This window comes from Halocatena halophila (genome assembly GCA_027563145.1).
Classification (GTDB): Archaea; Halobacteriota; Halobacteria; order Halobacteriales; family Haloarculaceae; genus Halocatena; species Halocatena halophila.
On sequence record CP071306.1, the window covers coordinates 112786 to 170456 of the forward strand.

General features: G+C 56.7%; 59 protein-coding genes (2 of these 59 only partly in view). 28 read left to right on the plus strand and 31 right to left on the minus strand.

The features are described 5' to 3' along the window. On the minus strand, positions 1–307 hold the beginning of the coding sequence (gene ligA / locus JXQ78_RS00585) for an NAD-dependent DNA ligase LigA (RefSeq protein ID WP_330631532.1). It extends 1814 nt beyond the left edge of the window; the window shows 307 of its 2121 coding nt (coding positions 1–307); its start codon is at positions 305–307; its stop codon lies beyond the left edge, outside the window. Positions 308–446: 139 nt separating this feature from the next. Here ligA and JXQ78_RS00590 point away from each other — a divergent pair, with 139 nt between their 5' ends. The 3 genes from JXQ78_RS00590 to JXQ78_RS00600 all read left to right on the plus strand — a co-directional run bounded on the left by JXQ78_RS00590 (position 447) and on the right by JXQ78_RS00600 (position 3081). Next, the gene (locus JXQ78_RS00590; protein WP_330631533.1) at positions 447–683 is read left to right on the plus strand and encodes a transcriptional regulator; all 237 of its coding nucleotides are present in this window, start codon (positions 447–449) and stop codon (positions 681–683) included. A 250-nt stretch (positions 684–933) separates the two neighbouring features. Next, complete coding sequence (locus JXQ78_RS00595; RefSeq protein ID WP_330631534.1) at positions 934–1818, plus strand: FlaD/FlaE family flagellar protein; 885 nt, start codon at positions 934–936, stop codon at positions 1816–1818. A gap of 192 nt (positions 1819–2010) precedes the next feature. After that, a complete protein-coding gene (locus tag JXQ78_RS00600) occupies positions 2011–3081 on the plus strand; it encodes a rod shape-determining protein (protein ID WP_330631535.1) in 1071 nt (356 codons plus the stop codon). Between the two features lie 22 nt (positions 3082–3103). Here the strand turns inward: JXQ78_RS00600 and JXQ78_RS00605 are convergent, their stop codons facing one another. From JXQ78_RS00605 to JXQ78_RS00635, 7 genes are all read right to left on the minus strand, one after another. Further along, positions 3104–4096 carry a deoxyhypusine synthase gene (locus JXQ78_RS00605; protein WP_330631536.1) on the minus strand — a complete coding sequence of 331 codons (993 nt, stop codon included), beginning with the start codon at positions 4094–4096 and terminating at the stop codon, positions 3104–3106. Positions 4097–4138: 42 nt separating this feature from the next. Then, the gene (locus tag JXQ78_RS00610) at positions 4139–4897 is read right to left on the minus strand and encodes a Nif3-like dinuclear metal center hexameric protein (RefSeq protein ID WP_330631537.1); all 759 of its coding nucleotides are present in this window, start codon (positions 4895–4897) and stop codon (positions 4139–4141) included. Between the two features lie 38 nt (positions 4898–4935). Beyond that, a complete protein-coding gene (speB, locus tag JXQ78_RS00615; protein WP_330631538.1) occupies positions 4936–5742 on the minus strand; it encodes an agmatinase in 807 nt (268 codons plus the stop codon). A gap of 39 nt (positions 5743–5781) precedes the next feature. Then, positions 5782–6156, minus strand: a complete 375-nt coding sequence (locus tag JXQ78_RS00620) for a translation initiation factor IF-5A (protein WP_330631539.1) — start codon at positions 6154–6156, stop codon at positions 5782–5784. Positions 6157–6207: 51 nt separating this feature from the next. Next, positions 6208–7275 carry an aminotransferase class I/II-fold pyridoxal phosphate-dependent enzyme gene (locus JXQ78_RS00625; protein WP_330631540.1) on the minus strand — a complete coding sequence of 356 codons (1068 nt, stop codon included), beginning with the start codon at positions 7273–7275 and terminating at the stop codon, positions 6208–6210. Between the two features lie 182 nt (positions 7276–7457). Next, positions 7458–9122, minus strand: coding sequence for an ABC1 kinase family protein (locus JXQ78_RS00630; RefSeq protein ID WP_330631541.1), 1665 nt, complete (start codon positions 9120–9122; stop codon positions 7458–7460). Positions 9123–9134: 12 nt separating this feature from the next. Next, the gene (locus JXQ78_RS00635) at positions 9135–9494 is read right to left on the minus strand and encodes an Hsp20/alpha crystallin family protein (protein ID WP_330631542.1); all 360 of its coding nucleotides are present in this window, start codon (positions 9492–9494) and stop codon (positions 9135–9137) included. Between the two features lie 184 nt (positions 9495–9678). Between JXQ78_RS00635 and JXQ78_RS00640 the strand changes: the two genes are divergently transcribed. Next, positions 9679–9816, plus strand: a complete 138-nt coding sequence (locus JXQ78_RS00640; protein ID WP_330631543.1) for a hypothetical protein — start codon at positions 9679–9681, stop codon at positions 9814–9816. A gap of 126 nt (positions 9817–9942) precedes the next feature. On the opposite strand, the gene JXQ78_RS00645 is transcribed toward JXQ78_RS00640, so the two are convergent. After that, positions 9943–10656 (minus strand): hypothetical protein, encoded by a 714-nt coding sequence (locus JXQ78_RS00645; protein ID WP_330631544.1) that lies wholly within the window; start codon positions 10654–10656, stop codon positions 9943–9945. Positions 10657–10938: 282 nt separating this feature from the next. On the opposite strand from JXQ78_RS00645, the gene JXQ78_RS00650 reads away from it, so the two are divergent. From JXQ78_RS00650 to JXQ78_RS00670, 5 genes are all read left to right on the plus strand, one after another. Next, positions 10939–11301, plus strand: a complete 363-nt coding sequence (locus JXQ78_RS00650) for a PadR family transcriptional regulator (protein ID WP_330631545.1) — start codon at positions 10939–10941, stop codon at positions 11299–11301. A gap of 185 nt (positions 11302–11486) precedes the next feature. Further along, positions 11487–13064: an Hsp70 family protein gene (locus JXQ78_RS00655; protein ID WP_330632838.1), complete on the plus strand. Its 1578-nt coding sequence runs from the start codon at positions 11487–11489 to the stop codon at positions 13062–13064. Between the two features lie 11 nt (positions 13065–13075). Next, entirely contained in the window at positions 13076–14422 is a 1347-nt protein-coding gene (locus tag JXQ78_RS00660) for a DnaJ domain-containing protein (protein ID WP_330631546.1), read from the plus strand. Between the two features lie 487 nt (positions 14423–14909). Further along, positions 14910–15185: an AbrB/MazE/SpoVT family DNA-binding domain-containing protein gene (locus JXQ78_RS00665; RefSeq protein ID WP_330631547.1), complete on the plus strand. Its 276-nt coding sequence runs from the start codon at positions 14910–14912 to the stop codon at positions 15183–15185. A 5-nt stretch (positions 15186–15190) separates the two neighbouring features. Then, positions 15191–15670 carry a type II toxin-antitoxin system VapC family toxin gene (locus tag JXQ78_RS00670; RefSeq protein WP_330631548.1) on the plus strand — a complete coding sequence of 160 codons (480 nt, stop codon included), beginning with the start codon at positions 15191–15193 and terminating at the stop codon, positions 15668–15670. Positions 15671–15899: 229 nt separating this feature from the next. On the opposite strand, the gene JXQ78_RS00675 is transcribed toward JXQ78_RS00670, so the two are convergent. After that, entirely contained in the window at positions 15900–16424 is a 525-nt protein-coding gene (locus JXQ78_RS00675) for a hypothetical protein (RefSeq protein WP_330631549.1), read from the minus strand. 583 nt (positions 16425–17007) lie between these two features. After that, positions 17008–17739 (minus strand): hypothetical protein, encoded by a 732-nt coding sequence (locus tag JXQ78_RS00680; RefSeq protein ID WP_330631550.1) that lies wholly within the window; start codon positions 17737–17739, stop codon positions 17008–17010. 310 nt (positions 17740–18049) lie between these two features. Here JXQ78_RS00680 and JXQ78_RS00685 point away from each other — a divergent pair, with 310 nt between their 5' ends. Next, positions 18050–18997 carry a hypothetical protein gene (locus tag JXQ78_RS00685; protein WP_330631551.1) on the plus strand — a complete coding sequence of 316 codons (948 nt, stop codon included), beginning with the start codon at positions 18050–18052 and terminating at the stop codon, positions 18995–18997. A 35-nt stretch (positions 18998–19032) separates the two neighbouring features. On the opposite strand, the gene JXQ78_RS00690 is transcribed toward JXQ78_RS00685, so the two are convergent. Next, complete coding sequence (locus JXQ78_RS00690) at positions 19033–19257, minus strand: hypothetical protein (RefSeq protein WP_330631552.1); 225 nt, start codon at positions 19255–19257, stop codon at positions 19033–19035. A 204-nt stretch (positions 19258–19461) separates the two neighbouring features. Here JXQ78_RS00690 and JXQ78_RS00695 point away from each other — a divergent pair, with 204 nt between their 5' ends. From JXQ78_RS00695 to JXQ78_RS19170, 4 genes are all read left to right on the plus strand, one after another. After that, complete coding sequence (locus JXQ78_RS00695; protein WP_330631553.1) at positions 19462–21270, plus strand: acetyl-CoA carboxylase biotin carboxylase subunit; 1809 nt, start codon at positions 19462–19464, stop codon at positions 21268–21270. An 84-nt stretch (positions 21271–21354) separates the two neighbouring features. After that, positions 21355–22278 (plus strand): hypothetical protein, encoded by a 924-nt coding sequence (locus JXQ78_RS00700; RefSeq protein WP_330631554.1) that lies wholly within the window; start codon positions 21355–21357, stop codon positions 22276–22278. Between the two features lie 66 nt (positions 22279–22344). Further along, positions 22345–25545, plus strand: coding sequence for an isoleucine--tRNA ligase (gene ileS, locus JXQ78_RS00705; protein WP_330631555.1), 3201 nt, complete (start codon positions 22345–22347; stop codon positions 25543–25545). A gap of 156 nt (positions 25546–25701) precedes the next feature. Then, positions 25702–26019 carry a DUF7351 domain-containing protein gene (locus JXQ78_RS19170; protein WP_456237576.1) on the plus strand — a complete coding sequence of 106 codons (318 nt, stop codon included), beginning with the start codon at positions 25702–25704 and terminating at the stop codon, positions 26017–26019. A gap of 37 nt (positions 26020–26056) precedes the next feature. Here the strand turns inward: JXQ78_RS19170 and acs are convergent, their stop codons facing one another. From acs to JXQ78_RS00725, 3 genes are all read right to left on the minus strand, one after another. After that, complete coding sequence (gene acs / locus JXQ78_RS00715; RefSeq protein WP_330631557.1) at positions 26057–28036, minus strand: acetate--CoA ligase; 1980 nt, start codon at positions 28034–28036, stop codon at positions 26057–26059. Positions 28037–28147: 111 nt separating this feature from the next. Next, a complete protein-coding gene (locus tag JXQ78_RS00720; protein ID WP_330631558.1) occupies positions 28148–29119 on the minus strand; it encodes a DMT family transporter in 972 nt (323 codons plus the stop codon). A 151-nt stretch (positions 29120–29270) separates the two neighbouring features. Then, positions 29271–29759 (minus strand): Lrp/AsnC family transcriptional regulator, encoded by a 489-nt coding sequence (locus JXQ78_RS00725; protein WP_330631559.1) that lies wholly within the window; start codon positions 29757–29759, stop codon positions 29271–29273. Between the two features lie 591 nt (positions 29760–30350). Between JXQ78_RS00725 and JXQ78_RS00730 the strand changes: the two genes are divergently transcribed. Continuing rightward, positions 30351–30596: a hypothetical protein gene (locus JXQ78_RS00730; protein WP_330631560.1), complete on the plus strand. Its 246-nt coding sequence runs from the start codon at positions 30351–30353 to the stop codon at positions 30594–30596. An 88-nt stretch (positions 30597–30684) separates the two neighbouring features. Here JXQ78_RS00730 and JXQ78_RS00735 read toward each other — a convergent pair whose 3' ends face one another. After that, the gene (locus tag JXQ78_RS00735) at positions 30685–31641 is read right to left on the minus strand and encodes a hypothetical protein (RefSeq protein WP_330631561.1); all 957 of its coding nucleotides are present in this window, start codon (positions 31639–31641) and stop codon (positions 30685–30687) included. 78 nt (positions 31642–31719) lie between these two features. Next, entirely contained in the window at positions 31720–32151 is a 432-nt protein-coding gene (locus JXQ78_RS00740) for a DoxX family protein (RefSeq protein ID WP_330631562.1), read from the minus strand. Positions 32152–32540: 389 nt separating this feature from the next. Here JXQ78_RS00740 and JXQ78_RS00745 point away from each other — a divergent pair, with 389 nt between their 5' ends. Next, on the plus strand, positions 32541–32924 hold the full coding sequence (locus tag JXQ78_RS00745; RefSeq protein WP_330631563.1) for a hypothetical protein: 384 nt from the start codon (positions 32541–32543) through the stop codon (positions 32922–32924). A 304-nt stretch (positions 32925–33228) separates the two neighbouring features. On the opposite strand, the gene JXQ78_RS00750 is transcribed toward JXQ78_RS00745, so the two are convergent. After that, positions 33229–33513 (minus strand): hypothetical protein, encoded by a 285-nt coding sequence (locus tag JXQ78_RS00750; protein ID WP_330631564.1) that lies wholly within the window; start codon positions 33511–33513, stop codon positions 33229–33231. After that, positions 33503–34549, minus strand: a complete 1047-nt coding sequence (locus JXQ78_RS00755) for a zinc-binding dehydrogenase (protein ID WP_330631565.1) — start codon at positions 34547–34549, stop codon at positions 33503–33505. Before JXQ78_RS00755 ends, JXQ78_RS00750 begins: the two co-directional genes overlap by 11 nt. 94 nt (positions 34550–34643) lie before the next feature. Here JXQ78_RS00755 and JXQ78_RS00760 point away from each other — a divergent pair, with 94 nt between their 5' ends. Then, on the plus strand, positions 34644–35141 hold the full coding sequence (locus JXQ78_RS00760) for a MogA/MoaB family molybdenum cofactor biosynthesis protein (protein ID WP_330631566.1): 498 nt from the start codon (positions 34644–34646) through the stop codon (positions 35139–35141). Between the two features lie 28 nt (positions 35142–35169). Continuing rightward, the gene (locus JXQ78_RS00765; protein WP_330631567.1) at positions 35170–35883 is read left to right on the plus strand and encodes a 5-formyltetrahydrofolate cyclo-ligase; all 714 of its coding nucleotides are present in this window, start codon (positions 35170–35172) and stop codon (positions 35881–35883) included. Here JXQ78_RS00765 and JXQ78_RS00770 read toward each other — a convergent pair. Beyond that, positions 35880–36752, minus strand: a complete 873-nt coding sequence (locus tag JXQ78_RS00770) for a complex I NDUFA9 subunit family protein (RefSeq protein ID WP_330631568.1) — start codon at positions 36750–36752, stop codon at positions 35880–35882. The two genes, JXQ78_RS00765 and JXQ78_RS00770, sit on opposite strands and share 4 nt — an antisense overlap. Positions 36753–36782: 30 nt before the next feature. Beyond that, complete coding sequence (locus JXQ78_RS00775; RefSeq protein ID WP_330631569.1) at positions 36783–37610, minus strand: helix-turn-helix transcriptional regulator; 828 nt, start codon at positions 37608–37610, stop codon at positions 36783–36785. A 313-nt stretch (positions 37611–37923) separates the two neighbouring features. Here JXQ78_RS00775 and JXQ78_RS00780 point away from each other — a divergent pair, with 313 nt between their 5' ends. Together JXQ78_RS00780 and JXQ78_RS00785 are read left to right on the plus strand one after the other, a co-directional pair. Then, positions 37924–39126, plus strand: a complete 1203-nt coding sequence (locus tag JXQ78_RS00780; protein ID WP_330631570.1) for an orc1/cdc6 family replication initiation protein — start codon at positions 37924–37926, stop codon at positions 39124–39126. 335 nt (positions 39127–39461) lie between these two features. After that, positions 39462–39608, plus strand: a complete 147-nt coding sequence (locus tag JXQ78_RS00785) for a DUF7331 family protein (RefSeq protein WP_330631571.1) — start codon at positions 39462–39464, stop codon at positions 39606–39608. A gap of 92 nt (positions 39609–39700) precedes the next feature. Here the strand turns inward: JXQ78_RS00785 and JXQ78_RS00790 are convergent, their stop codons facing one another. Then, a complete protein-coding gene (locus JXQ78_RS00790; RefSeq protein ID WP_330631572.1) occupies positions 39701–40420 on the minus strand; it encodes a fumarylacetoacetate hydrolase family protein in 720 nt (239 codons plus the stop codon). Between the two features lie 204 nt (positions 40421–40624). Here JXQ78_RS00790 and JXQ78_RS00795 point away from each other — a divergent pair, with 204 nt between their 5' ends. Continuing rightward, positions 40625–41305, plus strand: a complete 681-nt coding sequence (locus tag JXQ78_RS00795) for a hypothetical protein (RefSeq protein WP_330631573.1) — start codon at positions 40625–40627, stop codon at positions 41303–41305. A gap of 205 nt (positions 41306–41510) precedes the next feature. On the opposite strand, the gene JXQ78_RS19000 is transcribed toward JXQ78_RS00795, so the two are convergent. The 4 genes from JXQ78_RS19000 to JXQ78_RS00815 all read right to left on the minus strand — a co-directional run bounded on the left by JXQ78_RS19000 (position 41511) and on the right by JXQ78_RS00815 (position 47051). Continuing rightward, the gene (locus tag JXQ78_RS19000) at positions 41511–42935 is read right to left on the minus strand and encodes a J domain-containing protein (RefSeq protein WP_407934027.1); all 1425 of its coding nucleotides are present in this window, start codon (positions 42933–42935) and stop codon (positions 41511–41513) included. Positions 42936–42983: 48 nt separating this feature from the next. Beyond that, complete coding sequence (locus JXQ78_RS00805; RefSeq protein ID WP_330631574.1) at positions 42984–44552, minus strand: Hsp70 family protein; 1569 nt, start codon at positions 44550–44552, stop codon at positions 42984–42986. Positions 44553–44702: 150 nt separating this feature from the next. Then, positions 44703–45587, minus strand: coding sequence for an alpha/beta hydrolase (locus JXQ78_RS00810; protein WP_330631575.1), 885 nt, complete (start codon positions 45585–45587; stop codon positions 44703–44705). 111 nt (positions 45588–45698) lie between these two features. Continuing rightward, positions 45699–47051 (minus strand): NAD(P)/FAD-dependent oxidoreductase, encoded by a 1353-nt coding sequence (locus JXQ78_RS00815; protein WP_330631576.1) that lies wholly within the window; start codon positions 47049–47051, stop codon positions 45699–45701. Between the two features lie 220 nt (positions 47052–47271). On the opposite strand from JXQ78_RS00815, the gene JXQ78_RS00820 reads away from it, so the two are divergent. The 4 genes from JXQ78_RS00820 to pyrI all read left to right on the plus strand — a co-directional run bounded on the left by JXQ78_RS00820 (position 47272) and on the right by pyrI (position 49977). Further along, positions 47272–47802 (plus strand): hypothetical protein, encoded by a 531-nt coding sequence (locus JXQ78_RS00820; protein WP_330631577.1) that lies wholly within the window; start codon positions 47272–47274, stop codon positions 47800–47802. Positions 47803–47812: 10 nt separating this feature from the next. Next, positions 47813–48499, plus strand: coding sequence for an ArsR/SmtB family transcription factor (locus tag JXQ78_RS00825; RefSeq protein ID WP_330631578.1), 687 nt, complete (start codon positions 47813–47815; stop codon positions 48497–48499). 105 nt (positions 48500–48604) lie between these two features. Then, entirely contained in the window at positions 48605–49519 is a 915-nt protein-coding gene (gene pyrB, locus JXQ78_RS00830) for an aspartate carbamoyltransferase (RefSeq protein WP_330631579.1), read from the plus strand. After that, on the plus strand, positions 49516–49977 hold the full coding sequence (pyrI, locus tag JXQ78_RS00835) for an aspartate carbamoyltransferase regulatory subunit (protein ID WP_330631580.1): 462 nt from the start codon (positions 49516–49518) through the stop codon (positions 49975–49977). Before pyrB ends, pyrI begins: the two co-directional genes overlap by 4 nt. Positions 49978–49981: 4 nt before the next feature. Here the strand turns inward: pyrI and JXQ78_RS00840 are convergent, their stop codons facing one another. Next, a complete protein-coding gene (locus JXQ78_RS00840) occupies positions 49982–50236 on the minus strand; it encodes a hypothetical protein (protein WP_330631581.1) in 255 nt (84 codons plus the stop codon). Between the two features lie 390 nt (positions 50237–50626). Here JXQ78_RS00840 and thiC point away from each other — a divergent pair, with 390 nt between their 5' ends. After that, positions 50627–52030, plus strand: coding sequence for a phosphomethylpyrimidine synthase ThiC (thiC, locus tag JXQ78_RS00845; RefSeq protein ID WP_407934028.1), 1404 nt, complete (start codon positions 50627–50629; stop codon positions 52028–52030). Positions 52031–52238: 208 nt separating this feature from the next. Further along, positions 52239–53063: a hypothetical protein gene (locus JXQ78_RS00850; RefSeq protein WP_330631583.1), complete on the plus strand. Its 825-nt coding sequence runs from the start codon at positions 52239–52241 to the stop codon at positions 53061–53063. A 242-nt stretch (positions 53064–53305) separates the two neighbouring features. Here the strand turns inward: JXQ78_RS00850 and JXQ78_RS00855 are convergent, their stop codons facing one another. Next, complete coding sequence (locus JXQ78_RS00855) at positions 53306–53548, minus strand: acc operon protein (RefSeq protein WP_330631584.1); 243 nt, start codon at positions 53546–53548, stop codon at positions 53306–53308. Further along, a complete protein-coding gene (locus JXQ78_RS00860) occupies positions 53545–55095 on the minus strand; it encodes an acyl-CoA carboxylase subunit beta (protein WP_330631585.1) in 1551 nt (516 codons plus the stop codon). The genes JXQ78_RS00855 and JXQ78_RS00860 overlap by 4 nt, the downstream gene beginning before the upstream one ends. Before the next feature lie 112 nt (positions 55096–55207). On the opposite strand from JXQ78_RS00860, the gene JXQ78_RS00865 reads away from it, so the two are divergent. Then, entirely contained in the window at positions 55208–55831 is a 624-nt protein-coding gene (locus tag JXQ78_RS00865) for a uracil-DNA glycosylase family protein (RefSeq protein WP_330631586.1), read from the plus strand. A gap of 10 nt (positions 55832–55841) precedes the next feature. On the opposite strand, the gene JXQ78_RS00870 is transcribed toward JXQ78_RS00865, so the two are convergent. Further along, the gene (locus tag JXQ78_RS00870) at positions 55842–57197 is read right to left on the minus strand and encodes a sodium-dependent transporter (protein ID WP_330631587.1); all 1356 of its coding nucleotides are present in this window, start codon (positions 57195–57197) and stop codon (positions 55842–55844) included. Positions 57198–57470: 273 nt separating this feature from the next. Continuing rightward, positions 57471–57671 carry the 3' portion of an SDR family oxidoreductase gene (locus JXQ78_RS00875; protein WP_330631588.1) on the minus strand. Its footprint extends 507 nt past the window's final position, so only the last 201 of its 708 coding nucleotides appear in the window; its start codon lies off the right edge, out of view; it ends in the stop codon at positions 57471–57473.

Below are 57671 nucleotides of genomic sequence, written 5' to 3' on the forward strand. Positions count from 1 at the left end.
CAACGTGCTCGACCGAATCCAGTTCATCGAGAGGCTCCCCACCAACGCGCTGGGTTGGACTGTTTGCAACCGCAAGATCGAAAGACTCCTCAAGTGTCTTCAGGCGCTCGAACAACGCGTCGTACGTCCGATCGGCGATCTCTGGATCGGCCTCGATATAGTACCGACGGTCGTGGTATCTAATCGCCGCTCGAAGCTGTTGGGCCTGTTCGATCGCCGCCTCGCGAGAAAGCGATTCAATCGGCTCAAATTCAACGTCGGGATCGCCGACAAACGGCGTCTCCCTGGGATCGATCGACCGACTCATTGCTCGCTGTAGCACGACGCCTGGCTTAAAGCCAGGCAAATATTCGAATCAATTGCTGTCTAACTAGCACGAATCTCGTCTCAATCACCTAATGGATCGTGTCGGTAACATTATAGTCGCTGGCAGACGAAACAGAGCCATGGTCCACACCTGCAGAAACTGCAAGCGCACGTTCGCGACGGAACTCGAACTCGAGCTTCACCGAGACACCTGTACCGACGATCAACTGTTCTGTGAACGCTGTGGTGAGCGATTCCCCGAGCGACGGGCCACTCGCGATGGCTGGCACTACGAATGTCCCACCGAAGACTGTCAAGGGACCGGTATCGACGACGAACTTCATCGGGTACGTGATGCGATTTCTGTGACGCAGTAACGACTCGATGCAGTGGTGAATGGGTAGTGACCTCGGTACTCATAGGGCTCGTCAGCACCGGGTGTCGAGGCCGGCTCAGAAAGCCACGTTCGTCATCGGCCACGACTATCATTACGTTCCCGCCACCTTAGGGGTGCCGAGTAGATGAGCACCCTGCCTAATTTGACACTAGTTTGTACTGTTTACAGAGAGAATTCACAGTCAATGAGGAAAGATTGTTGTGCATTTGTAACGCACATATCCAACGGCGATGGTTGTGGATTCGAGCGATCTCGACATGTCAATTCAGTATCAATCTAGCGGCGACACCGTGTCGACCGACGAATCCAGCGACGCCGCGTTTGTTTTTAACAACGCTCAGCAGCCTGATCGAGGACCTCGACGGGGGGATCGCGCTTCCGAACAGTTCAACAGGCCGGAGGTTAACCCTTCAATCAACATGGACAGCGGCGAACAAGATTCGTCGGGGGGGTCGTCCGATGGGGGTGCGCTTGACGGCCGGGGGAAAGAGACGGATTCAGATACGGCGGGTGGCGACGATTCGGACGGTGGAGCGTCGGACCGAGCAACGATCGGACCGGACGTGTTTCAATCATCGATGCAGGACGGGCCGACGGAGCTGGTGGCAATCGATCCGACGGCCTATTCCATCGAGGAGCTTCGAACGGTCGCCGACTGTTCGGATCCGGACGTGGTGACACCGATAACGGAAAACGAAGTCCATGGTTTCGTCTGGTCGGAACCACCGGAGGAACACCGATCGCACGTGGAAGATCCCACACCACAGCAGATCGAACGCCTGTTAACGCTCGCCGGTATCGATCCCGAGCGGGTCGGCGAGAAACCGTATCTCACCCGTGTCGAACAGCAAGAAGCCGGGACGTACATCAACGGATGGATTGACTTTCTTATTTCGGAGGCTGGAACCGACGGCGCTATCAGCGCAATTGATCGCTACCAGGAGATTGGCTGGATCACGCCACATGTCGCCGAACAGCTCCTCGAGCGCGTCGAATGGGCAGACGTCCAACACGGTAAGGGCTATGAGGTGTTCGACCGGGGGGATCACCTCCTTAATTTCTTCTACGTGGCAAAAATTGCCTCCCTCTCCGTCGAAGGAATGATGTTCTACTGAACTCAGTCCAGCGGATACTGTTGCCAGTCCGAGTTCTCCCCCTGCCGCCAGCTCACATCGTGAAGATATTACAGAGTAGCGTAAATATATCTGCTCTATGTTGTGTTACTCTCACCTGTATTTGTATTTTATTGAAAAATTCTGCGCTATACGGATGATGATAAGTACCAGGAGCGAAAATGGGCATCCAACATGCTCGATGAGGAAATGGAGACAGAAGAAGAGCTAGACGAAGAGAATCCGGTCCCTGTCGGTGTTAAGCTGGGAAGCACACGAACGGTCGTTGTCCAGCCAAAAGGCAATGTAGTACGAACGCATGAAGCACTGACATGTCTGGCAACGTATCAGGATGTATTATCTGAAAAGCGCCGCGCGGTGTACGGTGAAGAGGCAGCCAACGAATATCCCGAGCGTGTCCAGTTTATGTTGCGTTCTGGGCTGCCCGAGGACGATAAGCGCGCTGAGACTGCCGCGACGTTCTTCAATAAGTTCACCAGCGCCAACGGTGTGCCCGAAAACAGCGTCGTGGTGTATGCAATCCCAACGATCGACAACGAGGGGGGGCTGACGAATCTCGCAGCGGTGATCGAAGAGAGCGGGATTGGGAGTCAGCTCATTCGGAGCTATCCGGAGTCACTCTGTGGCTCGATTCCGGCGCTCGGCAGTGGCCTTGACGCGATCAATCGGATCTTTATCGCCATCAACATGGGATCGACCAATCTCGAGGCGTGTGCCTATCGGCGTGGCGAACAGCTCTCGCGGTTCTCGACCGGGTCGGTGACCGGCAACGAGGTCGACCGCTGGATCGCCAATAACGTCGAAGAAGAGACCCAGGGTCGGGTGAATATCGATCAGACGACCGCACGGGAGTACAAAGAAGAGCACGGCGATCTCGAGAATTTCAAACCGTTCACTGACATCATCCAGCAACCTGGCGGTGGCACCCACGAGTTTACGATCGAGCGCAGCGTCGTTGACGCGCTGGACCGGTACGTGAACGAAGCAGTCGATGAGATCGCAAACGAGTTCCTCCCGCAACTTGCCAACCGTTACATCAAAATCTACAAGCAGACGCTCGAAGAGCCGATCGTGCTCACTGGCGGAATGGCGTGTATTCCGGGACTTCTTGAGGAGTTCGAAACCCGACTCAGCACCGAGCTGCAACACGAAGTAACAGTGACGGCACCGGAAGAGCCAGTCACGGCGGCCGCTCGTGGTGCACAGCGCATTGCCGAGCAGTTCGTTGAAGAAGAAACCTTCTAGGACGTTCGGTGGTCAGGCGTCGTCACTCGATTCGTTCCCGTGCACCGGCAATGACGAGCGGAAGTGTTATCGTCGCATCAGCATACACAGAAACGTTTCGTGCGTCTTTTTTGAGTTTCCCCCAGGATCTGGCTTCATCTAAGGTTGCTCCTGAGAGCCCGCCGGTCTGTGGCGGATCCATCGTGAGTTGCACACCGTAATCGTATGCGCCGGGCGTGACGAGCATTGTCTGGAGCACGTAGTTTTTGGGGACGCCGCCACCGACGACGAACGCTCCGGTTGAGTCCGCCTCGTAGGCAATATCGTTCAGCTCAGACATGTCGGACAGTGCATCGAGCGAGAATGGATCGACCTGTGAGCGCAGCCAGGCCTGTAGCCCAAGCACCGAGTCCTGAATTGCGGGCACATAGATCGGCACGTCGTGTTCGGCGGCGACGGCCGCGATTCCGGGAGCTTCCTCGATATTTTCCCGCTCGTTGACTGTTGCATTGGCTTTCCCAAGCTTCCTGGTAAACGCACGAATGCTGACGGGCTCATCGAACGCCGGAAACACTTCTTCGCGGAGATGCGTCTCGAACAGCGCGAAATGTTCTTGCGGGAGATAGACGTTGTAGATCCGATCGACACCCTCGTCCCGAAGGGTCTCGTCGTGTTCACGCTCGGTCCCCTCGCCGTGGACGCGTCCGTGGTGGTGTTTTCCCCCGATCGCTTCGATGGCGTCGTGTGTGAGATTCGCACCGGTGGTGACGAGCACGTCGATGTAGCCATCACAGATTAGATCGGCAACGATCTGACGCATGCCGGTTGGCACCATCGCGCCAGCGAGTCCGAAGAACACGGTCGTGTCCTCCTCGAACATCGACGCCGCCACGTCCGTCGCTTCGTGGAGATCTGCCGCGCCGATGCCGGCCTTGCCGAACTGTTCGAGTAACGCCCCAACCGACATCTCGCCGGTCACCCGCGCATGATCGATTGGATCGTGTTGAAACTCCGTTCGATCGACCTCTTCGCTCATAGCACTCCTCGGTCAGCGATCGGTTTGAAGGGCGCGTTTCGCTCACAGACCAGTCGGATGACTGATGTACGACGTTTCGAGCCCCCAACGGTCGAACAGCGACTGGAGCGAGCGCACGCCGAACGTTTCGGTCGCGTAGTGGCCAGCCAGTACCACCGTGAGTCCAGCCTCTCTGGCCTGGTGGTAGGCTTTCTGCTTTCCTTCACCCGTAATGAGCGCATCCACGTCGGCGTCGATCGCCTCGTCGATCCAGTCCGTTCCCGATCCGGTGACGATTGCCACCTGCTCAATCGTTTCGGGGCCAAAATCAAGCGTTTGTATTCGTTCCGAATCGAGAGACTCAAGCACATTACAGAGTTCATCGGGTTCCAGCGGTTCGGGAAGCGTTCCCTGCTGTCCGATCCACTCCGAACCGACGCTACCGAACGGCGACCGGTCGGTGCAGCCAAGCAGATCGGAAATCCCAGCCGCATTGCCGAGCTCCTGGTGCCCATCGAGCGGTTCGTGGGCCGCATAACAGCGGATTTCGTGCTCAATCAGCGGCCGGATACGATCATACGCCCGGCCAGTCAGACGATCCAACCCGCCCCAGAACAGTCCGTGATGGACACAGAGAAGATCTGCATCGAGCGAAATTGCCTCATCGATCGTCGCTACGGCCGCATCGACCGCCACTGCAACGTGCTCGATCGATCCAGATTGGGGCCCTACCTGGAGTCCGTTCGTGCTCGCATCCATCGCAGCGTAGGCGTCCACGTCCAGTCGTTCGTTCAGCCGAGTAACGAGTTCAGCACAGTCCATGGTCCCATCTCGGTGGCCGGCCACAAATCCGATTGGGATCAGCTCGTGGCGTGTGTCGTGACGAACGACCGGAGAAGTTTTGCACCCAGCGTCGCAGCCTGTCCGTCGTCCCGATCGTTGACCTCAACGACATCGAAGCCGACGGCCGCTGGAGCGACGGATCTGACCACGCGTTCTAGCTGTTGGCTCGTGAGGCCAAACGGCTCCATCGTGCCGGTTCCCGGCGCAACTGAGGGATCTGCGGCGTCGATGTCCACGCTCAGATACACGGATTGGTCTTCGAACGAGATCGATTCACAGAACGCTTTGATCGCTTCGGGTTCGATAACCATGATATCGTCTTTTTCGGCACGTTCCCACTCTGGTTTCGAGCCGCTTCGCGCACCGATGACGTACGCTTCGCTGGCGGTGTTCAGTGCGTGATGGGTGACGGTTGCGTGGCTCAGCGGGTTGCCATCGTATGCTTCACGGAGATCGAGATGTGCATCACAGGCGACGAATACGTCTGGTTCGGTCGCTCGGACACCAGCAATCGTCACCGTGTGTTCACCACCGATCGTCACCGGGATGGCCTGACTCGCCCGAATGTCTGTGAGCTCTCCCTCAAGAAACTCGAGATACTCCCCAGCGTCATCCCAGGCGTGGATATCACCGGCGTCGTGGACCGAACAGGCCGTGAATCGAACATCACTGTGGTGGTCGTAATCCTCGAACGACCGTGCGAATTGACGGAGCTGGGCCGGTCCAAATCGGGTCCCCGGTTGAAATGTGGTTGAAACGTCGAGCGGTGCGCCAACGATCACGTACTCTCCGTCCGTCCGGTCAGCTGTTGCGCCGGGAAACATACGTAGAACCGAGTAGACGACGTTGCCTAAACCCTCCGTTCACACGACTTTGGTTTGCTCTTCGTGCTGGAGATACTCGATTTCGTCGTCGGGCGTAGGATCCATCCCGTCTGGAATACGCATCGTAAACGTCTCGTACGTTTCGAGGTCCATTACCTGCATGTCGTTGCCGTCGACCGAGATAACTTGTCCCTGCTTCCGGTCGATAATCGGCACCCACACCTTCGCGTCGACCGGCTGCGTGAAGTTTCGCTTTTGCTCATCGAAAACGCCTTTCCCCTCGACACGAGCTTTTGCGCTGCCGTGTTTGCCGGGTTTTGCCGTACTGTAGGAATTGATGACACATGGGGTGTCTTCGATCATCACGTAGCTGCCTTCCTGAAGGTCACGAACTTCCGTTTGTTGTTTCGCCATATCGCGTATATCAGGTGTGCTGGTATAAACGGTTTGGAACCACTGAGCCCCTCAGGTGTGCCGTTCCAGAAATTGATCCAGTCGTTCGAGACCGCGTTCGAGTTCGGCCGTGGGGAGGCCAAAGCCGATCCGAAATCGGTCGGAAACGCCGAACGCGTCCCCGGGTGCGAGCACGACACTTTCTTCGGTGACCAGTCGTTCACAGAACGATCGTCCGGTTGCAAAGCCGTCTGGAACGGTTACGAAGCCGTTGACGCCAACCGGATCGTGCCATGATAGGCCGTGTGAATCGAGGACGGCCGCCGTTCGCTTCTGATTTGTACGGGCGAGCGATCGATTTTCCGCAAGAATCGATTGCTCTTGTGCGATTGCCTGTTTGGCGACGTGTTGGCTGATCGATGCGGGGGAGATGGTGGTGTAATCCTTCCAGTTCCAGGCCGCCTCGATCACCTCCGGTGGGCCAGCCAGCCAGCCAAATCGAAGCCCACTGAGCCCGTAGGCCTTCGTCAGGCTGGTGGTTGAGATGCCATACTCGCCGAAGCTCGCGACCGGTTCGATCGGTTCCTCGGCGAGCAAGCGATACACCTCATCACAGAGGAGATACGCACCCTGATCGGCTGCGATCTCGTAGATCGCTTCGATCGTCTGTTGGGGATGGTAGCGACCGGTTGGATTGTTGGGGTTGTTGACGACGACCAGTGATGTGTCCGGTTCCATTGCGTCAGCGACGGCGGCCGGATTGAGCGTCCACTCCGGCGGTGACAGCTCGACGGTTGTGACGGTTGCCAGCGATTCTGGAATCGCACGCAGCGATTGGTACGTTGGGGTCACAACCACCACGTGATCGTTGGCGTTCACCAGCGAGAGAAACGCCAACAGATTGGCTTCCTGCGTGCCAGACGTGAACAGCACTTCGTCTGCCGATCGGTCGTATCGCTCGCCGATCGTGGCTCGAAACTCCGGATCGCCGTTGGTGGGGATCACATAGCCAAGCCGGCCGGGATCGAGATCAAAGCGGTCTGCGTGCAGACTCCGGATGCCACTCTCTGCGAGCATGATATCCGCCTCGTGCTCGTGTTGGGCGAACCACCGCTCTAACGAAAACGGGGAAATTTCCATACTCGAACGTTATCTGGGAGCAAAAAAAGCGGTCCGTTTGGGGCGAGTGTCGGTAGAAATCAAACAGTCTCCATCCTATGATGGCAGCAGTGACCGTTGTCGGCGTGTCTCACTGTCGGACAACAGTACGGTAAATCGACGAGGTCGCCGATATGATCGTTATCTGTAAAATGTTGCGCCGCTCACTCCAGCTCATCCTCTCGCTGTCGCATGCTCTGCCGTGTGAACTGTGGCGTGGTGCGAATTCCGCGCTGTTTTCGGAACGATCGGACGAGCAACCCACCAAGACTCAGCGCGCTGACCAGCCCGATCACGGTCGCCCACAACAGCCCCGCCAGATAGAACTGGATTGCTCCGATGATCGCCACTGCAAGCAACAGCCCGACCACCAGCCGCTTTGCGAGCAGATCGAGCAGCCCGTCGGGATCGTCGAGTTGGGCCTGCACAATGAGATGCTCGCGTTCGATTCGATCGAGCGTATCCTCTAGCTTCGGTGGAATCCGAACCGATGCCCGCGTTGCCTGTTCGAACTCTTCTACTCGGTCCTCGACGAACTGTTTGGCAGTTGCCTCTAGATAGCCGTGCTCGCGCAGAAACTCCGTCGCGACGGCGATGAAATCGAAATCTGGATCGAGCGTGACACAGACCCCCTCGACGACGGTGGCAACACGCAACACCAGCGCGAGATTCGAAGGAAGACGCAGCGGAAACTCATAAATCGTGTTTTCGACCTGACTGATGATCTGGTTGACGCGATACTGCTCAATGTCCTCTCCCCGGGCGTCCGCGATCGCGAGCTCCATCACGTTGGCCATCACCGCGCGATCGGCCGTCGGCGAGAGCGTTCCCATGGCGATCAGCGCGTCGAGAATGCCGTCGATGTCCTGATTGGCAATCGCCATGTAGAATTCGACGATTCGATCCTGGGTGAACGAATCCACCCGACCACTCATCCCGAAATCGTAGAGGACGAGTGTCCCGTCGTCTTTGACCGCGAGATTGCCCGGATGTGGATCGGCGTGAAACACGCCGTGCGTGACGATCATCTCGAAATACGCCTTCTGGAGGGTCTTTGCCAGCGCCGTCCGGTCGATCCCGAGCGCATCCACATCGTCGATCTCCGTCACCTTCGTTCCCCCAACGTACTCCATCGTGAGCACACGCTTTCCCGATCGCTCCTCGATCACGCGAGGGATTCGAATCCGATCGAACGAGTCGAGATTCGAACGAATCTCCTGTAGCATGGTTGCCTCGCGCTCGTAATCCATCTCCTGTCGAATCACTGTCGCAAACTCACCAGCTAGCGTCTCGACCGAAAACGCCTGTGCGTCATCGATGAACGGGACCAGCAACGGAACCGAAAACTGAATCACCCGAAGATCCGCTTCGACGAGCGCCTCGATCTCCGGTCGCCGAACTTTCACTGCGACCGTCTCACCCTCGAATTCGGCTGTGTACACCTGTCCGAGACTCGCCCCGCTGATCGAGTCGGTGTCGAACGAATCGAATGCGGACTCGACTGGCCCGAGCTCGGAATTGACAACGGATTGTGCCTCTTCCCACGGAGCAGGTGGCACCCGATCCTGAAGCGCTGAGAGCTCTTCGATGTACTCCGGCGGTAGAATGTCCGGTCTCGTCGAGAGAAGCTGGCCGAGCTTGATGAACGTCGGCCCGAGCGTCAACAGCGACTCCCGAAGCCGCGTTGCGCGCTCACGCCGCACGTTGGACGTCACCGAACGTGAGCGCCCAAACAGCAGAAACCGACGTCTGTCACGGGCAATCGCGAGCAAGAGTGGCAAGAATTGCCAGAGGACGACGACAAACCGTTGATACGCCCGAAACGTCACCACTCGCTCACCTCACGGCTCCGTGACCGGAATCCGAACGCCCGGATCAGCGATCGACAACTCGACGACTAGCACACCGTTCTCGACTGTTGCCGTTGGCTCCTCGGCAAACGTCCAGTCGCCGGGAAGTGGAATTGACAGATCGGTGTACATCGACCGCTCGTCTCGAAGCAGCCGAAATCCATCGGGCGTCGGCTTCTCATGACGCGCCTCAACGTGAAGACGGCCATCATCGATCCACAGATCGGTCGTCTCTGCGGTCGCCCCAGGAAGGTCGAAGACGAACGCGTAGCCTGTCTCGGTTTCAGAAATGTCGATGCATACCGAGTCAGGAAGGGCCGCGTGGTCCAGTAGCTCGTGCAGGGCAGCCATGATCGATTTTACCGGGGCTGGGGCGAAAAAACTCCCGGAACGACCACTCGGTCGGCCCGGAAACCGTCGTCAGCGAAGGACCATCGCTGTTCAGTCAGTCGGGTATGGCTGTGGACTACAGCTATACCGGCAGTATCGTGCCAGAGATGTTTGTCAGTTCCTCGGCCATCGTCGTCGAAACACCGTGGGACTTCCCGACAAGCCCGCTGGCAGCGTCGTTCAGACCGGGAAACACGGAGTCACGACCGCGATACGAGGTGCTGGTCGTCGTGCAACAATTCCGTCTACATCGCCGATCGCGGCTACCGACATACTCGAATAATACTGTGGCAAGCCAATTGATAAGAGTTCCGAAATATAATTAGTTTATCATTTATTTGTGCAATTTGAATGTGTCTATGGATTGTCTCGATCATGTACCGCGGTTCAAACGGGCCGTGGACGGCAGTTATACGATTTCGGTGCCAGTGTAGGCCACTGCACCGAACGTCAGTCCGGCTACGACACTGGAGAGGGTGATGACTGACAGGAACCCACTCGGGGAGACACCAGCACTGGCTCCCTCCGACAGCTGTAATGTGACGAGTGAAAACATTGCCGTCAAGAACAGAAACTGTCCGAGTGCACATGCAACAGCACTGGTCAGGAGCACGTCCTTAACGGCACCTGGTTTGTAGGTCACCACGATAACGAACGCTATCATTCCGGCGATCAGTAACCCGAGCGATGGGAACACGATGCCTCCGATGAGTGAGATCCACGCTCCCAGGAGGTGTTCTCCGACGCTGTTTTCCCCAGAAATTACAGCGCCTGTCACCAGGCCGTTCATTATGCCGGCAACAATTCCAATACAGATATACGTGAGCAAAATCGTCCGCGACGTCGTTCCGTTGAGATTGTCCTGGCGGATCCTGGCTGTGGCCACTATCAGTGGCTCAAGCGCGGCCTTGATCGTCGAAACGATCTTGTCGATGTCGGGTCCATCTGACCTGTCGTCCTGTGATCTGCTGGGTGGTGTTTGGAGGTGATCTCTGCTAGATTGAGAATCAGTCCTCGCGAGGGGCGCTTCATTCTCGCCTTCAAGTGAAGCCTCTGGGGCTGGCTCACTCTCAAACCACGAGTCGTCAGGTTTCGAATCAGTCGATCGTCTATTATCAGGCATGAACACAATTCAATATTCTAATCACATAAGTCACCCAGATTTGTGATTCGTTGTCGTGCATCGACTGACGGTTTCGTTTTCTGGACAGTATTTTCGATTGAGGGTAGTCGTCGGATGGAAATTGGTACTGGGTTTTGTGAATAGGCTGTCACCGATGAAGATTAGTAGGAGCACGGCTGTGACAGCAATTATTGCCATCGTTCCCTGTCATCCGGGGGATGGGTCAAACACTCGTGTGATAGTTGAGTAGTATTACGTGGGATACTATCATCGGTGTATAGTATGTCGGCGATTGCGTCGGATGAGAGCGATTCGGGAATCGCACACGAACTGACCGCCTTCCAGCAGCAGATCCTGGCGATCCTCTCAGAAGAGGCTCGATACGGGCTCGCAATCAAGCGGGAGCTGGAAGAGTACTACGGCTCGGACGTCAATCACGGCCGTCTGTACCCTAATCTGGACGATCTGGTCGAGATGGGACTGGTCGAAAAGAGCGCACTCGATAAACGAACGAACGAGTATGCCCTGACGGAAGCCGGACACGATGCCATCGTCAACCGGCTATCCTGGGTGTTCTCACGGTTCGCCACCACCGAGAGCCGGGCTCAAGAGATCATCGATCTGGTCGATCAAGTGCAGGAATAACCAGCACGCCACCATCGAACTCGTTTTTTCGGAAGATTGGACTGAAGCTCTTCGCCAGTACCGACCGCTCTGATAGCCCGGCCGCTCACCATACAGTATATATCACACCAATCTATATTAGCCTAATAGATGACTTTCGCTAAAGAATTTGGTGACAGCTCCTTCGTGGTGGTTTCGGTGTGACGATGATTGGTATCGACTTTGGGACGACCAACAGTGCGGTCGCAGCGCCAACAGGCACCGACGTAACGATCGTCCCGAACGATCGTGGTGATCGACTGACGCCATCGGTCGTTGCCATCGACCGAAAGCAGGCTGTTGTTGGGTCTAGCGCCCGCAATCAGTCCGTTCAGCATCCGGACCGCACGGTGTTTTCAGTAAAAGATTACATGGGAACTGACGAGGAGATTCTCGTTGGTGATCGACCGAATGCGAGTTCGTTCGTCCCCGAAGAGCTGGCCGGAATGATTCTCAGAAAACTCCGTCAGGACGCTGAATCGGCGCTTGATCGGGCTATCGATCGGGCGGTGGTCACGGTGCCAGCATATTTTAACGACCGGCAACGGCAGGCCACAAAACACGCTGGTGAGATTGCGGGGCTATCGATCGACCGCGTGCTCAACGAACCGACGGCGGCGTGTCTCGCCTATGGACTCCGAACGGGAGCCGATCGATTGATTCTGGTGTACGATCTCGGTGGCGGAACGTTCGATAGCTCCCTGATCGAGATGGGTGATGGAGTGTTCGAGGTGGTCGCAACGAACGGCGATACATCTCTCGGTGGAGACGACTGGGACGCGCGCATCGTCGAGTGGCTAGAGGCGGATCTCCGCGAGGAATATGGTTGTGAGATCACGGATCCGGTATCCATCGAGCGGGCATTCGAGGCCGCGCGCACGGCCAAACACGAGCTAACCTCTCGGAAAAAAACGACGATCAGACTGCCGTTTCTCGAGCTTGAGAGCGAGACGGTCGACATCGAACGAACGTTGACACAGACCACCTTCGAATCGATCACGCGAGATCTCACCGAAGAGACGATCCGACTCTGTGAGCAGTTGCTCGCAGAAAGTCCGTACACGAAGTCATCGATCGATGAGGTGTTGCTCGTTGGGGGATCGACGCGGATGAAGCAGGTACGATCTCAAGTTGCAACGGCGTTCGACATCGAGCCCTCAACGCAGATCAATCCCGACGAAGCGGTTGCCCTTGGTGCTGGCGTACAGGCGGCGATTCTTGATGATACCTTACCAGTTCCGAGCGAGGACACAGATCGACAGTTGGACGCTGTCAGCGCCAGCTCCACGGGTGGTGATCTCAAACTTCGGAATCCGGATGATATCGTCGTACTCACGGTAACACCACAGTCGGTGGGAACGACTGTTATGACCGATCTACAGACGGAGACCACTGAGTACAGCGTCCTCATCCCGCGCAATACGCCTGTGCCAGCACACGAAACCGGACTGTACACCACGGTGGCTGACGATCAGCGCTACGTCCGAATCGAGGTGTTACAGGGTGATGGCCCGCTTGCGGACAATGAGCTTCTTGATGCGTTTGATCTCGGTCCACTGCCACCCCGGCCGGCCGGAGAACCGGATCTCGAGGTACAGTTCACAATCGATCAGGACGGCCTGTTGCAGGTGCGGGCCAAAGACCGGGACAACGAAATCGAGTCTGGGGTCACGATTGAATCGGTGTTTGGCCGCACCGCCGATGAGATACAAGCGATGGCAACAAACCTCCCGGAGGTGCGCTAAGCGCGCGGCGAATGACCAGTTCAGTGGAATCGGCAGCCAGGATTCTCGGCGTTGAAACAGACGCTTCTCAAGAGGAGATTACGGCCGCCTATCGTGAACAGGTCAAAGCTCACCATCCCGATCACAGCGACGATCCCGACGCACAGGAGAAGCTGATGGCGATCAGAGAAGCCAGAGAAACGCTGCTGAATGCCACATCCAGCGATCGGGCGGACGAGGGGAGCAATCAACAGACTACGTCTGATCGGGACCGCAGTGCTGCGGACGACGCTCGGACCAATCGCTCACAGCGAAGGCAGGCAACTACTCGCGGCCGAGCCTCTGCGAATCGGTCACGCACTGACCGTTCCCGATCGGGCAGTCGAGATCGCACCACCACGGAACGCACTCAACACGACCGGCATGCGCGACGAAATCGGCGACCATCAGAGCGGCGCACACGGACCCGCCAACGCAAGCTCTCCGATGTCGGCATTGAGGAGTGGACGCTCCGCTCTGTGATTACGAGTCCGACCGTGGTTCGGCTTGCCGTTGGGATCGTGCTTTATCTGGCCATTATAGCACTCTGGAGTGGCCTGGTCGGCCACCAGCCATCGGCGACACACCAGTATGGTATTTTTATTGTGTCGATTGTAGTGAGCTATCTCGCCTACGAGGGTGTGCTCATTTCGGACGTGGGTCCAGAGCGGGCTCTTCCCCGGTTTCAACCGGCCGGCGTTCCGGAGATCTGGCCGTCACTCGGTGCCCATCTCGGTGGGCTCGTACTGGTGATTCTCATCCACATCCGGGCACCGGCGTGGGGTGCCATGATGATTGGTGCGGTGGGGGCCGGCTGGGCGCTCGTGGGAGTGGTGGTAGTCGGGCTCGTGCTGTTTGGTCGCCTTCGCGGGATGATTATCGGCATTATCGGGGGATTGCTGGCGCTGGGAGTGCTCTTTACGGAGTACGGTGGGTCGAATTCAGTCAGGGCCTGGCAGCTCGAAACGTTTGGTTCGGTCGGGCCGTTGCTCCCACAGCTTTCGCTTGGCCCGATCCATCTTGGTGCGTTGTTCAACGTCGCCCTCGTTTCGATCGCGATCGGTGGCGTACTCTTTGGAACGTATCGGCTGGTGGTGATCCTCACCCTGTTTCCGTGGATCGACCGCTATCAGCATGGCTTTTCGATTCGCCCAGCGGGCTGGAATCTCGCGGTGGTTCTCCCGTTGGTCACTATCGTCTGGCTGTTGCTCACGGGCACGGTCTGGAACGGTGGGATTGGCGTGTCGGTCTGGTCGGTGCTCACCTTTTTGTTTTTGGCACCCACGCCGTTGCTCGGACTTTATATTCTTCGGCGAAAATTTGAGCACAACCTTTTTTAGACTCGGGTTGCCTTCGGCAACCGCTCGTCCGTGGCGAGACGGTCGCTCACTCCGATCGCGCTGCGACTCGCTGGCTCTCACTCGCTGCGCTCGCGAGAACGAAAAAACGTTGATGAAAAAAGGCCGCGAGCTTCGCTCGCGGTGGGTGATTCTAGCCACATGCAGTTTTGAAAAATTCCGTCGTAGAGGTTAGTTTTCGTGCGCTGGAGAGACCAACAATTGGAGGATTACGGGAAGTTCCTTGATTGATCGGGCCTCACAAAACGGAACGACAGCTTCTAGCAAACAGTTCCTGATCACCGCGCACCCAGTCTGTACAGCCATAGCAATTGTCAAATATAATTATTATAGTCCTCATTTGAATGTTCACCGTTGTCCCAATTGAACTGTGACTCACCCATCTCAAGGCAAATTATCGCCATCTTATGATGCGGTCGCCGCAACTGTTTTCTATGTCAACGATGTAGTGGGTATACAGTGGTAAAAAATGGGAAAGCCGTCATTTGGGGCGAATCCTAGAGAGGAGCTTACGCTCACCGTGGACGATAGGGGACGAGTGACTCTTCCAAAATCTGTTCGCGATCAATTGGGAATCGATTCTAACGATGAGATACCTGCAACACTCGTCGGATCCGTCTTGGAAGTTAATCCAAAACCCAGCACAAAACTGAAGACAGCAACAGCAAGTCGCAACGACTGGGAGGACACGACACCGACCGATGCCGGAGAAACGCTCTTTGGTCCGATGGAACGCCAAGAGTGACTCAAATGAACGAATCTCTTCCGACGGAGGTGACTGTTCTCACCGACGTAAACGTTCTCGCGATTGCCCTCACAGATGACCACCCCGCGCACACTGATGTTTATCCGTGGATTCAGGACGCACTTGATGGACCAAATGCGTTGTTGATATTTGATTATTATCCGTTTCGAGTACAATATCTTATGACGAGCAATTTTGATGTGGATGCTGTAGCCGCTCGAAACGCTATCCAGTCGCTCGTTCGCAGCCCTGCACGAATCGTGAGTGCTACCGAATCAGTAATCCTCTCGGCATACGAGATCAGCGCCGAGAAAAACCACGACGTGTACGATTCATTTATCGTTGCACTTGCACGGTCTTATGACGCCGATTATCTTATTACGACTGACTGTGATTTTGCTGACCTCTGTGCCAATGAAGATACTACATACCTCAATCCTATCCCGGATGACAAACGCGAGAAGCTAACGTTCATCGAGGGGTAATCCGATTACTCCACCGGATTCACCCCAACCTTTTTTAGACTCAGGTTGCCTTCGGCAACCGCTCGTCGAAAAAACGTTGATGAAAAAAGGCCGCGTCACCCACCTTTTTTGATTTCGGGTGCACTCCGTGCACCACTCAATCAAAAAATCTGGACCAAAAAAGGCCGCGAGCTTCGCTCGCGGTGGGTAATTCTGACAGCATGTAGTTCGAAAAATTCCGCAGATAGGGTTACTCGTCGTGCGCTGGAGAGACCAACAGCTGGAGGATCACGGGAAGTTCCTCGGTCGACCGAGCCTCACAGAACGGAACAACAGCCTCTAGCAAACAGCTTGCAGCAGACACAGCTTCATCCTGCGTTTGCGCTCGTGCAGGATCCTCCGGACGATCTGGAGAAAACGCCAATAAAGTAACGTCACCGCTCCGTTGCTCATGCGCACGCAGTCTGGCATCGTTTTCGAACCAGGCGGTGTAGATCGTCTCGCCCTGCGATCGAAACCGAGTGATCCGATTCAGTGACGGAAGCTGATCAGGACCGCCAGTTGAGCGCTCGCTCAGATCAGCGATCGCCAGCACCTCCTCAACCTGACGGCTGTGTCTACACTCCGTTGATTGACACGGCCGACACCAACAGTTCTCGGCGATATCCACAACGTGATGCAACTCAGCAGAGGAAAGCTCCGCTCGATCCTCGATCGCTTCGAGCGTGCTGATTTGACCGTCCGCCGTTCGGAAGCTGAACTGTGGAAGGCTCACGAGCTCACCCTCCACGATGGACAGCCAGTCGCGTGTGCGCGCGGACGAGCCACTGGATGGCCACAGCGAGCACACCGTGTGGTAGTCATTGACGATACGACAGGATTACAGTACCGCAGCGTTATTCCCTTCATGGGTTTGCTACCGATAGGGAACCCAGCGTCGGGTGCTCCTACACCCGGCGCGTCTTTCGATAACGCGCACCCCGCAACGGGGACTGGTGCTCCCTACTCTCTGTGCCTTCCGCTTCCGTTATAAACTTTCGTATGTGTTGGAATTCTTCCCTGTTATGTGATGCGTCTGGACCGTCCTATCCAACCAGTACTCGAACAAAGTAGGGGCAACTAATATTGCCAGCCAGTAATTCATTCTATTTTACAAACTAGACAGATTCACTCACACTCGTCGTGAGTGGTTGCGCCGCCAACTGTGACGAACATCCTTCGCGCACCCAAATTTCACAAAACTAAAATTGAAACTATAGGAGATCTCCTCACACCTGCTGCTACACCACCACCAACCATCATTCGTGTTGTCGTCTGTCTCCTGGATAGATCCCTATCGGGGAGCCCATGCTCACACGCTAACCGGCCGTTCTGGTGGTGACACTCACAACGTTCGTGAGCACGCCATCCACCGCCTCCATCGTGAACTGCTCAGCCCTCTGGAGCCGGTTCGCAAGCCAATCGTCGAAGATCACTGCCTTGCCCTTGCCCGTGTGCACCACCTCCGTTCGATTGCCGCCCAGCCGATCGAGAAACGCCATCACCCGCGCCACCGTCTGGTCGTGCGTCGAGCCGTACTCGTGTTGCAACTGTTCTTTGATCGTGGTCGAATCCAGGCGTTTTCCCTTCGGCACTGTCGTTGCCAACCCGCCGAGCTCCATCGCGATTGTCCGCGCTCGTCGTTGATTGGCGGTTAACTGCGCCCTGTGGAGAATCTCATCGGGCAACCGAACGATCTGCTCTAACGGCGTCCGCTCTTCGCTGCCATCACAGCGCTCAAGCTTCCGTGCAACGGCCTCGGTGTGAGCTTTGTTCTGTTCCGTCGCCCGCTTGTTTTCGGTCACGTCCTGTCTGATTTCGGCCTTATCGCGCTCGTTTGTCTCGCGATAGTCCGTGTGTACGTCCTCTAGCGTCGAGATCTGCTCGGACTGGGCCTCAACCGTCTTGACCAGCTTTTCGACCGTTGCTCGCAGGTCGGTGATCTCCCGACGTTGCTGCTGGATTATTTCTATTAGCTGATCATCACGATCGCTGCTTTCAGAAGAACTAACTATGCTCCGTCCGTCGCCCTCGTTGGGTTTGTAATTCATTTGTGTTCACAACCCACCCTCGGGCGTGCTTCTACACGTCCGGGGAACCGGGCAACCGGTTCTGTCCAATCGGATGAGTATACATACCACATCAAAGTACCACTATTAATACCTAACGATATATAGATAACACCTGAGATATGATATAGAATTGTTTTGACTTCGTTCAGATGATATTTCGGCACAGATGACTCACAGTCCGGATATACACCCAATCAAAGATCACCACAACACATAACACCGAAAATCATATCTCTCATATATCATTTTTCCATTGGAATTTTTATTACTGCGGGAATAACTCCACATAATGGCAGCTCCCTCCGTTAGTGCTATCCTGGTAGTGGTGCTGATTGTCCAGCTCATCCTCGCGGTTGGGGTGCTGATGGACGCCAATCGACGCCAGCTCACCCATCCATTGGGTTACGCCTACGGTGTGTCCGTTCCACTCGCTGGCTATCTCGTGTTCGCAGCGTATCTCACACGCAGAACGGAGCTGCCAGCCAACGCTGCGCACTCTCAAACTCATTCCGAACCAAAGTCGGAGTTTGTCTGGACGATCGAAAACCGTGGACTTCGTCGGCTTCCCTGGCGGCTCGCCTACGCCATCCAGGACGGAACCACGCTGTGGCGCGTGGCAAAAACCACTCCACTGCTGCTGTTCATTTGCACCATCCTCGTGGACCCACGGATCGCGAAAGCACTGCTTCTGTTCTGCTTGCTGTTCTGGCTGACGTATCTGACCACCGCTCGGCTGTTCATTGACACGACGGTTCGACTGCAGCCCGCAGACGACACGATCCAGGTGATCGGACGCGGCAGCGACCATCCACTCTCACCGGGCGGATACGATCACGAGATCGATCTATCCGATCTCACCCGCGTGGAGCTTCGCCGCGTGGGAACGCAGCCGCTTGCCATTTTCCGATATACAAAACGGTTTTCTAACAGTCCACGCTCGCTTGTGGTTCCCAACGAACAGCTCGCACAACTCAGGCACCTGCTGGACGCGAACGATGTCCCGATTCATGACCGCATGCGGGATGACTCGAGCCGTGGCGCAGTCCAACGGCGGTGTGCCGAGGGGTTCTTCTCACTGCTCATTCTCCCACTCGCCACAGTTATGCTCTGGCCACAACACATACTCTCTGGACCGGTGGTCGCCTTTTCGCTGTTTTGTCTCCTCTGGCTCGCCGTTAAAAGTGCGAATGATGTGATCGAGTACGCCAGCACCCAACTGCGATCGGTCCAGCGATGAACGGGTACGACGCCCGATCAGCCCGCAAACGGTCGTTACGAGCGCGAGAGTAATGCCGACAGCGCTGAAATGAACTCCCCGACCACCGCGTCGTCCGCACCGAACCGCGCCTGGATGGTGCCACCGTCAGATGGCAGATCGATCTGATAGTCGGTCCACGAGCAACAGTGCGATTCGTTCCAGACGAGTTCTGTGACAACGTCGTACACCGCTACGTCCAAGGTGCCGTCAACTATATGACCAATGGTGCCAATCACCACGACTATGAAGACATCCACTCTGTCCTGAAACTGTTGCTGATAAACTCGAATATTGCCGTCTCGTTGCCTGTCGCAGGCTATTTCGGCTATTGTCGAGTTTTTCTGCATATGATAGCGTTCGACGCATTTGGAGTATCACGGCAGTAGCGGGCTCGACAATCGGATACCTGTAGTTTTTTATCCAGACTCCTGATAGAGACAGCCATGTTCGAGAAGGTGTTGATTGCGAACCGAGGGGAGATTGCCGTCCGAGTCATGCGCGCCTGTGCGGAGCTCGACATCGAGACGGTCGCAATCTACAGCGAGGCAGACAAAGATGCCGGACACGTCCGATACGCAGACGAGGCCTACAACGTTGGGCCGGCCCGCGCGGCCGACTCGTATCTCGACCAGGAGACGATCGTCGATGTTGCAACGCGTGCGGACGCGGACGCGATCCATCCTGGATATGGCTTTCTCGCAGAGAACGCCGAATTCGCGGCGCTCGTCGAAGCGACAGATGGCATCACCTGGATTGGTCCCTCAAGCGAATCGATGGAACAGCTGGGTGAAAAGACCAAAGCCCGGACGGTGATGGACGCCGCTGACGTGCCGATCGTCCCCGGTACCACCGATCCAGTGACCGATCCCGCAGAAATCGAGGCGTTCGGTGAGGAACATGGCTATCCGATCGCGATCAAGGCCGAAGGTGGCGGCGGTGGTCGTGGAATGAAGGTCGTTCGGAGCGCCGACGAAATCGAAGACCAGTTCGAGAGTGCCCAGCGCGAGGGCGAAGCCTACTTCGATAACGATTCGGTGTACATCGAGCGCTATCTCGAACACCCACGCCACATCGAGGTGCAGATCATCGCGGACCAGCAGGGCAACGTTCGGCATCTCGGCGAACGCGACTGCTCGCTCCAGCGTCGCCACCAGAAGATCATTGAGGAAGCTCCATCGCCCGCACTCGACGACCAGCTCCGGGCAGAGATCGGCGAGGCCGCTCGTCGCGGCGTCAAAGAATCCGAGTACACCAACGCTGGCACCGTCGAATTCCTCGTCGAGGACGGCCAGTTCTACTTCCTCGAGGTGAACACCAGAATCCAGGTCGAACACACCGTCACCGAAGAGATTACCGGGATCGATATCGTGAAAACCCAGCTCCGGGTTGCAGCGGGCGAAGAACTCGACTTCGAGCAGAATGAAGTGGAGATCGAAGGCCACGGCATGGAGTTCAGAATCAATGCCGAGAACGCTGCCGAGGAGTTCGCTCCACAGACCGGAACGCTCACGACGTACGATCCACCGGGAGGAATCGGCGTTCGTATGGACGATGCCCTCCGCGAAGGTGATGAGATCAGCGGCGATTACGATTCGATGATCGCCAAACTCATCGTCTACGGGAGCGATCGCGAGGAGTGTCTCGACAGGTCACGCCGCGCACTCGCCGAGTTCGACATCGAAGGGCTCGTCACCGTGATTCCATTCCACCGGCAGATGCTTCGCGACGAGCAGTTCGTTGCGGGTACGCACACGACGAAGTATCTCGACGAAGAGCTCGACCCGGCAGTGATAGAAAACGCTCAGGAACAGTGGGGTCCCGCGTCGGTCGATGCAACCGATGAGGACGAAGAAACCGTCGAGCGCGAGTTCACGGTCGAAGTCAACGGGAAACGCTTTGAGGTGAATCTCGAAGAACGCGGCGCACCACCGCTTCCGTCGAACGGCGGAGCGAGCAGCCCGTCTCGACCAAACGGCGGTGCACCGACTGCGAGCAGCTCCTCCAGCAATGACAGTGGTGGAACTGTCACCACGGCCGAGGGCGAACAGGTCACCGCTGAGATGCAGGGAACCCTCCTCGAAGTCCCGATCGAAGAGGGCGATGAAGTCGCCGCTGGAGATGTTCTCTGTGTCCTCGAAGCGATGAAGATGGAAAACGACATTGTCGCTAGCCACGGCGGAACTGTCGTCGAAATCCCGGTTGCAGAGGGAGAAAGCGTCGATATGGGCGATCCACTCGTCGTCATCGACTGAAATATTCTTTTATATTGTAACGTCGCATCGATAATAACGAATCGACGCGTTTTATCAGTAACAGCTCACATATCTTCCAGACGGATGGGAACTACCAGAGAATCGAACGTAACGGGTGATCGTCGGCGATCGACCACGGGGCTGTGGTCGCAGCTTCTCTCTCAGCCAGGACTGGCGGTGCTCGCTGGGACGGTCGGTCTCGGTGGGAGTGTCGGTCTGCTCGTGGTGGCGTATATCACTGTGCTCCACCAGCTTCGGATTGCCCCACGACAGGATGCAGTGATCGTAGCGGGGGTTCTTTCCGTGCTGGTGGTGGCATCGGGAGTACTGGTCACCCAGCTTCGGATTGGCCGCTCGCTTGCTCGTATCACGGACGTCATCCAGCAATCGAACGAACACGATGAGGCCGAACTATCGGCGTTACAAGCCCAGACCGAGCGCTTAGAGCGAGCGACGGTCGGCCTCCAGAAACAACAACAGACACAACACGGGCTGTTTAAACCAGCCATCGAGATCGATGGGATCTCGACTGACGAGCGCATGACTGAATCGGACACACTCATTCTGAACGTCTCGAATCGGTCGTTCGGTCCGGCACTGGGTCTCTCAGTGACATCTTCCCTTTCGCTTGCGGGCACGCCACGCGACTACGACGTGTATGGAGACACCGCTGACTGCCCGACGAGGAAACGATCCACAACGGGCACGAATACGCGAGTTCCACCGTACGCTGATGGTGTAGAGCTCGCCGTTGGCGTTCGTGTTGGGGTCCAAACGGAAGCCGAGGCGGACGCCACGCCAGTCACCTGCCGATTTAGTGACGCTGCCCGGGTGTGTCACGCAGATGGCGTCGAATCTATGACAGTTGCCTTCGAGATCAACTACGAAGATGTGTTCGGTGCGACCTACACCGAACGGGTCGAACTCCCCGCAATCGAGCTATCTGCGGAGCATACGCTTGCCACGGCAGAATCCGTCCCGGAGGAACTGCCACCAGCAGAGCTGTAACCGATCGTTTGCAGACGCGACTGCAAGACCGATTCTCCTTTAATGATCCGGACGATTACCTCTTTTATGAGTCGGTTCGCCGCGATTGATGACCGCTATGACCCTCACGCCATCGAATCGGAGATGATGGACTATTGGGATGCGGTCGATGCCTACGAGCAGACGAAAGCACACCGGGAGGGCAACGAGCGGTTTTTCTTCGTTGACGGCCCGCCGTACACCTCAGGGTCGGCCCACATGGGAACGACCTGGAACAAGACACTCAAAGACTGCTATCTCCGCTATCTTCGGATGTCGGGCTACGACGTGACTGATCGACCCGGCTATGACATGCATGGCCTCCCGATCGAGACGCGTGTCGAAGAACGCCTTGGCTTTGAGAACAAAAAGGACATCAAGGAGTTCGGTGAAGAGCGGTTCATCGAGGAGTGTAAGGCCTACGCCAACGAGCAACTTGAGGGACTCCAGTCGGACTTTCAGTCGTTTGGCGTCTGGATGGACTGGGAGAACCCGTACAAGTCGGTCGATCCCACGTACATGGAAGCCGCCTGGTGGGCATTCGCACAGGCGTTCGAGCGCGAACTCGTCGATCAGGGCGGGCGCTCGATCAGCCAGTGTCCGCGGTGTGAGACGGCCATCGCGAAAAACGAGGTCGAGTACGAGGTCGTTTCCGATCCCTCGATCTATGTGAAATTCCCGCTCACCGACCGCGAGGGATCAATCGTCATCTGGACGACGACGCCCTGGACGCTCCCGGCCAACACGTTCGTGGCAATCGATGAGTCGGCGACCTATCAGGCTGTCCGCGTTGAATCCCAGTCCACCAGCGAGCTCCTCTACGTCGAAGAACACTGCATCGAGGATGTCGTCGAGAAGGGTGGCTACGACGAGTACACCGTCGAGACGAGTTTCGATGGATCGGAGCTCGTCGGCTGGACCTACGAGCATCCGCTCGCCCAGGCAGTTCCAGACCATCCCTCGGGAGCCGGCACCCAGCAGCTTTACGACGCCGACTACGTCGAGATCGACCGGACTGGACTCGTTCACAGCGCACCCGGACACGGTCCCGAAGACTTCCAGCGCGCACAGGAACTCGATCTCGATATCGTCTGCCCAGTCGGTCCCGATGGCTCCTTTACCGAGCGAGCCGGTCGCTACGAAGGTCAGTTCGTCAAAGACGCAGACGAGGAGATCATCGCCGATCTGGACGAAAAGGGCCTGCTGGTGAATGCGGACACCGTCTCGCACGACTATGGCCACTGCTGGCGCTGTGATACGGGCATCATCCAGATCGTCACTGATCAGTGGTTTATCACCACCTCGGCGATTACTGACGAGATGCTCGAAAACGTTGCCGGGACCGACTGGTATCCCGAGGAAGCCCGTGACAACCGGTTCGCTGACTTCGTCGATGATTCGCCGGACTGGAACGTCTCCCGACAGCGCTACTGGGACATTCCGATCCCGATCTGGACGCCAGCCGACTGGGACGGCGATCTCGACTCGGCGATCGTGATCGGCGATCGCACGGAGCTTGCCCAGCGCGTCGATCAGGCGATTGATCCAGAAACGGTTGATATCCACAAAGACACTGTCGATGAGCTGACGATCACCGAAGACGGCGTGACCCACACCCGCGTGGCGGACGTGTTCGATGTCTGGCTCGACTCATCGGTTGCCTCCTGGGGAACGCTGAACTACCCGAGCGAGGAGGACGAGTTCGACGAGCTCTGGCCGGCCGATCTCATCATCGAGGCGCACGATCAGACGCGTGGCTGGTTCTGGTCACAGCTGGCAATGGGGAGTGCAGCCGTCGGTGAGGCTCCATACGAGCGTGTGTTGATGCACGGCCACGCACTGATGCCCGACGGTCGTGCGATGTCGAAATCGAAGGACATCCTTGTCGACCCCCACGATGTGATCGAAGAGTATGGGACGGACCCGATGCGTGCGTTCTTGCTCTCATACACCGCCCGTGGCGACAACATGAAGTTCTCCTTCGATGGCGTCGCGGAGATGAACAGCCGGCTCAACATCCTCTGGAACGTCTATCGGTTCTCGATGGGCTATATGCGACCGGATGGATTCGATCCATCGGCTGTAACTCTCGACGATGTTGAGCTGGCGATCGAAGACGAGTGGATTCTCTCGCGCTTACAGAGCACCAAGCGTGCAATAGACGACCATTTCGAGGCGTTCGAACAGGACAAAGCCCTGAACACGCTCCTTGCGTTTTTCGTCGAGGACGTGTCGCGATACTACGTGCAGTTGATCCGCGATCGCGTCTGGCCGGTTGAGCAGACCGACTCGAAACAGGCGGCCTACGCCACGCTCTATACCGTGCTCGAAGAGACGGTCGCGTTGTTCGCGCCGTTCACGCCGTTCGTGGCCGAGACGCTCTATCAGCATCTCACGGGCGACACTGGCTACGACACCGTCCACATGTGTGACTACCCAGAGCCTGATGAGCGCTGGCTCGACACCGAACTCGAAGGGGACATTGCGATCTGTCGGTCGATCGAAGAGGCAGGGGCAAACGCCCGCGAACAGGCCGGACGCAGTCTTCGCTGGCCGGTCGATCGCGTCGTCGTCGATGCCGAGTCCGACCGAGCAGTCAGGGCGGTCGAGCGCCGTCGTGATCTGTTGGCCGAGCGGCTCAACGCCTACGAAATCGAGCTCCTGGATCCTGATCGATCGTTCGAGGAGCTCACCTTCGCGGCGACGGCCGATATGAGCATTCTCGGCCCAACGTTTGGCGAGGATGCGGGTCGGATCATGAACGCCCTCAATAACGCGAACGTGGCCGAGCCAACGGTCGAGGCGCTCGAAGCCGCCGTTGAGGATGAGATCGGCACTCCTGTCGAACTCACCGAGGAGATGATCGAGATCGAAACCCGCACCGAAACGACGATCGGGAGCGCGGATTTCGATGCAGGCATCGTCTATGTCGATTCGACGCTCACGGACGAGATTCGTGCGGAGGGATACGCCAAGGAAGTCGTTCGCCGGGCGAACAACATGCGTGGCGACTTAGAGCTCCAGAACACCCAGGAGGTCAGACTGGACATACAGCTTGAGGACGAAACGATCGCCGAGTACGTTTCCGAACGCGAGGATATCGTCCGCGAGCAGGTCCGGGTCACAGCCATCGAACCGGTCAGCGACGGTCACACCGACAGCTGGGAGCTGACAAACGTCGATACGGGCGAGCCAGTTGAACTCGAACTCACGATCGATCCGCTCGTGGCACAGAAAGCGACGGAGTGAGGCTCTCACCGGTGGGGTTGTTGCGTTCAGTAATGACCGAGCACCCCACGCTCGCGCGCAGTCCGATCTGCACGTCGGAATCCATAGTATCCAATCAGAAGATAACCGAACGCAGTCCCCACGAGAATCAACAAATCGCCCGTAGGGAGCTCCCAGATTCGAAGGTCGCTCCGATCGCTTGACAATTGCTCGCTTGACCCACAGTTCGAAGTCACGTGCAACCGCTGTGGTCTCCACATTGACACGGCAATAGGACCCTGTATCCTCCGACATCCGGCGGTAGTGTCGTTCTATCACGATCATGGAATCGACGTGCGGACACAGCCATTTTGGTCTCTGGCTCGCAACATCGAACAGTCATCAGTCGAATCCGAAGATCCGGTAACGGTTCGTGTCGACATTCGGATCGAAACGGAGATCCTTCGACTCACGGTAGACGAGAGTCCATCCGTCATTAACACGGAGTATGTGTGACGAAACGCCAGTCTCTCGTTGCGTTCCGGTGGGCAACTCAGTCCGCGTTCACTTTCTGGTCGATCGCTTCGACGACCTCTGGGTTGCGCAGCGTGGAGGTGTTTCCGAGCTCGTCATCGTTGGCGATGTCCTCAAGCAGCCGTCGCATGATCTTCCCTGAGCGGGTTTTTGGCAGCTCTGGGGTGAAGACGACCGCTTCGGGCCGGGCAATCGGACCGATCGCGTCTTCGACGCCCGAAATGATCGCTGACTCGAGCTCCTTGCCTTCTTCGGCACCTTCCTCCGTGATGGCGTAGGCGTAGACGGCCTGTCCTTTGACATCGTGATTGCCACCGACAACGGCGGCTTCGGCAACGCCTTCGACGCCAACGATCGCGCTTTCGATCTCCATCGTCCCGAGTCGGTGACCTGATACGTTGATCACGTCGTCGACGCGCCCAAGCACAGTGATGTAGCCGTCCTCGTCGAGCTTTGCACCGTCTTCGGGGAAGTATACCCAGTCGTCGGGATCATCGGAGTCAACATCTGAGTACTCCGCCCAGTACTCCTCGATGAATCGCTCGTCGTTTTGATACAGCGTCCGCAACATTCCTGGCCACGGCTTCTGGACGGTGAGATAGCCGGCCTGACCCGCCTCGACCGGCTCGCCGGACACGTCGACGATCTCAACGTCAACGCCCGGCAGCGGTGGTCCCGCAGAACCAGGCTTCATCGTGCCAACCCCCGGTAGCGTCGTCACCATCATGCCACCGGTTTCTGTCTGCCACCAGGTGTCGATGATCGGACACGCTTCGTTGCCAATGTGGGTGTAATACCACTTCCATGCACGCGGATTGATCGGCTCGCCAACGGTACCGAGCAGCCGCAAGCTCGAGAGATCGTGACCCGCTGGGTACTCCTCGCCCCATTTCATGAACGCACGAATCGCTGTGGGAGCTGTATACAGTTGCGTGACCGAATACTCCTCGACGATTTCCCAGAGACGGTCTTTCTCCGGATAATCTGGCGTCCCCTCATACATCACCGAAGTGGTTCCAAGCGCCAGGGGTCCGTACACGATGTAGGAGTGACCAGTGATCCAGCCAATATCTGCCGAACACCAGTAGGTGTCCTCCGGAGTGATATCAAGCACGTTCTGGCTCGTCCAGCTCGTCCAGGCGAGATAGCCCCCAGTAGTGTGCTTGACGCCCTTGGGCTGGCCGGTCGTTCCGGACGTGTACATCAAAAACAGCATGTCTTCGGCGTCGCGAGAGACGGGCGCAACGGTCTCTCCTGCGTGATCCGCTACGAGCTCGTCGTAGTCGTGCTCATCGTCAGCCATCGGGTGGTCGTAGGCGTCCTCAAGGCGATCAACGACGACGCTCGTCACATCGTGGTCTACGCCCGCAACCCCGTCATCGGATTTTCCTTTGTGTTCGAGCGGATCGCCACGACGATAGTAGCCATCACACGTGATGAGATACTCGGAGCCGGCACTCTCCATTCGCGTGGTGAGTGCCTCAGCAGAAAAGCCCGCAAAGACGACCGAATGGGGTGCACCAATGCGCGCACACGCCAGCATCGCGATCGGTAGCTCCGGAACCATCGGCATATACATTGTGACGACGTCGTCTTCTTCGACGCCGAGCGATCGCAGTCCGGCCGCAAACTCGTTTACCTCGCGGTGGAGCGCTTCGTACGTGTACGTTCGCGTCTCACCGAGTTCACCAATCCACTCGATCGCGACCGAGGAGCCACGCTCATCGAGATGGCGATCGAGGCAGTTCGCAGACGCGTTCAGCGATCCACCGGTGAACCACTCGTAAAACGGTGGATTCGAATCGTCGAGGACGGTGTCATACGGCGATTCCCAGTCGAGTAGATCGGCAGCTGCCCGCCAGCACTCGGGCCACTCGGCCTCGAATTCGTCGTAGATAGCGGGGTCGCTAGCGTTCGCCTGCTCGACGAACGACGACGGCGGCTCAAACGAATCCTGGGCGGCCAATCGTGCTTCCAGTTCTGCGGTATCATCCGACATGGATAGCTGCACCTCACAATCGATCGACCATAAACGTGCCGGACGTTTATCAAGAAGGACCAGGTTGCTGTCAGTTGTGCTTCGGTGGTGTAGCTGTTGCAGTAACCTGACTCACGAAGAGCGCGTCGTCGTTCTGTGCTCAAAGACAAGCGCAGACACGGATGCGCGCTGGAGCCACACAAAGCCTGCCAGGACGAGCACAAATCCCACGCCTGTGAGCGGGTCGATCAGTTCACCCAGAATGAACCAGGAAAGAACGGTCGCCATGATTGGTTCGAGATAGCTAATCAGATTGATCTGAGCAGATCCGAGCTCACCCAACAGCGTGAAATACAATAGAAACGCCACTGCGCCGGGAATGAGTCCGAGATACACGAGTGCTCCGAGTCCTGTCTGTGACCACTGTATTGCCGCGATCGATTCACCGGACAGAATCCCTGCAAGCAACAGTTCGGTTGCGCCGATGAGCATCGCCCACGCCTGTATCGTCCGTGCAGGCAACCCGGTTTCGAACGGCTCGGTGAGTACAGCACCAATCGCGAAACTGGCTGCTGCAACAAACACCGTGAGAACGCCCAGCCCGTCACCGGCCAACAGTGCCAGTGGGTCGAGTGCACTGGCTCTCGCGAGAATATCCGTCCCTGCGCTGTCGGACACGCCGGGTTGTGCGACGAGAAAGACACCCAAAAATCCCAGCGCAAAGCCCACGGCGTCGCCGGCCTGCATCTGCTTTCCGAGCAAACTGACGCCGAACAGCGCAGTCAGTACTGGAATCAAACTCACGATCACCGCCGCAACCGCAGGGCGGACCGAAAGCTGACCGATGTACAACAGTGCGTGGTGGCCGCCGATGAGAAAGGTCCCGGCAATACCCACCACGAGCCAGCCCCGCTGGCTCGTTGGACGCCAGTTGGCGGTCGTGAACAGCGCATATCCCAGCACCACGACGCCCGCCAACAGATACCGAAGACCAGCATAGGTCAACGGAGGAAACCATTCCAGTCCGACATCGATGGCAACAAACGAACTCCCCCACAGCGTCCCAAGCAGCAAGAACGCCCCTGCGAGCAATGTCCGATTCATTGATCACGCTCTCTGAATTGCAACACAGAACGGCAACGCTCTGAACGACTGGTTGTTCGGTACATGGAGAAATTAGAGAACTGTTCATTATATATCCATTGGTTGAACTAGAATAGGCCTCAACGTAGAATTTTGAAATTGTAGTTCAAGATTACTCCAACAACTGGTTGTATAACGTCTCCCTGGATATCTGCTGGAGTGGTTCGTGTCCGTCATAGAGCGTACTGATCGTATACGTCGATATCGTCCGACCGACGCCATCGATGCGTTCGAGGGTATTGATGAGATCTTCTACCATCTCCGGACCAGTGAGTTGTGCGATGACGAGATAATCGGTTTCGCCGGCGGTGAAATACACCTGGGTGATGCCATCGATCTCGGCCAGCCGTTGTCCGAGATCGGAGTGATCTTCGTCGTAGTCGGCGAAAATCTGGATAACGAACGTGATTTCGAAGCCGAGTGCCGCGAGATCGATGTCATAGTGGTCGTTTCTGATGACACCGGCCTCGCGAAGCTGTTTCACCCGGTAGTTGACAGTCGAGAGCGGAATGTCCGTCGTTTCTGAGATGTGATCCGGACTTCGGGTCTCCTCGTCCGCGATCGTTTTGAGGATGTCAATATCTTTCTCGTCGATCTCCATGGATGGATCTGCGGGCGCATTCGTTCAAAGCTTTCGTCACCACCAGCTATCCACGCTGCGCTCAGTGATTGATGCTTTCACAAATGAAATGGGTGAGTGATGGAGGGGGGAGAGCCACGTTGGTCGTGATCTACCGGAACGGTACGACGGAGATCAGTTCCGTCGGGACGGGGACCGTCGGGCTAGTATGCCATGGTCCGGCATATGGTCCTAAGAGCCAGCCCTATAAACACCCTTCCGAGGATATAATGGCTATTTGACCGTATTTCGCAATTGTTAAAATAGTTACTAGTGATGTAGGGGTTGAAAATGATGTTAGATAGCTATGACTTTATCGGGTGGATCCTAGATGAGACAGCTACTCTGCTTAATTCGGCGCTATGCAAAGATTCGCTCCTCAAAACATTCTCTCATATTCACTATATTTGTTAGTTATTTGTCTTTGTCCAGTGCAAACAGTAAGAGTTATAATATGTGTGTTTCAATAGAGGAGTACTGGGAAGCCACGTAGGAATCGCCTGAATACAGTTGATCAGAAGCAGGGATCCGAAAACGGTGAAACGTGAGTGGTTCGCCCAGTGATTGAAACCCATGAAACGAGCATTCCACATCACGTTGGTTGCATTCACGCTTGTGAGCGTGATTGCGGGTGCAGCAGTTCCAGCTGCTGCAGGCGGAACAGATGTCACATACGACGACGACAACAACGGAGTTGACAACGACGGATACGATATCGACGATTCGGACAACATCCTCATCGACAACTCCGAGGATAACGACTTCATCGATCTCGGCCTCAGCCTACTGAACGACCTCAGTCTGTTGAGCTTGCTCTGAGGTCGAACTCCACGTCCATATTTTTGCCGCACGCCGCGGTGTTCTGATCCGGTTAAATCGTCTGTGAGCTCCGACTTATAGCCATCGGTCAATAATTTTGCGATTCAATGAGTCGTGCAGCAATCCGCTGTGCGCCACGTGCACCAGCGGTCTCCGGTTGTCTGGGCACAACGAGCGAGACATCTCGCCGGAGTTCACTACCGAGTGCATCTTCGAGTGCCCCACGGAGACCTGGGATCGCTGCCATCGTGCCAGAACAGACAATTGGTCGATCGAGCGTCCGTTTATACAGCGTAATCGAACGGCGCGCAAGTTGTGGAAGAAACTCGTTGGCGATCACCTCCACCACATCGGAAATGTACCCCATGAGTGCAGCCCTTCCGCCGCGTTTGAGTCGATTGAGCGTCCCATCCTCTGTGCTGTCGGAACCAGTCCGTCGAGCGGTGAGAGCTCCAGACAACGACATCGTCGAAAACGGCACAACACGCTCGCCCCGTCGATATACACATGCATCTAGCGTTGACGAGCCCAGCTCGACGTTTATATAGAGCTCGGAGAGCGCTTCGAGAGCGTCTCCAATCGCCGGAATCGAACCGCAGAACGAGGACGGAAACACACGAAGCAGTTGTCCACTACCGTGATCTTCGAGAATCGGTTCAAGGATTGTGGCGTAGTCGTCATTGATCGTCGAAGCCGCGTACACGACCCCCGCGTTCGGTGGTATCGTTTCTGTATCGACGAATGAATCCAAAAATGACTGCACGCCAGCTGAACTGTGTTCTTCGGAGATGTCACCGGTCTGGAGCTTGAACTGTGTTCGGTCCGGAGACTCCTGAATTTGTGCTCCACCAGAACACGATTGTGTGTACTTATCCACACCGTCTTGTACGGTGGCCAAACACGTTGGCACGACCGCGGTCTCGAGTGGACCCTCACTCGGCCGAGCGGCCACCGTCCGGACTCGACCGAACTGCAAACCGACCGGCGTCGGCCGATCAGTCGTGTCCTGTCTGGACCCTCCGGTGGCCGTGTTCCCCTCGAACATATTGGGTCCTTGTTTTTGCTGCTGGCTATATCGCTCTTTTGTCACATAAATGATTGGATTGATAGTTTGGAAGTCTCTTCAATCGATTGCGATGAGTAAGTAAAGTGAACCAAGAAGCATGGCAACGTCACCGCGCCACGCATGAAGAAATCCCCAGACACCGTATCGTTCGATATCCGGCACCGGAAACACCCAGACGGGATGTCCAACCAGAATCGGTAGTTTTGTCGTCACTATAGCGCCGACAGCGATGATAAACAGGAAGATCGCAGCCAATCGAGTGGCGAGTCCCACCAGGACGGCACCTCCAGCGACGATTTCGATGACGCCGACTGCGGTTGCAGTCACTCGTGGAATTGGAAATCCCAGCTTCTGAAACTGCGCTGCGCCCATGAGCCCGGGAAAGAGCAGTTTCTGCAATCCTTCTGTCAAGAACACGCCACCAACCAGTAACCGTATCAGGATCAACGAGGCCGGTCCTTGCGTTCCCAAGTTTGAATTCACTCCCATGGTTCACCTGGCTCTGTCGCCAGATTAAACGTTTCCCATACCACTTGCCATCCGGTTATTTTTTCAAACTTCCGATAAGTTCTGCCGGTTCAATGCGGATAATCGCCCCCGGCCACCCGTCGGACATCAGTGGATATCCGACGAAAATTGTTCAGATCGTTCGGCCGGACACATCGCAAAACTGACTATGTAATCTCAAAAACTGAAGAATCACGTGTATCAGGGCTGTTGCTTGCTAATTGGGGGATGTATTTGATTAGATGAATTCTTCAAATAGTTCCACTTCAGCAAATATTTATTGCAATCCTTGCTAAATATATGTCTGCTGCAGGGCACTACCAGTCACGTAGAACCGATTGGCGATGGTGCTCGCAGAGAATCTACCAACAATGAAACGAGGAATTCGTGTTGCGCTGGTCACCGCCGTGCTGTTCAGTATGGTCGTCGGTGCCACTGCAATGCCGGTTGCTGCGTCGTGTGGAAGCCATGATGGTGGCCACAACTGTGGAGTAAGTTGCGACGACAGCTGTGACGTTTCGCACTGTGATAGCTGCCAGGACACAAATGTTGATGTCGATGTCGATGTTGACGTTGACGTTGATGTCGATGTTGACACGGGTGACTGCACGGTCCAGTGCCCGGACACCTGTGACAAACAGGTCCCCTGCGATTGTACCTGTGAGTGCACGGTAGAGGAACCAGATGAGAACGGTGCGGACGAGGAATGTCCTGCGGATGGCGACGCTAAGGCCACAGCACTCGGCCTCGTCTGAGATGGGACAATAGATACTCCCGTTTTTTACTAATATATAATCGATACTTGCTGAGCAGGACTCAGATGCCATTCATAACTGTTAATGATCTGCATTTTATAGATCGATTCCGATACGTTTTTACTGATTCGGCCAGATCCGACGAGTGGACTGTCCGGCATCGAATATACGAGACGGTATACGAACGAGAACCCCACGGGCAGTCCGTCGATCTGTGATTGGCTATCGCTTGGCAGGGCAGTCCCGCTCGACCAACCCTCCTGCCCTGCTGTCTTACTGTAACACCACCCTCAGCGAACAGTTCTCACTCCGCGCGTGATTGTGTCACCACTGCCGACCAAACGGCGATCAGCGCGAGTACGAACCCTGGGATCAGTGGTAATACCAGATATGCATCCCGAAACGTCAGCCCCAGCGATTCGATCATCGAGCCAGCGTATGGGAGATAGAGAATTGTCGCCGGCACGACGAAAAAGGCGACGAACAGCGCTCCAACGAGCAGCCAGCTGGCTACGTGTATCGACTCTGGCGGCTCACTGTCGGGTGGACCATCGGGCTGGTGGACGTATCGGTCCTCTTCAGGCGTCATACTCGCTGTCGGGGACCACGACTACCTTTCCAAATCCAACCCGGTCTTCGAGGAGTTGGTGTGCTCGCTGGATCTCGCTCATCGGAAGTATCTCCCGGAGATGGACCGAGAAGGTACCGTCCCACACCAGTTCGAGCACGTCATCGGCTTCTCCCGGCGTTGCCATCGTTGAGCCGACGATTTCGAGTTGCTTCCAGAACACCCGGTTGATATTCGTTTTTGCTATCGGTCCGGTCGTCGCTCCACAGGTGACGAGTGTCCCGCCTTTGGTGAGTGATTTGAGTGATTCGTCCCATGTTGCAGGCCCGATGTGATCGACAACCACGTCAACGCCCCGGCCATCAGTGAGCTGATAGATTTTCTCATCGAACGACTGTTCGTCGTAGTTGATCGCGTGGTCTGCGCCGTAGGTCCGCGCGTGGTCGAGTTTTTCGTCCGAAGAGCCTGTTGCGTAGACGGTTGCCCCTGCGTGTTCTGCAATCTGGACGGCGGCGTGACCAACACCACCACTAGCGCCATGAACGAGGACGTGGTCGCCGGCGTTGATATCTGCTCGGCTGTGGAGCATTCGCCATGCCGTCTGGAAGGCAAGCGCCACGGAGCCGGCCGTCTGCCAGTCGACGTGGTCGGGGACGGGGATGAGACACGCTTGAGGGACGGCCGCACGTTCGGCCTGGACGCCGTTGACGTGTTCGCCGATCAGGTGGTAGGAGTCACACATTGAGTGTTCGCCATGACGACAGAACTCGCACTGGCCACACCAGCGACCGGGAGAGACCACAACGCGATCGCCACGCTCGAATCTGGTGACATCGTCTCCCACCTCGGTGACGACGCCTGCGCCGTCGCTGCCGGCAATATGGGGAAAGGACAGATCGATGCCGGGGACGCCACGACGCGTGTGCACGTCGAGGTGATTCAGTGCTGCTGCTTTGATTTCGAGCATCACTTCCTGATCGCCCACGGACGGCTCGGGATGGTCATCGTAGGTGAGAACGCTTCGATCACCGTGCTGAGAAAACTGGACTGCCTTCATGACGGGAAGCTCACTGGGCAGACAAAAAACGCTGTTGGATGGACGGATCACTCGGAGGAGTCACACACAAGGCTATTGGCTCGGTAGCGTTCGTATGGGACATCACAACCACGACCGTGTGGAGCCGACGGTGGCAATCTGTACGATCTCGAGCTCTCGGAGCCACTCTGAAGATTCCTCGGGCGACGTTATCGAGTCGATTCTTTGCGAGGCCGATATCTCGATTGGCACCCGTGAACTGCTCGACGATTCAGTTCCGGCGATTCGCTCGACGGTCGAATCGCTGGCCAACGATCCCGACATCGATGGCATTGTCACCACCGGCGGTACTGGCGTTACGCCCGACGACTGCACGATCGAAGCACTCGATCAACTGTTCGAGAAACGATTGCCGGGGTTCGGCGAACTGTTCCGGCAACGCTCGATCGAGGAAATCGGCTCGCGCGTGGTCGCAACCCGGGCTACTGCCGGCATAATCGATGCGACAGTCGTCTGTTGTCTCCCAGGCAGCGAAAACGCCGCTCGTCTGGGAGCCGCCGAAATTATCGCCCCTGAACTTGGCCATCTTGCCGGGCTCGCGCAACGATCCTAACTGGACGGACAACCAACGCCCAGACAGAATGGATAAGGCAACAGTGCGAACGCGCGTGTGGGATGCACTCGAACGGACTGGCAACGCCAGGTTTCCGTTTCCACCCCACGGTCGAATTCCCAATTTCGCTGACGCAGCCACGGGGGCAGATCGGCTCGCCCAAACGACGGTCTGGAACGACGCGACGACGATCAAATGTAACCCTGACGCTCCACAGCGCCCCGTCCGTCGCCGTGCGCTTTTGGAGGGGAAGGTGGTATACATGGCCGTTCCACGCCTTCGTGAGGCGGCGTGCTTTCTCAGACTCGATCCAGAAACGATCGACGACATCGATTCGGCGACCACGATCGCCGGCTCGGCGGCGGCAGGGACACAGTGTCGACCGGAAGCGGTTGAGCCAATCGATCTCGTCGTCAGTGGGAGCGTTGCTGTCGACACCGCTGGCAACCGCATCGGAAAAGGTGAAGGATACAGCGACCTTGAGTTCGCCGTACTCCGAGCGTTCGGGCTCGTAGACGATGCGACACCGACGGCGACGACGATCCACGAACTCCAGCGAATCGATGCAACGCCCGAGCGGGCACCACACGACGTTCCGATGGACCTCGTCGTCAGTCCCGAGAGAACCGAGCACAGTTCTCACCGGGAAAAACCGGAGGGCATCCGCTGGGAGCTGCTGGACGAGACTGACATCAAGGAAATGCCGGTGCTCGAAGTGCTGGCAGAAGACCGCAGCGACTAGGAACGACTCCGTTCCAGATGGTCCGCGAGCGAGCGTAGTTCCCCTTGATCAACGCCGAACGACGTGACATCGTTCGATTCAACGATGTTGTCGAATGCGAGCGACCGATACTGATCGATTCCCATCGGGACGAACGAAAGGTGATCTGCGATCGTGAGCCCAATTTTTGCCAGTGCCATCGGAATGGGGAGGACGACCACCGTATCGTAGATGTGTTTTGTGACCTCGGCCAGCGTGATGGCTTCTGGACCACCAAGCTCGTACTCCGCATCTGCGTGGGCTGGCTCTGCGACCGCGTCGGCCAGCAAGGGTGCCAGATCACCGACCCAGATCGGTTGGAATCTGGTATGCCCTCCGCCAGGGAGGCCAGTCACGTACGGCGTCGTCAACAGTCTCGTAAAATCGACAAACTCGCCGCCGTCGCCGAACACGACTGACGGACGAATGATGACGGATTCGATCGAGGACTCCCGAACGAGCTGCTCAGCCCGGCCCTTCGCACGAATGTATGCCGTCGGTCCGTCCGGGTCGCTACCGAGTGCACTCATCTGGACGAATCGGTCGACCTCGTGTGCATCGGCGAGTCCGAGCGCCGTTTGTGTCCCACCACGATGGACCTCGTCGTGCGTTATGCCGGCTGGTGGATCGAACAGTGGTGAGAGCGCGATAAGATTCACGACAACGTCGATTCCTTCGAATGCCGACCGAATCGTCGAGGGGTGGGAGATGTCCCCAGCAATCGCCGAATCTGCGTTGTGGTCAGCAGGTGGATTTCGGGCGACAACTGTCACGTTGTGCGAACGATCGCCGAGCGTCTGTGACAGCGCCGTGCCGATGAATCCAGTGCCGCCAAGCAACAAAACGTTCATGGTCGAGTTCGGAGCCAGCGCCGCTATACGTCATCGGCCGTCCAGACCGACATCCCCTGTCGTGGGCGTGTCAAACGAAAGTGGTGTGGTGATCTCGGAGGCTTGGGACCGATATCGGTCGAACAGCTCGCATGCCCACTCAATCATTGCCGAACTGGTGGCCACAAGACAGGCCGTGAGCCGATCGTCGTCGTACGAACACACCAGCACCCGGTCGTTGCCAATTGTTATCCCAACCTCGATCGGCCCTGGATGACAATACATCGTGAGCGGTGCCACCGAGACGAGGAGATCAAACTCTCGCGGGTTGAGACGCCGTGCGCGCTCGCTCAGTCGCTCGGAAAGAATCAGCTCGGTGTGCGCCCCTCGCATTCCGAGTTCGGCGTGGGCTTCGTGCAGTGGCCTCGAGAGCACTGGTGAAAGCATCCGCACACGCTCGGTTTCGAACCGCTTGATGGTCTGGAGATACTGATACAACGGTCCGTGTGGTTGTCCCGGCGTGACCGTCGTCATTGTAGCCGATGAAAGCGCCGTCGGCGGTGGTGTGTGACTCACATCCGAAAACGCGTCCAGGATCGGCGAAAATCGTTCGATGGTAGCGAGTTCGTTGCAGTACCGCTCGTGTGCATCCACAACGAGGTCTCCACTCGGTGTCACCCGATACTTACCGTCAACCTTCTCTACCCACCCCCGCCTGGTGAGCTCTGTAAGATTTCGCTGGACGCTTCGGCGAGACATCGATACCGACGCAGCAATCGATGATGGACGACCGGGCGAGTCACGCAGCTGACTCAGCAACGTTGCACGCCCAGGGGACCGTGCGAGAAACTGGTTTGGATCCTGTGAGTGCCCAGTCATGATTGCAGTTGGAAGTGGACGGTGAAAAGCACATCTCCCTGGGGGAACAGACACAGTACGTTTCGTCTGTTCTTCATCAGACGATGGGGCCAGTCGATCGGCTGTCACAGTACATTTCGTCTGTTCTGTTGGGGGAGAATATTGATATGGATTAACTCTTATGGTTGCGGCAATAGCTATTCAGTTCATCGAATCGAGAGCGAACAGACGAAACGTACTGTGACACCAACACTTAAACGACAAGAACAGACGAAACAGACGAACACAGCTATTATATACACTGTGGTTGAAATGATCTGGTATTGAATCGTATATGAAAGACCCATTCGAAGGTATCACCGAACAGTTATTTGAGAACAAGCACGTTCTTGAGGAGGACTACGATCCCGAAACGATTCTCGAACGAGAAGCGGAGATTGAGGCCTACCGGAACGCCCTGAAAGACATTCTGTTCGGCCGCACCCCCTCAAACATCTTCATCTACGGAAAAACGGGTGTGGGAAAGACGGCTGTGACCCGATTCATGATGGATGCGCTGCAAACCCAGGTCGAAGGGCGTACGGCGGCAGATCGGCTCACAGTGCTGTTTCACAACTGTAACAACGACTCGGCGTACGGCACCCTTCGTGCGTTCATCAACACGCTCAGGTCACCGTCTGAGCCTACATTTCCGAAAAAAGGACTCTCGACCAGTGACGCCCTTGAGGAGTTCTATGCGCTCCTCGACGAACGAGGTGGAACGTTTCTTTTAGTACTCGATGAGATCGACCACCTTGCGAAAGTGAACTCATTGCTCTATGAGATTCCCCGCGCACGCTCGAATGGTAATCTCAAACGAGCGAAGATTGGTGTGATCGGCATTTCCAACAACTACCGGTTTAGAGACAGCCTGAGCCCGAAAGTAAAGGGAACGCTGATGGAAAAAGAACTCTCGTTTTCTCCCTACGATGCCGACGAACTCCGGACAATCCTCTCTCACCGTGCCGAGAAAGCATTCATCGAAGGTGGATACAAACAGAGTGCGATTGCACTCTGTGCAGCTAAGGCCGCTCAGGACACCGGAAGCGCCAGACAAGCGCTCGATCTGTTGAGCACTGGCGGCGATATCGCCGAAGATCGTGGTGAGGACATCGTGACGGATGAGCACATTCGAGACGCAGAAACCCGCGTCCAGCGCGGACGAGTCCGGAATAAAATACAGGATCAAACACCCCACGGACAACTCATTCTCGAGGCAATCGCCAGACTCGAAGCGAACGAGAAGACACCCGTTCGATCGAAAACAATTCAATCGACGTACGAACGGGTTGCAAACCGCTGGCAGACCGAACCACTGTCGTCGCTGCGTAGCGTCCAGGACCACCTCTCGGAGCTGAAAATGCTTGGATTTCTCTCTCGGACGGAACGAAACGATGGCCGGGCCGGGGGTGCCTACTACGAGTACGAACTCGCAATGGACGCAAACGCAGTCTTTACTGCACGCAAGGAAATCGAACACGAGGAGCCGACCACCTGATATTACCACACAAAATAACAAAAACATTTACTAACAGTTTTATCAGACAGGGTCAAAGAAAATTTGATACTAACCCTGTATTCTCGCCGTCTGCGGGATGATCGTTGCCGAACTTATCTTAATATGACTTTCTAAATTTAAGATAATTTCTCCAAAGTGAGTATAAATAACTGGAATATGATTTAGGAACATGCTTATAACTGTAAACTCCGTTCGTGTATACAAGGAAACCGGACGGTAGATGTGATAGAAGGTTGAAGGATCGGTGATGGTACATGACGTGGTGTTGGCGTTGATACGGTGTGTGTCCGTCCGGTCGCCACCAACGAGACGCCATGGAAGAAAAGACTCACGCACGGACGGACGGTCGCTACGAGAACTATGGTCGCTTCGAAACACGTGAAGGCCTGCTCGTCGTGTACGAACACGACAACCCCAACGCGTGGATTCGCTCAGACGAGATCTCCCAACTGGAGGAGTAGGCGACGAGCGCTCTGGGCGCGGGCACTCGACACAACCGACGGTATGCGAACGGTTCGTGGTCGAAGCAGCCGTACGAACCGAACACAAAGAGCTACTTTTCGGGGGCGACGACCCTGTTGGTCAGTGTGCCGATCCCGTCGTATTGAATCCGAACTTCATTCGTTGGCTCTAGGAGGCCAGGATTTGCTGGACTCCCAAACGAAATAACGTCTCCAGGAGTGAATGTAAATCTTTCTGATAAGAATTCAATGATGGTTCGTGGATCGATGAACATGTTTTCGGTGGAGTCTGCCTGTCGTCGTTCATCATCGACGTGCGTTTCCATCTCGATGGAATCCGGCTCGATCGCCGTTTCGAGCCAGGGGCCGATCGGTGCGGATCCGTCGAACGCTTTTCGCGCGGTTCGCCGTGGCTGATCAAGCGCGTCGAGATCGTTGAGGATGGTGTAGCCACGAACGATTGAATCGACCTCTGATCGTGAGACGTTCGAACAGGGTTTGTCGATCACGGCTGCAAGTTCGCCGGCATAGGTCAGTTCGTCGGTGAACGACGGATAGACGATTGGTTCACCAGGTGCACGGACCGCAGTAGGTGGCTTGATGAAAAAATCCGGTTCGTCGGGAATGTCGTAGTCCATCTGCTCGACTTTTTCGCCAAAATTACGGCCAACGCAGTAGATCGCCGACGGATCACACGGTGCGCGGAGACGATACGCCGACGGTTCGTACTCTTGATCGTCTGTGATGACGGTTCCGTCGTCGTACTCACCCCAGTGGATTCCATCGTCCGTTTCGATGCGCGCGAGCTTCATACCCGGTCGTTCGGCGACCGTCGGAAAACAGTTGTCATTCATATTCATAGTCGGTCTGGTCAAACGGGCCTGTAACCCAGTTGGAGCTACTTCTATGGCTGAAAAACGCCTATCCCGGATTCGGCCGTGGGTTCACCAGAGATGTCTCGTCGAACCTACACGCGGCGGCGGCTGTTATCGTCAGTAGCCCCTGGAGTTATCGGGATGCAATCACTACAGCATACGGCTGGGAGTCAAGCATCAACGGCGGGGATACAGACGGTCTCTCAAGGCTCGACGACGGAGCTGTTGGACAGTCCGACGGGCTGGGCAAACGGGACCACGAACGCGACTGGGGTAACGATCGAACAGGCGACCGATACCCAGACGAATCGAGCAACCGTGGATACGCTCGCGCCGGTCGAGTCCAGTGGCACGTTCACCCAGATGGCACTGTTGGGTGGTCGGTTTTCCGTTGGGGACTGTCAGTCCACAACGGTGTCCACGACGATAACCGGACAGATTAACGGCGTCGCACAGGCCGGTAAAGAATCCCCAACGGAGGTTGCAATTCGGTACGGTATGGGTCCTCGTGAGAAAATCCGGAACGCACTCATGTCGCTTGAGGATGGCTCGGCGTTCGAGGCGGTGGCGACAGAACGTACGTTCCAGAAATTGCACGTCACGGACAGCACACTACGCGTCGTTTCTGACCCGATGGAGGTAACGCTCTCCGGTTCGGTCTCCTGTGAGACCACACAGGTGGCCTACGTTCGGCTTGTGGTGTCCGGAACGGTGGATGCAACCAACACGGTGGGTATCGATTTTGGACCAGGCGATCCAACACTCTCGACGGCGACTACTGGGCTCACGCTCGATAGCGTGTCGCTATCAGTTGAGAACTAACCACACAGAAACTGTCGCCCGAGACACTAACGACCGGCCTCATCCTCTGGCTGTGTGCCACGTCGGCCGGGAAACCCTCGTGTCGGGCGTCTGTCGCGTGCCTGGGTTCGCCGCGCTGTCATCGCATCCCAATGGGATACACTCGGGCGGGGACTAATGGCACGCAACTGGAGTAAGAGCGCCACAGGTTAGACGGTTTCGAACGTCAGTACTGATCATACACCCGGTCACGGAGTGTCGGCTCAGCCTGTCGTCGCACCAGGTAGAGTCCCGTGAGCACGGACGGAAGCACGAATATCCGAACGAGGAGATCGCCCTGGGTGACCACGTGCTTTATGATGGGGAGCACCACCTGATGGTGGTCAAAGAGCACCATCCAGCCCAGAAGGGCGAACGGAACGACGACGAGAACGTTCCAGATTCCTGGTCGGACTCGGTATCCGTGCTCGTATCGGTCTCGCCACGGCGCGGTCGTGAGCCGGAAGGCCATCGAGCCAACGCTCCAGAGCAGACAGCAACTCACGACGAGTCCGATCAGGAAGTTCACCAGCAGCCCAATCCGAAGCGGACCAACTTCGATGGGTGCAATCCATGGCGTTGCCGTGAGTGACTCCCATCCGACGATCGTAGCGGTCGTATCAGTGATCCCCGTGAGTGTAATCCAGCCGGCCGTCGTGAACAACAGGCCGCCAGCCAACACAGCCCCCATAGCGACGCCAACGCCGGTCGTATGGTTTGCGACGGAGTCGGTCCCTCCAACGACCGAGCGGAGGCCGTTCGCAAAGGTTGCGGGCACCAGTACGAAAAACACCAGTGCAATCGCAACCGTTAGGACTGCAAACTCGAGGCCCCCGTCCGTCGGTCCCATGAATGGATCGGCCCCGAGCAAACAGAGTCCAACAAGGTTCGCGGCGACGATCGGCCAGAGTCGTGGTCTGCCAGCTGGCTTATAGCGCTCGCGGTGACGTGCCCCAACGCGGAACAACGGCGAAAACAGCTCGTAACCGATGTAGCTGCTTACGAACGCGCCAAATAGCAGCCATAACTCGGTCGTTGTATCGAGTGGCGACCCGTTCAGTAGTGGAAACAACACAATCCCACCGACAAATAGAACCGTTGCAACGGCAATCCGGATGACAGTCGGCGACTGGTGATCTGAGGTGTCCGTCCAGTCGATCCACTCAAACGCGGTTGATGGGTGGGTGATCGTTCGTGCAAACCCACTAGCACCGGCTTTGAGTCGGCCAAGCGCCCATTCGAGTTGCTCTCGAACGGTCGGATCGATGCGTTCGGTGCTTGCCGTCTGTTCTCGTTCGTGTCGCTCGGTTTTTGTCCACCGATTGGCTCGCGTCCGCGTCCACCATCGTCGCTGGGATCGGCGGTGTGAGCCGACATCGGAGTCCGGGCTCGCTCTGGCCTGCTGTTGGTGGCTGGCTTCCGAGTTCGACTGTGGTGATCGATCGAGCAGCGCCTCCTTTGCCTCCTGAATCCGAATGATCTTCTCTCGTGCATCCGGTGCGTCGCTCACATCCGGATGGTGTCGTTTGACCTGCTGTCGGTACGCCTGACGAATCTCCGAAGGAGTGGCGTCCTGGCTTACACCGAGCAGATCGTGATACGACTCAGACATATGCTTTCGTGTCGTGGTAGCGGTCGGCTTCGAAACACAGACTCCACATCATCGGATGGGTGGCAGATTTTGTTGCATGACCGTGAGTTCGTCGTCAGTGAATCCGAAGACTGGCTGTATTTCGATCTCATCGCCGACATCGTGGTCAACGTCCCGAGCGTGTACGTTCAAGATTCCATTCTCATCCAGTATAAATGTGACTTCGATGGTCGGTTCTCCGGCCGGCCGTTCGAGTAGCGGTCCGAGCTCGAACGAGTCGAGCAGTTCGTTCTCCTCGATACGGGAGTTGTCGCCCTGATACACCTGAATCTCGATTTCGGACTGATACTCTCGAGCGGTCGTCGTAACGTACGATTCGCGCGCCGGGATCGGCGTGTTTCGCTCGATTACGACGTGGTAGTACGGTTCATACGTTTCCTGGTCGATCAACACCACACCGAATGGCTGTGGTGTCACATCGAGCATCACGACCGTGTCACTCGGAGAGGGAAGGTGCTGTGCGTTCTGTCGTGGGTGGCGCTCACCTCCGTGTTCGAGTTCGCCGTCGAGTATTGCTGCCTGTGCTGCAGCACCGATCGCGACGGCCTCATCGGGATTGATCCGTTTCGATGGCGTGACGCCAAATCGGTCGGTAAGTCGGCGTCTAACCTGTCCCATTCTCGTTGCGCCGCCGACCAGCAGGATTTCGTCGATATCCTGTGGCCGATAGCCGGTCTCAACGAATAAGCGTTCAACCCGATCAATGGTCGTCTCGAGAAGATCGCTCGTCAGCTCGTCGAATCGTTGACGATCGATCGGGATCTCCACATCTGTTGTCCCTTCGTCGTGTTCGAGAAACGGAATTGAAATCGTTGTCGACCGTCTGCTCGAAAGCTCGTGTTTTGCGGTTTTGACCGCGTCAAACAGCCTGGACTCGAGCTGTGGTGAGTCCGTGACGGATACGTCGTACTCACGTTCGATTCGATCCTCGAGCCACTCGACCACCAGTGCGTCCCAGTCGTTTCCTCCCAGTCTCGTGTCGCCGTTCGTGGCAACGACTTCGAACAATCCATCGGTGATATCGATCAGAGAGCTATCGAACGTTCCACCACCCAGATCATACACCAGCACGGTCGCGTCGTCGGCCCATTGCAGCCCGTACGCGAGACACGCCGCGGTCGGTTCGCTGATGATCCGCTCGACGGTGAGCCCAGCCATCGCCCCGGCGTGCTTTGTGGCCTGTCGCTGTCTGTCGTTGAAATACGCCGGTACAGTGATGACCACATCGTCGATCGACTCCTGCAAATAGGCTTCGCCGTCGTGCTTGAGCTTCTTTAAGATCAGTCCGGCGAGTTCCTCGGGAGTGAACGCACAGTCGCGTGGACCGAGCAGAATCACCTCATCAGAGCCCATGAACCGTTTGATCGCGAACACCGTTCTATCAGGGTGTGAAACGGCCTGCTTTTTGGCCTGTCGCCCGACGAGCGCCTGCTCTGTGGCTTCGTCGAACGCCACGACTGATGGTGTTGTCCGATCGCCGGTATCGCCGGGAAGGATCTCGATGTCACCCGCCTCGGCGTGGGCAATCGCGCTATTCGTCGTCCCCAGATCGATCCCAATGGTTGGTGTCTCACTCATGGCCGCTGTGACCGCTGTGTTCGTCAGTAAACCGCTCACTAAGATACATCCCAGTTGCTCCTCGCGTCACTATGGAATACCGGTGACTCCGTAATGAATGTTGGTTTATTTGAATCCACCGATAGATGATGGATTGAGAGGTGTTCCGTTCTACTCTTCGAACGAATCGACGATATCGCCGACACATCCCTGATCGGGCTTGTAGTAGACACAGTGGCCGTTTACGTCGTCCGACACGTCGTGATCGGCGTAGTTCGTTGGCGTTGTCGCATCCGATGGAGCGCCATAAGCACCCACTGCTTCGGTTCCCAGTTCTCCGAGCTGGTAGATATAATCGAGAATGGCGTCTCCCTCGCTGAAGAAGTTGTCCACCCTTCTTGCACCGTTCGTTATCGCTGTGGCGAACTCCCCGTCTGTGGTCACCGCAGAACGAGGGATTGCACCGCCAATCATCGCAAACGACTCGATCGGTTCATTTCCGTTTTTCACGACGAGCTCGTCGAGACAGCCCAGTCCAGTTCTCGCGCCCAGTGAATGGCCCACCATTCGAATCGTGACGTCTGGATAGCGCTCTCGATAGTCTTCCACCCAGCTGGCGAATGCCCGGCCATCGTCTTCTGCGTCGCCTTTCACTCCCCACCAGTTGATGTTGTTCGAGGGATAGGCAAACGTGATCGTGGGGTGGTCATACGCCTGCTGTCTGAGTGCCGTTTCGAGCGTATATCCCTGTCCTGCTCCACGACCGGTGAACAGCTCGAGCCAGCCGTGAATGTAAATCACGACTTCACCGGGAGAATCCGGAAACGTACCGTGTTGAACGAATCCAGCTCCGCCACCGAACAGCCCTTCGTCCTTTTCGACGACCGGATACGAATCAGGTGGTGACTCTGCAGAGAGACACTCAAGCTCGCCGAGATTTCCGGCCATGAACGAACTGGTCCCCGACAACGCAGTTGAGCCGACTGCCATACTCCGCAACACTGAACGACGGTCCACGGTGGTCTCTTCCCCTTGGCCCTCGCCTTTCCGTCCCATGACAGCTTGTGACTAGGTAGTCACTATCTTGGTCGTTACTCAGTGCATTTCTTGTTATTTATATTGGGTTTTGATGGTGGTTGAAGTCTTCCGCTCAGCACGGACTGGCTTTCAGTGCTGATACTGGTCTTCGGAGAGTTGGACGTATCTGTGGTTTCGGTAGTTGAACTTCCGGTACTGGTAGCCACCAAGCAGTCGAATACCGTTCATTCCCGCGACGATCGCGTCGCGTTTATCGTACGCACCGTCGGTCATCATTCGATCGACGGTGCCAAGTGTTCGATCCCAGTCGTGGGGACCATGATCGCACACCAGTTCGGCAAGTGAGACGTTGCGTCTGATTTCGTCGCCGATAGCCGCCTTCCATTCGTTGTTGTACGCCCTGAGGGTACCGAGTCCAGCCAGCCGGCCGGCGATCGAGCCGGTCCGAACCGCAACGTGATCGCCTCCCTCGTGGAACGCTGACGTTGTTCCCATTGCGCCGCCAACGACTGCAATTTTCGCTGCGGTCGGTGAGTCAATTGGCTTCGTCGAGGAGATTGGATACGTTTCGGTGCCGCCCCGTTTTCCACGGTCTTCGACGAGCGGAAAGTCGTTCTCGATGTCGTATTGGTCGCCGTATTCGCGTTCGAGGAGTCGTCTGATGTATGTTTTTCCTGCGGGAACGGTGTCGTCACTCGGTTTGAGAAGCCCATACTCGTCTCTGTCCTCGATCGAGTCCAGATCGAGTCCGATCGGCATCGTCAGTCCAACGCGTGCCACGCGGCCGTCGTTCGGAAACACCCACGGATAGGCAGTGTGGCCAGGGATCACACCCCACCAGAACTCCAGTAAGTCTTCGGTGAACAGCTCCTCGGGGAACTGTCTGTGTTCCTGGTAGGCAATATGATTCGCCGTCGGTGGTGCGAGCCGGTCGATTTCATCGTCGGGGAGCAATGAATCGAGCACCGGATTCGTCACGGTTCGCTGTGGACCATCAGCGAGGATAACATACTCTGCGGTGAGTTCGCTGCCATCGTGGAGGGTCACCGTGTGGCCGTTCTGCGGGTCGACATCGACCGCTCTGACGCCGGTTCCGACACGATACGTTGCGCCGGCGTTCTCTGCCCGCTCGCGCAGCCAGTCGTCGAACCGCGCTCGATTGAATGTAAATCCGAAGTTCGGATAGCTGCTTTTGATGCCAGTCGAGCGCAGCGTCGTCGATTCGTTCGGGCCATAGAAGACGGTACCGTTGAGTTCACGGCATTTGACCCACTCGGGAAACGGTTCGCCGAGATCCATGATCTCGGTCCAGTAATCGAGCATCCCTGCCGCGTCGGTCGAATCTGGGCCGGGTTCCTCTCGGTCAGCGCGAGGAACGCCCTTCTCGATGACGACGACCTCGGCGCCCTCGTTCGCTGCCGCCGTCCCTGCTGCGGTGCCGGCCGGACCACCACCAACGACGGCCACATCCACTCGTTGCATAGGTTTAGTTGCTCACACCGAACGAGAAAACGCCTTCGCTCTGTGACTCAGTTCTGGTGGTGGGTCTCTTGTTGCGAGTCGGCTGTCGTGTCGGCTGTGATAATCCGCTATTGGAGCGTTGGATATGATGATCTATTCAGCGACGACCACCTCTGATCATACGTCAAACTGGAATTTTCGCTTGGAGAATCGCTTTCACTAGTCGTTCCGACGTCGGAGTATGGAACGACGACGACTGTTGTGTGGACTCGCGTCAGTCCTCAGTGTAGCGAGCACAAGTGGCTGTCTCGAGACGACCATTCCCTGTGGAGATCCAGCTACGACGTGTATGCCTCCCGTTGAGTCATCGTCAGCCCCTGACAGGGTATCGCTTGAAGGGCCATCGAGCGTTTTGGAGCTGGGGGCCACCAGCACCGAGGTTCCGATCAAACTCAGCAATCGCTCCGAGCAGCCGGTCACGCAGACGGCTCCCTGGCGGCTGCTTCACCAGGCCAATGATGAGTGGATTGAGACGACGACCGGCAATACAACTGCGGCTCCCCGGCAGTTCAGTCCCGATACGCACCACGTTTTCTTGCTCCAGAGTACCGCTCACCCAGCACCCAGACGCACACGAACGTCGAAACACGTGGTTTCTCTCGAACCGGGAACGTTTGCGTTCGAACTGCCGGTGGCAACCGCCGATTCTGACGGTGAGACTCACCGCACGCTTCGCACCGTCTTCGAATGCATTAATAAAACAACAACATAAGTGGTGACAGATGGCAGACGACGACGGTCGGATCCTTCCGTTTCGACCCACGGTACGTACGTCCGACCTCGACCCACGGGTGGTTGGACTCGTCGATTCTGCTGGCAATCAGCTGTTCGACGCGCTTTCCTCTGAGACGGCACGAGAGATCCTTGCACAGCTCCACGAGGAGCCGGCAACGCCATCGGAGCTGGCGTCAGCGCTCGATTGCTCCCGACAAGTCGTCCACTATCATCTGGATACACTGCTGAGCACGGAGCTGATCAGGGCCGCTGACACCGGCTACTCCGAGAAAGGCGTCGAGATGACGATCTACGCGCCAGTGGCCGATCCGCTGGTGATAAAACACGAGCCAACTGATGCAGAGCGACGCCGGTGGCAGCAGGCACCGAAATTGCTCGGTGGAGCAGCAGTGGTGGCGATCGGTGCTCTGGTGACGTATTTCATGACGCGACCGGTCACGCAGCCACTGGTTGGGAGTGGCCCACCTGAATCCGACGGTTCGGCTCCACCCTCGCAACCGGTTCCTGCTTCGACGGAAGCAACGGCAACACCGAATGGAACAGTCAGCTCGACGCCGATGTCCGAGATCACGTCAGTTGCACTCTCATCGGATATGCTGGTGGCACTAATCGCACTCCTGGGCTGTCTGTTCGCCGGCTGGTGGCTGATTCAGCACGGCGTCCTCGAACGATGACACGTCGCCGAAATCCTGGTGATTTGTCCCGGCGACTCGTCAACGCACCGCAGAGCACCACCGCATGCGGGAGATTCAAGGCGGCTGATCACCCCCGTTCGAATAATGCACCGCGAGCACGTTCTCAGCACGAAGGAGCTGTCGCGGGATGATATCGAGACGGTGCTCGATCGAGCCGCCGATATCGCCCACAGCGGGACGGATCGATCCCGGTATGCGGATACGATTCTCGCACTGCTCTTTTTCGAGCCGAGTACGCGAACGAAGATGAGCTTCGACACGGCAATGAAACGCCTGGGAGGAACGACAATCGACATGGGATCGGTCGAATCTTCGAGTGTCACCAAAGGCGAGAGCCTTGCCGACACCATCCGGGTCATCGAAGGCTACGCCGACGCAATCGTCCTCCGACACCCGAGCGAGGGCGCAGCGAAAATGGCAAGCGAATTCGCCGACGTCCCGATCATCAATGCCGGCGACGGTGCTGGCCAGCACCCAACCCAGACGCTGTTGGACCTCCATACGATCCGAGAGAACGTCGGCTTCGATGATCTCTCGGTCGGTATCATGGGCGATCTGAAATACGGCCGCACCGTCCATTCACTCGCACACGCGTTGACAAAAATCGACGCCAGACAGCACTTCATCAGCCCGGAATCGCTCAGACTCCCTCGATCAGTCCGCTTTGATCTCCACGAAGATGGCGCGAACGTTCGCGAACACACCGATCTCGATGACGTGCTCTCGACGCTTGATGTCCTCTACGTGACGCGCATCCAGCGCGAGCGATTCCCCGACGAGAACGAGTACCGCGAAGTTGCTGGACAGTATCGAATCACCGAAGACGCGCTCGAAGACGCGAACGATGATCTCATCGTCATGCATCCGCTTCCGCGCGTTGATGAAATTGCGCCGGGTGTTGATACGACCACGCACGCTCGCTATTTCGAGCAAGCACACAACGGCGTCCCCGTTAGAATGGCGCTGCTTGATCTCCTCCTTCAGGGTGAGACACAATGACCGATCAGGAACTCCGCGTCAGCAAAATCGAAAGCGGAACCGTCATCGACCACGTTCCTGGCGGCCACGCACTCAAAGTACTCGCAATCCTCGATATCGACGGCTCGGACGGCGAAACTGTGAGCATCGGAATGAACGTCCCGAGTGATAAACTTGGGCGCAAAGACGTGGTGAAAGTCGAAGGCCACGAACTCAGCCAGAACGAGGTTGACGTGATCTCACTGATTGCTTCGGATGCGTCGATCAACATCATTCGTGATTTCGATGTCGTCGAAAAGAGCCGGGTCGATCGGCCGAGCACCGTCACCGACGTGATCGCCTGTCCGAATCGCAACTGCATCACCACCGAAGACGAACCCGTCCAATCGAAGTTCGACGTGCTCGAAAACGGCGTCCGGTGTGTCTACTGCAACACCATCATCCGCGAGGACCTCACAGATCACATCCACACTGCCTAGGCCGCTACTCGCGAAGGATGTACTTCACCTGGGCCATCCGTCGCCCACACTGTGGACACGTGCTCCAGGCGCCGGGATACGGTCGCGTGCTCTCTGAAAGAAGTTCACACGGAACACAGCTGTAAAGTCGTGGAGAGTCCGACCGAATTCGCTCCCATCGGGCCGCAGAAAGCGTCCGATGCATTTCTTCGTCGACGTACGTTTTGACACGCACCGGAACACCACCACTCCCCACATTCTGTGCGCTATCTATCGCCATCTGTTAGCTGAACGTACTCACGGATTGTATGTTACTATATCGAATCGTGTAAATATGTTATATTGTTCCTCCCAGCAGTGTTCCACATAGTGTGATTCGAACTCAACCGTGCCATTTTGGAATGAGCATTCCACAGTCATCGCACACCAAACAGCCGTCCTCATACCGATTTCCACTGTAGTTCGTCACGTTCCCGCTCCCACACTCAAAACACTGTTTGAAATCTGTCACTACCAGTATATGGCTGTTCACGTATAAATCATTTCCTACCTGTGATAATTGGTATCATAATACTCCTGGGTGGATCGATATTGCTGAATGAATTTTCGTTAATTACTCGACCTTTCCCATGCCAATATTTATTACTCAGTGATACCACTAGGTGTTTTGATGACGCAACTACAGCGTGCTCGTGCTGGTGAAATCACGCCGGAAATGGAGCGGGTGGCCGAGCGAGAGAACCGGGAGCCATCGTTCGTTCGCGAGCAGGTCGCAACCGGACAGGCGGTTATTCCGGCGAATCACGCCCACGATTCGCTCGATCCGATGATCATCGGTCGCGAGTTCGCAACGAAGGTGAACGCGAACATCGGTAACAGTGACACTACCTCGAGCCTCGAAGAAGAGGCAGAAAAGCTCCACACGGCGGTCCACCACGGCGCGGACACCGTGATGGATCTCTCGACGGGAGAGGACTTACACGCAATCCGGGAGATGAACGTCGACCGATCGCCCGTTCCGGTCGGGACGGTCCCGATTTATGAGGCACTCAAACGGGCAGGCGATGTTGAGTCGATCACGCCGGAGCTGCTTCTTTCGGTAATCGAGACACAGGCCGAACAGGGCGTTGATTACCAGACGATCCACGCGGGTGTGTTGATGGAACACCTTCCGCTGACGGAGGGACGGACCACAGGAATCGTCTCGCGAGGTGGCTCAATTCTCGCACAGTGGATGGAAACTCACGGCGAGCAAAATCCGCTCTACACCGAGTTCGAGGCGATCTGTGAGATCTTCGCCACCCATGATGTGACGTTCAGCCTCGGCGATGGCCTCCGACCGGGGAGTCTGGCGGATGCCAGCGATCAGGCACAGTTCGCCGAGCTCGACACGCTCGGAGAGCTAACAGCGGTTGCACAGGACCACGGCGTCCAGGTGATGGTTGAAGGCCCAGGACACGTTCCACTGGATGAGATCGTCGACAACGTCGAACGCCAGCAATCCGTCTGTGATGGAGCTCCGTTCTACGTTCTTGGACCGCTCGTAACGGATATCGCCCCCGGATACGACCACATCACGAGCGCAATCGGGGCGACCGAGGCTGCGAGAGCGGGCGCAGCGATGCTCTGTTATGTTACTCCCAAAGAACACCTCGGGCTTCCAGAGGAGGAGGATGTTCGTGAAGGGCTCGCAGCCTATCGGATTGCGGCCCACGCGGCGGATGTCGCCAGCGGACACCCGGGTGCCCGCGACTGGGACGATGCGCTCTCTACGGCCCGCTATGCGTTCGACTGGCGGCGTCAGTTCGACCTGTCGCTAGATCCAGAACGTGCCCAGTCCTACCACGACCAGACGCTCCCGGGCGACAATTATAAGGAGGCCAGATTCTGTGCGATGTGCGGCGCGGAGTTCTGCTCGATGCGTATCGATCAGGATGCGCGTGATGCTGGCGACCTCGACGATCTCGATTCGAAAACCGAGTCGGTCGATCTCACGGCTTCGTCGGCCGCAGAGGTAAACCTTCCACCGGTTGGCACCCACGAGACCGACCAGTCCGTCCCGGGCGACGACTAGCAGACACGTAGAAACACATTTGGTGGCGCAGAAACAACCCTCAGGCGATGTCCAAGAAAGTACTCGTTGCGTTCGCCTTGATCGCAGTCATTATCGGCGCAGTCGTTCTCAAAAAGTAGCGAGACGAGACTCGCCACGACATACGGACGCTGGTCGCACCAACGGAGCGAACGAACGACTTACCCCATCGCTCCTCCAATCCGTCAGTATGTACGGTGTCGTCACCCGTAACGAGGGCGAACTCCACTGGCCGGCGTTCGATACCGCGTTTTTTGAGGCCAAATCCGTTAGCGGACGCGCCGAACAGCCCCAGCCGGATGTCGTCAATATGGTGTCGTGTTTCGCGGACAACGCCACGGCTCGCGACTCTCCGGCACTCGTCCCAGTGAGCGAAACTGGCGAGCGGGCCACTCGAGAGCAGCCGTATTTCGACTGGGCGCACATCTGTCCAACGCACGACCGATACCGCGAGGGAGTGTTGGCAACGATCGAAGAGTGTGTCGCGGTCAGTCCCGATCTCCGACTTGATGACGTGGGCTTTCCACGACCGGAGTACTGCCACTGTGATCGGTGCAATCAGGCATTTGGCGACAGCGAGTTCACGGACAGATTTGCCTGGCGACAATCGGTCATCGAATCGTTCCTCCAGGACGTTCGCGATATCGTTCCCGGTCGGCTGTATCTCACGCTCTATCCGGATCCGTATCCCGGCCATCTCCAGAAACGAACCGGGATCGATCCAACAGCGCTCGAAATGATCGATGAGTTCGTTATTCCGATCTACGACATGGCCTATTCGACCACCTACTGGCTCGAATCGCTCGCCAAGGGCTTTGTTTCCCGTCTAAAAACACCGTTCAGCATCGAACTATATGCCGTCGATGTCGACGTGGATGCACTCGGAAAAGCGACGACGGTCGCACAGGCGTACGCAAAAGACGTGCTGTTTGGTTACGATGCCAGCAACGCCCAGGCAACGATTCGACGACTCGATGCTGACGCCCGGGATGGAAAATCGTTCTCTCACACGTAGCCCGATGGCGTCCGTGTCGTTTTGTTATAGCCACAAAACACTTATAGGAATACGTTAGTTCTCTAATTGGATCGGGCGTAGTTGGACACAATCCCCCCAAGACTGACATCCCTAGGCTCTGTTGCCGACTGGTCCGGCAAACAAGCCTCTCATCTCTGTGTCCGACGTTCCGATTCCTCCCCCCTCTCTCACCGTGGTTTTATTCTCGTCTTTCGGTGGGCTCTGCCCACCGATCTGCTTTCTTAAAGCCGACTGGCTGCAGTCCAACTGTCAGCCGGTGCAGATTGTGGCACTCGACGCCCACGTACACCGGTCGCTTCGAGTCGCCCGATGAACTGCCACGGATCGTTCGCCCAGCCAGCCCGCGCTTTGTCCCCATCGGACTCGGTGGCTCGCATCGATTGAACGTGCTGGAGGATGGCAGCCGTGATCACCGCGCCTTCGGAGTCGCTGACCGTCGTCGGGCGGTTGATCGAGACGTTCATAGTGGGATGTTGCCGTGCTTTCTGGATGGTTGTTCTTTGCGCTTCGATCGCAACATCTTCAGATCAGCTATCAACCGCTGGCGTGTCGCTGGTGGTTCGAGCACGTCATCGACGAAACCACGGTCGGCTGCGGTGTATGGGTTCGCAAACGCGTCACGATACTCATCGATGAGCTCCTGTCGGCGGGCCTCGACGTTCTCAGCCGCCTCTAGCTCGTCGTCGTAGAGGATGTTCACCGCACCTTGCGGGCCCATCACGGCAATTTCTGCGGTTGGCCAGGCGTAGTTCACGTCCGCTCCGATGTGTTTCGAGGCCATCACGTCGTACGCACCGCCGTATGCTTTCCGGGTGATTACCGTCAACAGTGGGACGGTCGCCTCAGAGAAGGCATAGAGAAGCTTTGCTCCGTGTTTGATGATCCCGTTGTGTTCCTGGTCGGTGCCGGGCATGAAACCTGGTACGTCCACGAGCGTCACGATCGGGATGTTGAACGCATCACAGAACCGGACGAATCGTGAGCCCTTCAGACTCGCGTCGATGTCGAGCGTTCCGGCGTTCGCTCGGGGCTGGTTGGCCACGACACCGACGCTGTGCCCGTCGAGCCGGCCAAAGCCGGTGATGAGATTCCGGGCGTACTCGGATGCCACCTCGAAAAAGGAATCGCTGTCGACGATGTTCTCGATCACCGCAGTCATGTCGTATGGTTTCTGTGGCTCGTCTGGGACCAGCTCCAACAGCTCTTCGGGTTGGCGGTTCGGATCGTCCCACGGTTCGACGCGTGGTGGGTCCTCAACGTTGTTCTGTGGGAGATACGAGAGCAACAGCCGAATCTCATCGAGCGCCTGTTGCTCTGCGTCGGCCGAGAACTGCGAGACACCGCTTTCGCTGGCGTGTGTTTGTGCACCACCGAGCTCTTCGAACCCGACCTCCTCACCGGTGACCGTCTCGATCACGTCGGGGCCGGTGATGAACATGTGGCTCGTCTCTTTGACCATAAAGATGAAGTCCGTAATCGCGGGTGAGTAGACCGCCCCCCCAGCACAGGGTCCCATGATCGCCGAAATCTGTGGTACGACGCCGCTTGCTTTTTGATTCCGGTGGAAGATGTCGGCGTATCCCGCGAGCGATTCGACGCCTTCCTGAATCCTGGCCCCTGCAGAGTCGTTGAGCCCGATGATTGGTGCGCCCACTTCCATCGCTCGATCCATCACCTTACAGACCTTCTCGGCGAACACTTTCCCGAGCGATCCACCAAAGACCGTGAAATCGTGCGCAAAGACGAACACCGTCCGACCATCCACCTCGCCGTAGCCCGTCACCACACCATCGCCGGGAATCTTCGTCTCTCCCAGGTCGAAGTTATCGGAATCGTGCGTCCGGAGTTGGTCGAACTCTTCGAACGTTCCGTCATCCAGAAAGTACTCAACCCGTTCGCGGGCGGTCATCTTTCCTTTCTCGTGCTGAGCATCGATTCGGTCTTGGCCTCCGCCGAGGCGTGCACGTTCTTTTCGTTCGCGTACGTCCTCGATTTTCTCGTCCATGGTCATAGCTGATTGGTGGAGTTTTCGCCAGGATCCGCAAAAGGATACCGAACCGGAAAGCTTCTCGGAACACTGTTCGAACCGAGTGAAATTTAGCGTTCCTCCCCTAGGAGGCTCTGTGGAAAACGTAACTGATCGAACGAGCAATCCATTCGGCATGTCTCCGCCGTGTGGGTCGTTCGTGCCGGGCTATGGCGACGCAAATGCGGATTTTCACGTTATCGGCGACCATCCGGGGGTTCACGGCGGCACAGAGTCGGGTGTGCCGTTCACCAGCGATTCGGGGCTCAAACTCCAGCGGGCGCTTTTCGAGGCCGGTATCGTTGAGTCGCCTGGCGTGCGTCCGACGCTCGGCCAGACGTTCTTTTCATATCTTCATTTCTGTGTTGCCGATGGGACGCCAACAGCTGCTTCCTACACCGACCTGGAGCGGTTTTTCGACGCCGAACTCCGCGCGATTGCAGCGCACGTCCTGTTACCCGTCGGTGAGCGACCCACACGCCACGTGCTAGAGACGTTTACCCCCCGTTCATTTGCTACAACGTCGATGGCGGAGCTCCACGCCACGGAGATCCGTGGCAGTGGCTTTCTCGTCTATCCAATCCGTGAACCGGCTGCGTGGTCTGACGGGGACCGAGCAACGCTCATCTCTACACTGGAGTCACTGCAACGACACCAGTACGAACGCCAGGCGGATCTTGGTCGGTTCCTTCCGACCGACACCACCTATCACGTCAGATAGCGCACACCGTTCACTGCAGCGGCGGTGGAACGTAGTACGTTCCGGTCTCAGCCGTGATGAAGAGATCGTGGAGGTTCAACAACACCACGACGATGACGGCTACCAACACGAACGTTCGCAGTCCCCAGAGCCATGTTTTTGCGAGTGTAGGGCTCGCAAGACCCTTTTGCAGCTCCTCGACCGCAGTGTTGCCCATGATCCAGCCAACGAAGATCACCACGAACAGCACTGCCAATGGGAGAAGCAACGAGACGCCAATGTTGTCGAACCACGTGAGCCAGGCGGTGTCCCAGGCCGAGAGCGTTCCAAGGAGGAACGCTACCCCACCAATTCCTAGCGTCGCGTACAGTCGCGGAATATCGAACTCATCGACGACATAGGCAACCGGTGCTTCGAGCAAACTGATCGCCGAAGAGAGCGCTGCGATCAGCACGACGAAAAAGAAGATCACACCGAGGAGCTGTCCGAACCCACCAAATTTCGAGAGTGCGATCGGAATTGCGACGAACACCGCACCGGGACCGCCACCTGCGCCGGTCGCAAACGTGTTCCCTACAAACAACAACGGGAGCACGACCACGCCAGCGAGAATCCCGACGAACGTGTTCGTGATGGCAATCGAGATCCCATCGGTGGCAAGATCGTCATCGTCGCCCAGATAGGACGCGTAGGTGATCATCACACTGAACCCAACAGACAGTGAGAACAGCGCCTGTCCTACTGCAGCTGGAATAATCGTCGTCGGTTCGTCGGTGATAGCCGAAAAGTCAGGATTGAAGAGGAACTGATACCCTTCCATTGCACCCGGCTGGAAGAACGTGTACACCGCCAGGCCGAGCAAAAAGAGCACGATCGAGGGAACCATCAGCTTTGTTGCCGTCTCGATCCCGCGCTCGACGCCCAGCGCAACGATCCCGATCGTGATGAGCATGAACACCACGTGCAGAATGATCGCCCCCTGTCCCATCGAGACCGCAGAAAAGTATTCGCCAGTGTTCTGAAACGCCGAGCCAGTGGCGCTGCCGAAGATGTAGCGAATCACCCAGCCACCGATCACGCTGTAGTACGACAGCGTCCAGAAACTCGCCAGAACACCAATTGCGCCGATAAAGCGCCACGATCCATGTCCGATCTCTCTAAACGCCCCGATGGCATCTACCTGTGCCCGACGCCCGATCACGAACTCCGCGAGCAACGCCGGGAGCCCGATCACGACGATCGCGATCAGGTAGATGACCAAAAATGCCCCACCACCGGAGTCGGCGGCGAGAAACGGGAATCGCCAAATGTTACCTAAACCAACAGCACTCCCCACGGCTGCCAGAATGAATCCAAGTCGAGTTGTCCAGGTCTCTCGTTCAGCCATTAACATTTGCTCGAGCGAATGAATCTATTTAAACTCCACGATACGACACGTGGCAACCTGTCCCACAGTGCCAGTGGAGTAATAATTCAAAACCGCAGTATGTAGACCATGATATGCCGAATCAATCAGAACATCATCAATGTATATTTGACAGGTTAGAACAAACACGTGTTTAGATATGGTTGTCGGATATATTTGTACTAATTGCCGAACGATAATCTGGGATCGAACAAAATTCAGTTGTATTTTCAGTATAAAAGGGTCGAAATAGCCCTACGCCTCGCCATACACGGGGATGGCTGCTCCGCTTGTCACCGTGGTGGCTGGAGAACAGAGGACGGCGATCGTCTCAGCGATATCTGCTGGGTCGACCCATTTTTCATAATCAGCATCTTCCATTGCGTTTCGGTTGGCTGGCGTATCGATCACGCTGGGCATGACGGCGTTCGCCCTGAGTTCGCCAGACTGTTCTTC

Coding starts and splice junctions, on each gene's coding strand:
- JXQ78_RS00590 (WP_330631533.1), top strand. CDS start 447: ATGGTCCACACCTGCAGAAACTGCAAGCGCACGTTCGCGACGGAACTC.
- JXQ78_RS00595 (WP_330631534.1), top strand. CDS start 934: ATGGTTGTGGATTCGAGCGATCTCGACATGTCAATTCAGTATCAATCT.
- JXQ78_RS00600 (WP_330631535.1), top strand. CDS start 2,011: ATGCTCGATGAGGAAATGGAGACAGAAGAAGAGCTAGACGAAGAGAAT.
- JXQ78_RS00605 (WP_330631536.1), bottom strand. CDS start 4,096: ATGAGCGAAGAGGTCGATCGAACGGAGTTTCAACACGATCCAATCGAT.
- JXQ78_RS00610 (WP_330631537.1), bottom strand. CDS start 4,897: ATGGACTGTGCTGAACTCGTTACTCGGCTGAACGAACGACTGGACGTG.
- speB (WP_330631538.1), bottom strand. CDS start 5,742: ATGTTTCCCGGCGCAACAGCTGACCGGACGGACGGAGAGTACGTGATC.
- JXQ78_RS00620 (WP_330631539.1), bottom strand. CDS start 6,156: ATGGCGAAACAACAAACGGAAGTTCGTGACCTTCAGGAAGGCAGCTAC.
- JXQ78_RS00625 (WP_330631540.1), bottom strand. CDS start 7,275: ATGGAAATTTCCCCGTTTTCGTTAGAGCGGTGGTTCGCCCAACACGAG.
- JXQ78_RS00635 (WP_330631542.1), bottom strand. CDS start 9,494: ATGGCTGCCCTGCACGAGCTACTGGACCACGCGGCCCTTCCTGACTCG.
- JXQ78_RS00645 (WP_330631544.1), bottom strand. CDS start 10,656: ATGCCTGATAATAGACGATCGACTGATTCGAAACCTGACGACTCGTGG.
- JXQ78_RS00650 (WP_330631545.1), top strand. CDS start 10,939: ATGTCGGCGATTGCGTCGGATGAGAGCGATTCGGGAATCGCACACGAA.
- JXQ78_RS00655 (WP_330632838.1), top strand. CDS start 11,487: ATGATTGGTATCGACTTTGGGACGACCAACAGTGCGGTCGCAGCGCCA.
- JXQ78_RS00660 (WP_330631546.1), top strand. CDS start 13,076: ATGACCAGTTCAGTGGAATCGGCAGCCAGGATTCTCGGCGTTGAAACA.
- JXQ78_RS00665 (WP_330631547.1), top strand. CDS start 14,910: ATGGGAAAGCCGTCATTTGGGGCGAATCCTAGAGAGGAGCTTACGCTC.
- JXQ78_RS00670 (WP_330631548.1), top strand. CDS start 15,191: ATGAACGAATCTCTTCCGACGGAGGTGACTGTTCTCACCGACGTAAAC.
- JXQ78_RS00680 (WP_330631550.1), bottom strand. CDS start 17,739: ATGAATTACAAACCCAACGAGGGCGACGGACGGAGCATAGTTAGTTCT.
- JXQ78_RS00685 (WP_330631551.1), top strand. CDS start 18,050: ATGGCAGCTCCCTCCGTTAGTGCTATCCTGGTAGTGGTGCTGATTGTC.
- JXQ78_RS00695 (WP_330631553.1), top strand. CDS start 19,462: ATGTTCGAGAAGGTGTTGATTGCGAACCGAGGGGAGATTGCCGTCCGA.
- JXQ78_RS00700 (WP_330631554.1), top strand. CDS start 21,355: ATGGGAACTACCAGAGAATCGAACGTAACGGGTGATCGTCGGCGATCG.
- ileS (WP_330631555.1), top strand. CDS start 22,345: ATGAGTCGGTTCGCCGCGATTGATGACCGCTATGACCCTCACGCCATC.
- acs (WP_330631557.1), bottom strand. CDS start 28,036: ATGTCGGATGATACCGCAGAACTGGAAGCACGATTGGCCGCCCAGGAT.
- JXQ78_RS00720 (WP_330631558.1), bottom strand. CDS start 29,119: ATGAATCGGACATTGCTCGCAGGGGCGTTCTTGCTGCTTGGGACGCTG.
- JXQ78_RS00725 (WP_330631559.1), bottom strand. CDS start 29,759: ATGGAGATCGACGAGAAAGATATTGACATCCTCAAAACGATCGCGGAC.
- JXQ78_RS00730 (WP_330631560.1), top strand. CDS start 30,351: ATGAAACGAGCATTCCACATCACGTTGGTTGCATTCACGCTTGTGAGC.
- JXQ78_RS00735 (WP_330631561.1), bottom strand. CDS start 31,641: ATGTTCGAGGGGAACACGGCCACCGGAGGGTCCAGACAGGACACGACT.
- JXQ78_RS00740 (WP_330631562.1), bottom strand. CDS start 32,151: ATGGGAGTGAATTCAAACTTGGGAACGCAAGGACCGGCCTCGTTGATC.
- JXQ78_RS00745 (WP_330631563.1), top strand. CDS start 32,541: ATGAAACGAGGAATTCGTGTTGCGCTGGTCACCGCCGTGCTGTTCAGT.
- JXQ78_RS00750 (WP_330631564.1), bottom strand. CDS start 33,513: ATGACGCCTGAAGAGGACCGATACGTCCACCAGCCCGATGGTCCACCC.
- JXQ78_RS00755 (WP_330631565.1), bottom strand. CDS start 34,549: ATGAAGGCAGTCCAGTTTTCTCAGCACGGTGATCGAAGCGTTCTCACC.
- JXQ78_RS00760 (WP_330631566.1), top strand. CDS start 34,644: ATGGGACATCACAACCACGACCGTGTGGAGCCGACGGTGGCAATCTGT.
- JXQ78_RS00765 (WP_330631567.1), top strand. CDS start 35,170: ATGGATAAGGCAACAGTGCGAACGCGCGTGTGGGATGCACTCGAACGG.
- JXQ78_RS00770 (WP_330631568.1), bottom strand. CDS start 36,752: ATGAACGTTTTGTTGCTTGGCGGCACTGGATTCATCGGCACGGCGCTG.
- JXQ78_RS00775 (WP_330631569.1), bottom strand. CDS start 37,610: ATGACTGGGCACTCACAGGATCCAAACCAGTTTCTCGCACGGTCCCCT.
- JXQ78_RS00780 (WP_330631570.1), top strand. CDS start 37,924: ATGAAAGACCCATTCGAAGGTATCACCGAACAGTTATTTGAGAACAAG.
- JXQ78_RS00785 (WP_330631571.1), top strand. CDS start 39,462: ATGGAAGAAAAGACTCACGCACGGACGGACGGTCGCTACGAGAACTAT.
- JXQ78_RS00790 (WP_330631572.1), bottom strand. CDS start 40,420: ATGAAGCTCGCGCGCATCGAAACGGACGATGGAATCCACTGGGGTGAG.
- JXQ78_RS00795 (WP_330631573.1), top strand. CDS start 40,625: ATGCAATCACTACAGCATACGGCTGGGAGTCAAGCATCAACGGCGGGG.
- JXQ78_RS19000 (WP_407934027.1), bottom strand. CDS start 42,935: ATGTCTGAGTCGTATCACGATCTGCTCGGTGTAAGCCAGGACGCCACT.
- JXQ78_RS00805 (WP_330631574.1), bottom strand. CDS start 44,552: ATGAGTGAGACACCAACCATTGGGATCGATCTGGGGACGACGAATAGC.
- JXQ78_RS00810 (WP_330631575.1), bottom strand. CDS start 45,587: ATGGGACGGAAAGGCGAGGGCCAAGGGGAAGAGACCACCGTGGACCGT.
- JXQ78_RS00815 (WP_330631576.1), bottom strand. CDS start 47,051: ATGCAACGAGTGGATGTGGCCGTCGTTGGTGGTGGTCCGGCCGGCACC.
- JXQ78_RS00820 (WP_330631577.1), top strand. CDS start 47,272: ATGGAACGACGACGACTGTTGTGTGGACTCGCGTCAGTCCTCAGTGTA.
- JXQ78_RS00825 (WP_330631578.1), top strand. CDS start 47,813: ATGGCAGACGACGACGGTCGGATCCTTCCGTTTCGACCCACGGTACGT.
- pyrB (WP_330631579.1), top strand. CDS start 48,605: ATGCACCGCGAGCACGTTCTCAGCACGAAGGAGCTGTCGCGGGATGAT.
- pyrI (WP_330631580.1), top strand. CDS start 49,516: ATGACCGATCAGGAACTCCGCGTCAGCAAAATCGAAAGCGGAACCGTC.
- JXQ78_RS00840 (WP_330631581.1), bottom strand. CDS start 50,236: ATGGCGATAGATAGCGCACAGAATGTGGGGAGTGGTGGTGTTCCGGTG.
- thiC (WP_407934028.1), top strand. CDS start 50,627: ATGACGCAACTACAGCGTGCTCGTGCTGGTGAAATCACGCCGGAAATG.
- JXQ78_RS00850 (WP_330631583.1), top strand. CDS start 52,239: ATGTACGGTGTCGTCACCCGTAACGAGGGCGAACTCCACTGGCCGGCG.
- JXQ78_RS00855 (WP_330631584.1), bottom strand. CDS start 53,548: ATGAACGTCTCGATCAACCGCCCGACGACGGTCAGCGACTCCGAAGGC.
- JXQ78_RS00860 (WP_330631585.1), bottom strand. CDS start 55,095: ATGACCATGGACGAGAAAATCGAGGACGTACGCGAACGAAAAGAACGT.
- JXQ78_RS00870 (WP_330631587.1), bottom strand. CDS start 57,197: ATGGCTGAACGAGAGACCTGGACAACTCGACTTGGATTCATTCTGGCA.